A 57,671-nucleotide genomic window follows, 5' to 3' on the forward strand; every position below is an offset into this window, starting at 1 on the left:
TTTTTGCGCTTTTCAACAGTAGCAATATTTTAGATACCTTCTTACTAAAGTATTAGCAATGTATCTGAATTATTCATCTGAATAAATGAAATGCTTGGAGGTGAGACAAGGATGGAGTTAAACCTAAAAGGGAAAAAAGTGTTAGTGACGGGAGGATCAAAGGGGATTGGAAAGGCGATAGCTAAAGCTTTCCTAAATGAGGGGGCCCAAGTTGGCATTGTGGCAAGAAGTAATACGGAACTTTTAGAAACGAAAGAAGAAATTGGAGTACAAATTTATCCAAAAGATCTTGCAATGCATGAGCAAAGGGAGGAATTAATGCGCGAATTTATTGATGACTTTAACACCATTGACGTTCTTGTTAATAATGTAGGTTCTGCTCATGGAGAAGGTGTTTTAAAGACCTCTTCAAGCGTATTTAGTGAAGCAATGGAGCTGAATTTCATCTCTGCTGTTCATTTAAGTCAATTAGCGAGTAAACAGATGTTAAGTCAAGGTGAAGGGGTAATCATTAATATTTCCTCCATCTACGGAAAGGAATCAGGGGGCCTTCCTTCTTATAATGCATCAAAAGCTGCTTTAATTAGTTTTACAAAGGCTTTTAGTTCTGAGGTAATAAAAAGTAATATTCGCGTCATTGGAATTGCCCCTGGTGCCATTTATCATCCAAATAAAGAGTGGAATCGTCGTTTAAAACTTGATCCCGACTTTTTAAAAAAATATGGGCAGGATAAAATTCCAGCGGGGCGACTAGGAAAGCCCGAAGAGATTGGAAATGTTGCTGTATTTTTGGCATCTGACAAAGCCTCCTGGATTGTGGGATCGACCATATCTGTTGATGGCGGACAATCTCGATTGAACTTTTAAATACCGATCGGAAGGGAAGTGCCATAAATTGAATCGACCGTCATTAGTCAATAGTACTGTTTTAATTGTAGGTGGAGCCGGTTTTATCGGCAGTCATCTGGTAGATAGAATACAAGCAGAAGGGGCAACTCGAATTATCATTGTTGATAATCTTTTTACCGGGAAAAAGGAAAATTTATATCATGCATTAAGCAATGGCGCAGTGTTTCATGTGGATAATGCAGAGGATCAAGAGGTCCTTAATTATATCATGGAAAAATATGATATCGATATTGTTTTTAACTGTGCAACCAAGGCATTAAACTATTCTTTTTATAATCCGTCCAATGCTTTCTTAACAAATGTTCTAGTCTTAAAAAACTTATTGGAACTTCAAAGAAAGCAGGCATTTCAAACATTATGTCATTTTTCTTCTTCAGAGGCATATGGTTCATCTCAATATCAACCAATGGATGAACAGCATCCGCTTGCCCCAACAACCACTTATGCTGCTGGAAAGGCCTCGGCTGATTTGATGCTACAATCCTATGTGAAAATGTTTGATTTAGATGCTTTTATTGTTCGGCCTTTTAATAATTATGGACCTAGACAGAACTTTGAGGGGGATCTTGCTGGTGTCATCCCCCTTACAATTAAAAAAATATTAGATGGCGATGCACCTGAGATTCACGGTCCTGGACAACAAACAAGGGATTTTATTTATGTGGAGGACGCCGTTGATATCGCAACAAAGGTTTTCCCACTTATTCCAGCTGGGGAATGTGTAAACATTAGTACAGATCAACAATTATCGATTGAAAATGTAGTTGAGACGATAATAGACGTGATGAACTATAAGGGAAAAGTCCTTAGAATGCCTAACCGAAAAGCAGATGTTATTAGTCATAGAGGATCCGTGAAAAAACTGCAAAGTATTTGTGGTCAGTACCCTAAAACGTCCTTTAAAGATGGGATTGCAGCCACTGTAAATTGGGTGAAAGATAGTGTGTAAAGGATGGCGAAAGTAATGATAAATCATATCTGCTTTTCGAAGGAGACTGATGTAATGCAATAATGGATTTATGCCTATAGGATCGTAATGAACCAGAAATCTACTATTACGTATAAAATATTACTTCCTTATTGGTCAACTGATGATAGATATTCATTAATCTGTTCTCCATTTTCTCCCAACAGTAGATTTCTTCCATTACCTTCCTGGCATTTAGACTCATTTCTCTTAAAAGCGGTTTATTTTTATATAGATAAAGCAAAGCGTTTGCGTAGTCATCCGCTGTAGCTTCTTTTTTATCAATGATAAGGCCACATCGATGTGCTCGGATAAAGGATTCCATCTCATGGCAGCGGTTAACCAAAATAGGTATGCCATTATTTAAGAAACTGAAAAATTTATTCGGCATCGCATAGGAACGGTTGAGTGAATGACCTAAATCTTCATAATCAATCCATCCGACATCCACATTTCTCATATGTTGTGAAATAGAATAATAATCTACCCAACCTGTTAACTTAACTTTATCTTTTAAATGATCAGGTAGGATAAAAGATTCACCAAATCGTGTCCCACCAATTACCTTAAATTTAAAATTAATTGTTTTTGAACAGGTTTCGGAAATTTGCATAATTTTATCTTTACTTCCTCTTTTTTGGCCGATATTTCCTTCATAACATGCAATCAGACCATCTTTGTTATATTGCTTCGGCTGATAATCCTTTGCTAGTGGAGGTGAATTATAAATAACTTCTACAGGCAAGGTAGGAATTTGTGAAAGAAACCATGATTTTATAGCATGGGAGATGGTGATGACTTGGTCGACTTCTTTAAGCATCGTCAGTAGTTTTTCTTTTAAATTCCTTCTTGATTCTTTGGTGTATCGCAAATCAAATGGGTCTGGTGTTAATTCGTGACTATCATAGACTAGTTTAATTGTCTTGTTTTTCTTTTTTAACATCCTTTTGACACCAATACCAGCAAAGAGGGACAGGTACTCATGTACGTGGTAAATATCTGCATCTTGCTGGATACCCAGTTTTGTTAATGGGTTATTAAAGCCGACCTTCCAAAGGGTTTCGTCGGATAATACTTTACTTAATGGCGCTCTGCTTTCTTCATAATCATATGTGACGATGGTAATTCCTTCAGGGGTGGTAAATGTTTGGTTTAAGAATTTATCTTTGATTGGTGTTCCATCTATGTCAAATAGGTATCCTTCCTTTCTAGGGACAATCATGGTTACATCATAACCTAACTTTTTTAAACTTTTGGCTTCCCTTTTGAAAACCCTTGAATCTAAAAACGGGTGATCGGCTATTAGCATACATACCTTTACCGCCATTTTATGGGCTCCTTTCTGGGCAGATAGGAAAGTATAAAACTTCCCGCTGCATAAGTACTACTAAGGTTTGGCTAGAAGCCAAGTTTTCTAATAAGATCTGTCTGACTCCAGGCCTATACCCTCGAGCTTTTAAGCAATCTTCCTATGTGGCAAAAAGCGCGACTCCGGGATTTTGCTTAAGCTTGTCGGGGGGGGACCAAGGCGCTTGCGCTTTTCTTATTATATTATGGATCTTTTGGTTTCATGTTCAAAAAGACGGTAAATGGTGTGTTTAACATTAAATATATAACAGAAATGAAGGATGATGAATAAAATGGATGAACCATTTTGGAAAGGAGAAAGGAATGAGAATTTTAACTGTAGTAGGAGCACGTCCACAATTTATCAAGGCATGTATGCTGTCTAAAGCGATAAAATCAAATTCAGAAATAGAAGAGGTTATCGTACACACAGGGCAACATTATGATGATAATATGTCTACTGTTTTTTTTGAACAATTGAACCTCCCAAAGGCGGATTATTATTTAGGTGTCGGTTCCGGATCCCATGGTAAACAAACGGCCAACATGTTAGTGGAATTGGAGCATATTATGATTTCCATCAACCCGGATGTTGTATTAGTTTATGGAGATACAAATTCTACGCTTGCTGGTAGCTTGGCAGCGTCAAAGCTCCATATCCCGGTAGCCCATGTAGAATCTGGACTACGTAGCTTTAATAAAAAAATGCCTGAAGAGATTAATCGACTAGTCACAGACCATCTCTCTGATTGGTTGTTTTGTCCGTCCCAGGCTGCAATTGAAAACTTAAGGAGGGAAGGGATTGTCAATGGGGTACATCTAACAGGCGATATTATGTATGACGCTGTGCTTTACTTCAAACCTTATGCTTTAAAACAATCCACGATCATAGAAAATTTATCTCTTGTACGAGAAAAATATTATTTAGCGACCGTTCACCGTGCTGAAAATACGGATCAACCGGAACGTTTAAAGTCGATTCTAGAAGCACTACAACAATTAAAAAAGGATGTCGTATTTCCGTTACATCCTAGAACGAAGCGTAAGATAAATGAATTCAAGTTTATGGATTTAATTTCGTCGCCACATATTAAAATAGTGGAGCCTTTAAATTACTTTGATATGTTAACAATTGCTTCGCAGGCAAATTTAGTTTTAACGGATTCAGGTGGGTTACAGAAAGAAGCCTATATGCTTCAAGTACCTTGTATCACGCTTAGAGACGAGACGGAATGGGTAGAAACTGTGCAATCAGGTTGGAACCAGCTAGCCGGTGCAGATACAGACAAAATAGTAGATCAGGTAAAAACGATTCAGACTCCCAAAGCGTCCCCGCTACTTTTTGGGGATGGCAAAACCGCTCAAAAAATAAATGATATTCTGTTAAAAAGTAGATAGGAAATCTAAAGTCTAAACAGGAACTTTTCATTGAACGCAGATAATTCGCCAATAGAAAGACCAAATTGTTCAACTAACATTCAGAGGGGGAGCCCCTCTAAATGTTAGTTTCACCTTATGAGGAAAGACAAGAGTCGGGAATCTTGTGAATCAGTTGTCATTGACCCTTTACATATCCCTTCCATCTTCTTAAAGTTTCCACCATTTTCGGGTCATTTTCAATGGAAGTTAGTGCAGCCAACAAATGGATATGGGTAATGTGATATCCCCACTTTGCTACATTTGGATAACCTCCATCGGTTGTATAATGCGTGAGATCATAGGCAGTACGGTTACCTAAATCGTATAACGGAAGCATTCTTCTTAATGAAGTAATCCCCTTATCATATAAAACTTTCGTATTTCTATCGTTTGTTACTTTATATAGATCGTACAATCCAATCAGAGAAAACATGAAGCCATTTAAAATAAAACTAGGTGGATCAGTTGGACATTCTTCATAGAAAGCATAATGATTCTCAAATTTAGCCATAATCCCATTTTCCTTTGTAGGTGTTTTAAAAAGTTCATTCGCTTTTAATGCACTTTTACTGTATTTTTTGTCTTTTGTAAGGTAGGATGCACGCGATAAAACCGACATTGCCATTCCGAGTCCGATTGACGAATACCAGGGGGCAATTAGTTTATCAAGTCTGCCGGGATAAAATGGGAGGTCAAATTGATAAGCCCATCCACCTCGATCATCCTGGTGATTTATAAACCAATCAGCAACGATTAGGAATTTAATTTTACTCACAGATGCATTGCTTTTTAAATAAAGACTATAGTGTTGTAGGCCATATTGGGCAATGGTAGAGGGATTATAATATTTCCCATAGGAATAAATTGTTTTGGGAACCCCATCACTATCGAATTCCACACTCCAATTTTCAACTTTATTTTTATCATAATGCAAGTAATTACCTTTATAATCATAATGGTTAATTTCCGAATATCGTGCATTGGTCACGTTGATTTTTAATGTGTTATCTTTTTCTAGCCATTCCTTTTCGGAGTGGTATCCTTTTTCCAATAAACTAAGAGGAACAAAAAGTTCATTGCCTATTTTCTTCCCGATAGACTCAAACTGGTCATGCATCACAACTTTGATATCATCGATTTGTTCGGATCCCAAACATTTCACCTCTCTTATTAATGCTGTAATCCAGTTCATAAAGTGTTATATGAAATTAAGTATTCATTTTCTTTGCGGGAACCCCAGCAACAACGATGTTAGCTTCTATATGCTTCGTAACGACAGATCCAGCTCCTACAATCGTATTACTTCCTATGGATATACCTGGTAATAGCGACGCGTTATTGCCAATCTTGGCTCCCATTTTAATTTGAGGTCCCTTTAAATCATAATCTTTGGCACCCATGTATTTATCGTTCGACATCGATACACAAGGACCGATAAAAACATCATCTTCCAGTATCGTGTCACCAGTTACATATGCTTGCGTCTGAATGGTGCAAGATTTTCCGATCATGGTATTTAATTCAACAATAGCCGCTCTTCCAATAACCGAATCCTCACCAATGGAAACATTTTCCCGAATGCTTGCATGATCCCCGATAAATACGTTCTTTCCGATTTCAGTGCCGGAATAAATGGAAACCAAATGTCCAATTCGAGTGCCAGCTTGGATAACTAGTGGAACATCAGGACTGGAAATCTTTCGCATTCTCTGATTGACGCCAGGCTTGATGCCAAGAACACAATTACAGCCAATGGTGACATTATCTTCAATTTTAGTACCTTGTAGGATGACTGTATGATGGCCGATTACAACATTTTCCCCAATATGGACATCCTTTTCAATAACTGCATGGCTACCTACCTGGGCGCTTTTAGGCATGTTAGTCAAATAAAAACCTCCTTTTAAATTAGGATAATACTTTCTATTCTCTTTACTAGCTGCTTCGTTCGTAGCTTTGCTGAATGCCTTTGCCGGATAAAATGATATCCCTGCTCAACGACCTTTTCCCTTTCTGTTTGATTAGCTAAATAATAGGCGGCCTTTTCTTTGAAATTATTTTCATCTATCGGTATAAAATGAAATCCAGGAATAAAGCCAAGATCCTCCAATTCTTTAAACGTTGGGGCGAGCAGAAGGCTTTTGCAGGCAAGTACTTCAAAATACTTGGTCACAGGATAATTCAGGACCGATGGGCAAGTAAATACAATCTTTGCACGGTTAATTTCTTGCGCATACATCCGGCCAATAAAGTGTTGTTCTTCTTCCTCCTTACTAAAATCGCGGTAACCTGGATGCTTATGATAGGAAAATTCAGCACTACCCGCATACGATTTAATTATTTTTTGCCTTAGCGGATAGTAGTCATTCACGGCGCCTATCATTAATAAACGGCTATCCTTTTTTAATGCATAGTCCTTATATAATTCTATATTAACGAAGTGTGGAAACCATACCATTTTATCTTTGAATTCCGGGTAAATTTCTATAAATTTATCTCGAACAACAGTAAATAAATAAGAAATATGGTGCTTATCGATATAGTTTTTTCTGAGATTCACAAACCGGTGAACATCATTTACAAATAGTCCTATAGGGATATCGATATTTGAAAGGCCTTTAATCATCGGTGACATTTGTTCATTCATATCATTTAACAGTAATATAAAGTCTGGTCGGGAAGGGAGTTGATTTAGAATATAGCTGATATGACCAGGTTTTCTCCATATTGTTAAGTTTACTACTTTATCAAGTTCTTGCTCTAAGTAATAGAAGTTTTTATTTAGTTGTTTTGACGTATCTTCTCCTATAAACAAAACATGAAGCAAAGTTTTTCACTCCTTTCATTTGAGGCCCTTGTCGTAAATTTCCCCACTTTTTAATTCTTGCATTTGATAGAAACTTGGGTTCTTTGTCTTACTGCTCCGGAAATACACTACGCTTTCCGCGGGCTCGCGCTGAGCCTCCTCGCAAAGAACGCTGCGGGGTCTCATCGTCTTCGCTTTCCCGCAGGAGTCTACGTGTATTTTCTTCGCCGATATTGCATTTACTGAAGTAGTACTAGTTCTATATAATCGCTCCCCACCACTTCACTAGTTCGGGTGAGTGGAGGGCGGTGACTCCTGCGGGAACAGCACGTGTCCGAAGACCCCGCAGAGTGATTTTCTCAAGGGGCTGAGGCCGTGCCCGAGGAAAGCATCCGCCCGGATCGATCCCGGACGGCAGCAATAGCACATTTCTTAGGAAATCAACATATGCTTACGTCGCAGTTTATAAATTTTGTGTGAAAAACAATCATCTTTTCAAAAAGGGCTTTAAGATTTTCTAGTATTTGATGATCGTACAAAAGCCAATTTTATTATTTTTGTTATGATGGTCCATCTCCTTTAATAGCTGGCGCATAGGATACTAAATGAGTAGTAACGAAGAGTGAGGAGATTTTTATGAAAGTCGGTGTAATTGGAACAGGAAATATGGGAGAAAATCATGTGCGAACGTACTTGTCAATGGATGATCATTGTCAGTTTGTTGGTATATATGATAATGATAAGAAAAAGGGCCAACAGATTGCTGATCAGTATAAAGTAAAACAATTTCAATCGGTGGATGGCCTGCTTGCATCAGTTGATGCTGTTAGCATTGCTGTACCGACTGAATTCCATTATGATATTGGTTTAAACTGTATCGCACGTAAGGTGCATATGTTAATGGAAAAGCCAATTACAAGTACAGTTTCACAGGCTAAGGAATTACTTCATAAAGCCATTAAGGCAGGAGTTCAACTTCAGGTGGGGCACATAGAGCTTTTTAATCCATTAATTCAAATTCTAAAAAAGGAATTAGAAAATGAAGCTATTATTGGAATTGCTTTTCATCGATTGAGCCCCTATGATGAAAGAATTAAATATGTTGATGTTGTAAAGGATTTAATGATTCATGATCTTTATATTTTACAAGAACTTCTGAAAGACGAAATTACGCGTTTTTATGCATTAGGAAACAACATGGCGCATACACCAAAACACGCTGTTGTTATTGCCAGATCTTTACAAGGAGTCACAGCACAATTAACGGCTAGTTTTAAATCAAAGAAAAAAGTTAGGACCATTCAAATTCTTACTGAAGATGCTTTTATTGAAGCAGATATCTTGAAAAGTGAAATTAAAATAACGCGTTCTGTTATAGAAGATAAAAGTAATTTCCCTGTAACGGTAACGCAAAATATTCAGGTCGATAAAACGATTCAACCGTTAAACGTTCAATTATTGGACTTTTTAAGCTGTATTAAGTTTAAAAGAGAACCATCTGTATCAGGAAAGGATGGTATTAAGGCACTGCAAATTACAAATGAAATTAGTGAGGCTATCCTTAATAATTAATTCACTTATAGAGTATACGCTGTGTACTCTTTTTTTATTGCATTTTTTTGAATAACCCTGTGAAGATAAAATCAGAAAGTTTCTCATCATATGCTTTCTTTATTGCTAAATAAAAAAACAGATATAGGTTGTTTAAAGTGCAACCTATATCTGTTTCATGAGGTTATTAATCTATGCTATGCTGCTACAGGAAAACGAACGAAGTTAATAGCATCTACTGATACATATAGTTTAGTATTTGGTCCATAGCCACTGCTAACCTCAATAACTAGAACCAGTTCTGCAGTAACAGTCGAGAGAATACCTTCTATTAAATTATTATCTGTAGCTACCTCTACTCTTGAACCAATACGCTTGGCTAGTTCGGCAGCAAAAGTCTGTTCAAACATTTAAATCCCTCCTTATAAGTGCGAATAGGGCTCAGGTGGTAAGGAACAAGGTCTTCTTTATAGTTCACTGACAAGTTCGATTTTGTCGATGCGTACGAGTACCTGGTCTCCAGCATTCTCAATCATTACGATATAGTCATTTTTTACGACTAGTAGTGTTCCAGTTACCATACCAAAAGGAGTAGTAATCTGTACTTGCTCATTGACTAAACCCAACAATACGTCTCTAAGTGTTGTAGGCGTGGTTGGGGGAGTAGGGGGTGTTGTTCCTGTGGATCCGCTTCCACCTATGCCTATACCGACGTCAATATCTAAACCGGGTAAATTGAGTGATGTGTCTGTATTAAATCCAGTATTCCCAGCTAGTTGTTTAATCAACTCCAATATGGCTGTCTGTTGTTCTGTTTGTGCCAACTTTAATCATCCTTTCTATAATATTTCTCTATTTACTATATGCTTATTACATATTTCTGTAAGGGCATTATTTCCAAACATAGCTATTTCCACTAATATCCTATAAAAATTGATAACGAAAGAAACGGGCTTATGGCAAGGAGTTTGAACATGGCTATATCAACATTCTTGCTGTCTTTTAGACGGTAAGGTTCAAGTTTGTTTTACTGTGAATTGGTGCACATAATAGGGGAAACAACTACAAAATAATAGTTTAATGTCTACTATAGAAGTCCAATATGCGAAAAATAGACTATCATCTATAACACATTCAATCCCATCAGGAATATACTATTAGAAAACTTGGCTTATCGGCAAGCTTTAATGGCGAGGGCTTGAGTTGTACTTATGCTGATATCTAAAAAAGTAAACTTTTCTTATCAGTGTAAAGAAATAAGCTTTGGAGGTGGATAAATTGCAAAATAATAAGGACTTTGAGAACGTCTCCAATCATGTGATTGATATGTTGCTGGATTCGACATTGAAAAAGCATGGAGTAAAGTTGGAAACAGAGAAAGTCGGACAAAAGGAAAAAGAAGAATTAAAAACGATGGTTGAAAGCCTTAAGAAAAGTGTTGATCAATTGTCCCAGAAAACGAATGAAAAAAAGGAATAATATACACGTATAAGAAGAAGTGCTGCTAACATAGGTTAGTAGTACTTTTTTAGCAAGTAAGAAAGTATAACTACCTTCTTACTGCATCAGTGGAACGAAGGCATTCGCTATTAAAAACATGGCGATTGCCTTCGTTTTCTAATATGAATGTATATCAGCCTTTATGATCAATATGTCTAACCTAGTAAATACCTAGAAAATGCAAGGTTGCGAAAATAGGTGTTTTCTACTGGACAATCACCCTTACTATCTAGCTTTTCTTACATATGATGTATGAAACGGCAAGAAGGAGGAGAGATTATATGTCATCAAGTCATAGTAGAAGTTTTTTAATAGAAAGGGAAGAAGCTCAATCCAGAAGGAATCAGAATAATTGCTATAACAACACGTGTCAGCAGCCTGAATCATGTTGCAACCAAAAACCATGTAAAGATGAAAAACAAAAATGGAATGCATTAGACCCATCAGCATGCCATCCATTTGATGAGGATGCTACCGTTGGTCAAGATAAGGATGCAACGATAGGTAATATTCAGCAATCTATTGAATCCATCATTATCAAGGATTCATGTGATGTAGATGTAACAACAACCGATATCCAAGCTGCGCTTAATGTTCAGCTAGTGCTTCAAGTTGCAATTTCTTTAGTAATTAGCATATCCATTGCAGATAGTAGTAAAGCAGACACGATAACACAGGATTTAAATGCAAAACTACAAACGAGCCAAATTAATAAACAACAAGTTTATATTGAAAATTCGCGCGGGGTAAACGTGTTTACAACAGATACAGATCTTGCAGTAAATATTCAACTTCTGTTACAAGTATTAGTTGCATTAGTAGCTAAGTTAGACGTCTTATAATGTTTATAGTGGCATAAGGAAAAGCTGGTTTTCCACAACAACCATGTTTCTACCACTACTTTAAAAATATGTAAAGAATGCATAATGACTCCAGAATTGAGCTGGAGTCATTATGTTTAAATTCTATTGATAAAGATCTATTCATTGTTGAAGTTCTTCAAATTAAAAGTTGTAGATAACATAGGGGACATGCCTTTTATCCAGTCCGTGCATTTATCACAGTAAGATTCATTCGGAAGGGGTTTCTTCATTATCATTTACCTGTTTGTTTCTCTTCAGCTGTTGGATAATAGGTTCTAAATATCGTTTATTGTGTAATACATTCGGATCTGTTGGTCGATATTTTTCAGCAATCTGATTATGGTGATATGCGGCAACATAATCCCCTAAACGATCAAAGCAAACACATAGCTGAATGTGGGGGAGCCATGTGTGATATGCGGTATTGACAAAGCCCATTTGGGATTGGTTTGGTTGTGTAGCAAGTTCATACCAGAACACTGCGGTATGGATTTCGCCTTTCTGCAAAAAATGATAGCCCAACTTGCAACAAAGTTCAGGGCGTGGACGGTCGTATCTGAAAGACCTGAGTATAGATTCCAATTCTTTTTCCGGCTGATCCAATTCCGAATAACAACTTGCAAGCTTTCCACAGGCTGCTATATTGTCTTCTATCCAACCTTGTTCCGTTGCAAGAAACTTTTCGTAAAAAAAGACGGCACGTTCATACATATGATGATCCGTTAATTCGTTAGCAAAATAAAATAAATCCCGTGGGGAAAAAGACTCTTCTTGGGCAAGTCGTTTTTCATAAATCCGTAAATTTCGATCGGAATCATGGTGTAAACTATGATGTGTCACTGCAATATCACTGTCAATTATCTGACCATTAACCGCTACATATTCGTGTACAGCCCCAATCCAACGAAATTGTCTCTCTCTCTTTAAAAGCCGGTGTCGTTTAACGCTAAATGTCACATTTTCATTTTCGTCAAATGAAAGATGATAATCCATCAACACAGCGTCGAAAGAAGGGTTAGATTCCTTTTTGAGTTGGATGAGTTTGTCTTGATCCTTTTCCAGTAAAATGTCATCGGCATCTAGCCAAAGAATGTAATCTTTTGTGGCCTGTTTAAAAGAAAAATTACGAGCTGCGGAAAAATCATCTATCCATTCAAAATCGAAAATTCGGTCCGTGTACTGTGCGGCAATTTCTTTTGTTTTATCGATTGATCCAGTATCAATGATGTTGATTTCATCAACTATGTTCTTAACTGAAGATAAGCAGCGCTCCAGTACATCCTCTTCATTCTTTACAATCATACATAAACTAATCGTAATCAATAGCGGTCCTCGCTCTCTGTATGGATTTTATAGATAAGTAGTATTACCATATCAAGTTATTCAAAAATAATTGTTTGGTGCGCAAAAAGCCAATAGCAACATAGAGACAAAAAAAGGATGATCAGTTAATTTTAACTGATCATCCTTTGTACGCTCGATTTAATCTAAGCGAATAACAGATAAGGTTGCGCCGGAAGAGCCTCCTCCCAGTAAAACAACAGCGCCCACCAGTCCGAATAACTGAAGTGAAATGGTATCACCTGCAGTCAATGGGGTAATGACATCATTATTATAACTTGAAACAGTTACAGCTGGAGATAAAATGGAGCCAGGAATTGGCGTACCATTTCGTATCACTCTGGAACCGGCAAGTAGTCCAACTGTCGTATTTATTTGATAGGTGATGTAGTAGCGTCCAGTTTCTGGAACAGTAAATATAGTGTCCGCACCATTGACTGTAAAGGCATCCAAACTTTGGTTATCCGGAAGAGGCACACTAGTACGACCAAGTATAACTGCAGAAAAAAACAGACCTGCTATTATAGCCTGTCTGTTCTTCGAAAAAGTTTATTTAATTCTTATCTTCAAATTCAACTTTTGTTCCATCTTTAAATGTTATTTCTACTTCGAATTTCACATAATCTGAGTCTAGATCAAATGCATCCAATGTTTGTTGAATCGCATCTGCTTTTTCAGTATTTTGATCAATGGTCAGCTTTTTAACGTTCGGATAAATTTTGTCAAATGCTTCTTGTCCGTTTACGTCATCTCCATTTAGTTCATCTTCTAAATCTGCTTCAACTTTACCATTATCTTGTTCGATTTCTGCTTCATATTCTTTGTTTTTACCGTAATCAACCTCTAGTTCAAAGTCGGTGTAATCAAGTTCATCCATTTTTTGCTTCATATCGTCATTATCATTGTTGTCTGCCGCATTATCGGTGGCAGTATCCCCGTTATCGGCTTGGTTGTCATCGGCATTTTCATCCGCATCATTATCTTGATCTTCATTGTTTTCCATGCCAGTATCTTGATCCCCGCTAGTATCATCATTATTATTCGTATCGCCGCATGCGACTAGTGTTATAGCAACGATAAACATACTAGCAAGCAATAATATTCGTTTCATTTGATAACCTCCATCTTATTTAGATAGTAATACTTTTCCCTAATGGCTCAAAAATAAACGTAAAAGGCTTATCACCGTACAATGCGTGATAAGCCTTTTGGTAATTAAAATATATCCCTTAAAAGTTAAAATCAACTTCCTTATCTTCTTGAGTTTCATAACCCTTCATATAATTAATCCTGCGTTGTGCAGATGTTTTGCTTACTTGTTCATCTGCATGGTAGGAAGATCTTACGAGTGGCCCAGATTCACAATGACGGAATCCTTTTGATAGGGCGATTTCCTTTAATTCAGCAAACTCATCCGGATGATAGTATTTCACGACATCAAGATGTTTCTTTGTTGGCTGTAAGTATTGACCAAGTGTTAGGATATCAACGTCATGTGCCAACAGGTCATCCATTGCTTCAATAACTTCCTCTTTTGTTTCACCCAAACCAAGCATCATGCTTGATTTCGTTGGGGTATTTGGTGCGACTTCCTTCACGCGCTGCAGCAATTGCAGAGATCTATCGTATTTCGCTATGGCGCGAACCTTTTTCGTTAGTCTTCTTACTGTTTCAATATTATGGTTAAAGATATCGGGTTGACTATCCATTAATGTATGCAGACTTTCGTAGTCACCTTTCATATCAGAAGGCAAAATCTCAATCGTACATCCAGGGTTTTCCTCACGGATTGTATTCACTGTTTTGGCAAATACTGCTGCACCACCGTCAGCTAGATCATCACGTGCTACAGCGGTGACAACGACATGCTTTAATCCCATAACTTTAACGGATTCTGCAACACGCATAGGCTCGCCCCAGTCAAGTTCGTTTGGAAGACCAGTTTTTACGGCGCAGAAGCGGCATCCGCGTGTGCATGTATCACCCAAAATCATAAAGGTAGCGGTTTTACGTTCACTCCAACATTCGTGAATATTAGGGCAACGAGCTTCCTCGCAAACAGTATTTAAGTTTTTCTCTCGCATCAACTTTTTAAGTCCTGTGTACGATTTGTTAGTATTTAGTTTAATTTTTAACCATTCTGGTTTACGAATGTGTTCTTGTTGCTTCGCCATGACTGATACGCTCCTTTTTGATATTGTGCTTATTCCATGATTCAGCCCCGTACTTGGATCGTGCTAATTGATGAACCTCTTCCCACTGGCTTTCAGACAGGTGAAAAGGCTGCAGCTTAATGTCTAGGCCTGTTTGAAATCCATTGAAGAAAGCTTCTTTTAACATGTTATACGAATGGGTTTTATTGGTAATTTGATTAATGGTTATCGCTTTGTCCGCAAAGGATTTACGTTTTCTTTGTCGCACATCTTCAGAAGGATAGTGAAATAAATCAAATAGCATCTGTGTATCAATGCTCATTGGAATGGAACCGTGTTGAAGCAGTACGCCAGTCTTTCTTGTTTGTGCATTGCCTGATATTTTCTTACCATCAATAACCATTTCGTAATATGCTGGTTTTTCAAAGCATACGGGCGTTCTGTCTTTTCTTGCACTTTCTTTCGGTATCGCGTAATCCACTGAAATACCAAGATTTTTATAGCCTTCCACAACACCTTTTGAAAGTACATAATAGGCTTCACCAACTGTCTTTGGAATAGATGGATGCTGCTCGGAAATAACAAGACTATATGTAAGTTCGTCATCATGAAGCACTGCACTGCCACCGGTTAATCTGCGAACAAATTGACCGTTATACTTCTGTAGCGCGTCAAAATCAATTGTCTGATCTACATCCTGAAAATGCCCCACAGATAGACTGGGTGCTGACCAGCCGTAAAACCGTAATGTTGGTGGAATACTTCCCTGTCTAAGCCAATTTAATAAAGATTCATCTAACGCCATATTAATCGTAGCATCATTAAATCCACTATCTAAGAAAAACCATTCTTCTTGCAAAAAGATCACCTCTTTCATTAGAATTTTTTAAAAAAGTAAATAAAAAGAGACCGCACCCCTGGGAGGCGCAGTCTGATGTATGTTTGAGTTGATAATAACAACGATAATACGGATCGACTGCACTTCCCCACGCTAGTATTATCTATCTTCGGGTGCCAAGGGTTTAAACACGTATGTTATTCTCAGCCAATTTATCGGCTCCCCTAGTGCTAAAATAATATTTGGTTTTTCTATATTTATCGTATCGATAATCATAAATAATGTAAAGGGAAAAGATTCCGATTAAGGGAATAATTAAAATCCATGAACTGAAAAAACTGGGTTTTAAGGCATAAACTAAGAACTTTTTGCATGAAATATAAAATGAAAACACCTATTTCAAGGTGTTTTTCTAGTTCCATACGCATAATTGTAAAAAAAAGGATTATTATATAAAACCCTTTCATATACATATTAGCAGGAGGTGAGAATTATGAATAAGATTTATTTCGGTTTCTTTACATTCTTGTTCTTCATCGTTGCATTTCTCTCTCTTGCTGTCGCCCTAGTTAAATAGCAACAAACGCCTTTACACTTAGTGTAGCCGCACTGAGTGTTTTTTTTGCTTACATCAATATCATATACAAATAGGACGGTAAAAATGAATACTATTTTTTATCTTTCTTTCGCATCCAGGATTCATTATTTCGCTTAGGACGATCAAACCAAGCCTTTTTAAATGCTGTATAACGCTTTTGGAACACTGTTAAATATAGCCAAGTTTGAGAGATGTTAGTACTGCGAGTGAAAATAATAGCAGCATCATGAATGGAAACAACCAGTCCCTTTTGACGATAGAAAAGTGGCGATAGAAGGTCCGATTTTTATCCCCTGTAAAACCTTTTGATTCCATGGCGATTGCTGTTCTTTCTGCCTTTCGAATCGCACTCGCTAATAATGGAATGGCAAAGCGTTTATATTGATGCCATTTATCCTTTATTGTGTGCGCTGTATTGATGCCGCGTATACGATGAGCTTGATGAATGATGACTAACTCGTCTTTCATCATCGGCAAAAAACGATAGCCAGCTAGCACCCCGTATGCGATCTTTGGGGGTAATTTTAGTTGCTGGATTAAACTTAAAATAAAATCGACGACATTTGTCGTGAAAATAAACAATAATGATAATGCAGCGACACTTAATATTCTTAACGAAAGTGCAAGCGCAGTAAGAAAAGACGCTCTTGGGAATGTCATACCAAGTAATGTAATCACATCGTTTGGATTGTTAGATGGCGTGGAAAAGGCAATTGTCGTCCATAACATTCCAAATGACAGGATGGAAAATGGAATAAAATAAAGGATGTATTTTTTCCATTCTACGTTCCCAAAAATAAAGGTAATCGCAATGGTTCCAATCAGAAATATAAATGGTGTAATCGGATCAAAGATAAATGCTAATAACACAACAATTAATGCAATTGTTATTGCTTTTATACTCGGATTAAGACGGTGTAGAAACATAATTTGCTTCCTTTTCATATATTTTTTCAAGCTGTATGGAGATAGGGAGATCGATCTGCCATTGTGTTAGTTGTTCGGCGGATACTTGCCATAGATCAGCTGGTGAACAATCTGAAACGACTTTACCTTCATTGATGACAATCACTCTCGATGCATATTGGTTAACAAGTTCCATATCATGTGTAACCATCACAATGGATGTACCATGATAGAAGCGCGTCTGCAGCAGCTCCATCAACTGCACATTGGAATGAGCATCCTGTCCAAACGTTGGCTCATCGAGTAGCAGCATATGCTGATTATTAATGATCATCGTAGCAACACTGAGACGACGTTTTTGCCCTTGGCTAAGCGAATACGGATGCTGCTGTTTACTGCTTGATAGTCCACAAGTATTTAAAATGGATGCTACCTTTTTATGAATATCATGCTCATCCATGCCTTTTATCCTTAAGCTAAAAGCGGCCTCATCAAACACTGTATTTGTAACAAATTGATGCTCAGGATTTTGAAACACATAACCAATCTCATCACGTAAATAGGATTCTTTCCAAGTCTTCATTGGCTTGTCTTTCATGTGAATCGTGCCCGCAGTTGGCTTTTGAATGCCCGCCAAAATACGAGAGAGTGATGTTTTTCCACTTCCATTGGCACCGACAATAGCAATAAACTCTCCCTCGTAAAATTTTAAGGATATGTTTTGAATGATCTCTTTTTTATTTGCTTTCCAGGAAATATTTGTTGCTTCCAGAAATAGCTTTTCCTTTTTCGTGCCTAATTGCTTCTCATTTTGTTGCCAATTGGTTCCTTCCCACAAATTGGCCTGTTTGGAGAACTCATCTATCGTTAATGGAATATTTGCAGTGGTTCCATCAACATGATTCAGTAGAAATTGTGTCACCTTAGGTAGCCAAATTCCTTGAGTTTCAAGTTCAGAAAACTTATCCCTAATGGCATGACGCATCAGACCATCGTAGAAAATCTCTCCATCATGATTCAATAGCAGGCACCTCTCAGCTAATGCTGTCCAGCCATCCAGCTGGTGTTCAATGATAATAAGAGAACAGTTAGTTTTCTCCTGTAATTGGTGAATTGTCTGAATTAAATCCTTAGCAGCAATTGGATCCAAGTTAGCTGTAGGCTCATCTAAAATAAGTAATGAAGGCTCTAATGCCAAAATGCATGCAAGTGCCAGTTTTTGCTTTTGGCCTCCGGAAAGAGAAGTAACTGCCGCCTTTTTCAAAGAAAGCATACCAACAAGTTCTAATGCATAATCGATTTTATCTCCCATTATTGCTTGAGGGATGCACCTATTTTCCAATCCGAAGGCGACTTCATCCTCTATAGTAAGCATACAAAATTGTGTTTCTGGATCTTGGAAGACGACACCAACCTGCTGACTAAGCTCACCAGGAAGAAATTCGGTTGTCCTTTTTCCGTTGATAAGAATATTGCCATCCATTTCTCCATCCAATTCACGTGGATAAAGTCCATTTAGGCAAAATGTAAGTGTGCTTTTTCCGCAGCCACTTGGCCCCAGTAACAGGAGGCTTTCACCATGATTTAATTCAAAACTCAGATTTGACAATGTATCTTTTTTGAATTGATTATCAAATCGTAAACGAAGCTGGTCTACTTGTATAAAGGCTTTCATGCTGCATTCCTCTTTTGATGCGCTTTACCTAAAGCGAAACTAGAAAGAACACCGGTTTGTGCTAAGCCATCGCTTAATGCTTTACCGAGTAAACCAGCGATAAGCGCACCGCTTACCATCCGTGTAATGAACATGGCAATGACATAATTGGTAGATAAAACGGCATAGCCACTCATGAAATAACCATAGGTAAAACTGGTGATAGCAGAACCAACACCTGCGGCCATCAACACCCAAGTAGCATAATTTTTCCATTTCGTTGCAGCGAACGCAGCCTCTGCACCAATTCCCTGAATCATTCCTGCAATAAGCAACATTGGTCCAGTTGCATTTCCAATCATTACTTCCACCATGGCAGCAATCGTTTCAGATAGAAAGGCGGCGCCAGGCTTGCGAATAATATAGGCTGCAATAATGGAGACGATGAACCATATGCCGAATATCAAGTCATAGCCGATGGGACCGAAAAGACCCACGAGCAATTTACCAGCAGGGAGAAAGGCTAAATAAACAACCGCAAACACAACAGAAAGTGCTGCCATAACAACGATTTCTTTAAAACGCCAGTTACGCATGATCTGGTCCTCCTTTATGTGACGGGCTATTTGCAGAGATGGAAACCGTCATTACGGTGTGACTGGAGCCACGTTCAACTGTAGCTTGAAAAACTTGTTCTAAACCATTAAAAATAGCGATTGCCTCACCGTGCAGACGGGTCGAATAATGGGCAGGGGAGACATCTACATATTGTTTCATTGCATCGATTTGCTCATAGATTGTGTCCATATAATTCCCGCCACCTAATGGATATAAAGAAAACTTTGCGGCTACGGCTTGTTGTAAAGTATTTACTGATTTGGCGTTCAGTGCTTCATCATCCGCCGCCATAAGTACATCGCCAGCAGAATCACCTGGACATCCTAAGGAATAGGTTGCTTGAAAAGCTACATGTTCTCCAGTTGTTGCTGCATGCATAAAAATCGCTTTTGTTACATCAAATACATGAACTAATTTCCCGCGTATCGTTGTGGTCACATCATCCGTTTTCATATAGACCTTGGAAGTGTCAACCTCGCTTAAAGCGGCTGTAATGATGTCTATAAACTGATCAGACATTGGATGAATGGAAAAACTCACCCCCGCAATGTTACTGCTTCCACAAACCTGATTTACCATAAAAATCTCTCCTCTTGTTCGGTTGGTGCAAGGCACGTTCCGTTTTTAAAAATAAAAAAGACTGCATCCCGAGGGAATGCAGTCTAGTTGTATGTGTTGTCATCGTTACTTATTGATATACACGTCGACCGCACTTCCCCACGCTGGTATTATCCAGTTCGGGTGCAAAGGGTCAGAACAAATCAGTTCTTCTCAGCCATTTTCAGATAGCTCCCCTAGTGCTCGTATTGCTATGCAGTTTTCTAAACCAAGCTTACCATGAATAAATGAATTGTAAAGGGGTGCAATAAATAATATGTAAAATTGCCAACAATTAGGCTATACTAAGGATTACTAGTTTATGGAATACAAAGGTATATGAGAGCAAGTGGAGCAATGAGTTCTTCTTCTCTCCATCTGTCTGATAAAAGCACGAATGAACAGGATATTGTTTTTTTGAAAGGTTATCGTTGGGTTTAGGGAGGGGGAGTAGAAATGGAAGGACTTCAACGAATGACGAAAAGTATCGATTATATTGAAAATAACTTAGACAAGGAGATTCAAATCGAACATGCAGCAACAGTCGCCTGTATGTCTAAATTCCATTTTCAACGAATGTTTACCATGCTGACGGGGGTAACCGTTGCAGCATATATTCGTAATCGAAGGCTCACAATGGCTGCCCAAGAGTTGATCCATTCGAAAAGTAAAGTCATTGATGTCGCACTAAAGTATGGTTATGAATCACCGGAATCGTTTGCAAAAGTATTCAGGAAAACCCATGGGATGAGCCCGTCGGAAGTTCGATATCATCGCCATTCATTGAAGGCGTTTCCCAAACTCTCCTTTCAAATTCAATTAAAGGGAGAAGAAGAAATGGACTATAAAATAGTGGAAAAGGATGCGTTTAATGTAATTGGCAAAGATATTCGAACAACAACAATTGACGGTGCAAATCATCGGGAAATCGCTGCATTTTGGGAAGATTCAAATCAAAATGGGTTTTCAAATGAACTGGCTAGAAATGCTGGTTCATTAGGACTACTCGGGATTTGTATGGAGTTTGATAAACAGCAGGAGGAATTAACTTATTTTATCGGCGCTGAGAAAAATGTAGACGATATGCCGGCCGATTGGAAAGAAAAGCATATACCGGCATCTACCTGGGCAGTTTTTCCCGTGCATGGTTCTATACCAGATGCAATAGTAAATGTTTGGGAGCGTATCTTTTCTGAATGGTTCCCATCCACAGGGTATGAACATGCTGGCGGTCCGGAGATGGAGATATACTTGGATGACGCTGATGCTCAAGGTGAGAAAATGCGCGTAGAAGTATGGATTCCAATTGTCAAAAAATAATAAGACCAAATAAAAACTGCAGCGGATTAAAACGCTACAGTTTTTATTTTTTGAAAATCATGATTAAAAACAGTATAAAAAGGTAACTGTAGATAGTAGAGGTGATTACCTATGTTGACGGAGAGCTATGTTCGATTGGTGCTAGGGGTTATTGTTCTGATCGTACTCGTGTGGATCTTAATTCGTTTCAGGGCAAAAAAGAATCCAAAGCCGGATTCATTGGAGATTTTAAGAGAGCGCATGGAAAGAGGAGAAATTACCGAAGCGGAATATGAGGCTGCAAGGAAAAAACGAGAGGGGAAATAAGTTCATGGATTATTCACAAACCCTGTGAGCATTAGGATTGTGAATTGTGTCAAAATGAGATACTATTTATATAGACTAATTGGTCAGTTTGATAATACAAAGTAGGTGCAGACATGGCTCCAAGAATTTCGGACGAGGCAAAAGAAGAAAGAAGGATCACCATATTACAGGCTGCACTGGAATGCTTTTCCGCTAAAGGGTATTATGCATCTACTGTGGATGATATTGTAAGATACTCTAAATTAAGTAAGGGATCGATTTATAATTATTTCAGTGGTAAAGAGGATATTATCATCAGCATACTACAGCATGAAACGAGAAAGTCACGGGAAGCGCTTGTAGCAGAGCTGAAGCAAATAACCAGTCCGCTTGAACAATTAAAGTACTGGATTAATTCGGACATTCCCTACAACTTAAATAAGAAGAAATTAATGCGTGTGCATATTGAATTCTGGTTGTATTCAACCGATTCACCAGATGTACAACACATTTTATCAGATCGTTTTGATGTTACATTCGAAATGATCAAAGAAATTATTGCCGCGGGAAAAAACGCTGGGGAATTTAGACAGGACATTGATCCTGAAAAGGCATCAGCGGTATTCTGGGAGCTGCATGATGGTATTTGGCTGCATGCAACGATCGGCTATAATGAAGATAAAATGGCGGAACGCATTAAGGGAATGGAAGCAACGATGCTAGCCTATTTGACGTAAAAAATAAAAACATAAACAATGAAAATGAACATATAGATATAGAATGTCGTAAAGCAGAACTGGCGCTACTCAGTCCCTTAGAAGTGGGGAAGTAATGCCGAGCCAGATAAACTGACCAGTCATTTTAAAGCGTAAAGGAGTGAATGAAATGAGAAACAAAATGAAAAGCTTATTTAAAAGTAATAAATCAAAATTAACGCTTGGTGAACAAAAAGACAGAGCATACTATTTTCAAAAAAATGAAGAGCAGCTGCAAAGGGAAAAAGTAATGTTAGATTATGCGTACATTCGATCTTTTGCAAGATAAGTAGATATCCAGGTATTTCCCTAACCAGTTACACCTGGATAGGGAATGCCTTTCTATATAGAGTGATTCTTTTCAAGGAATCGGGAGCATGCCCCGGTTCCTTTTTTTCGTTTGATCAATAGTATAAAACGGAGTAAGGTTCAGCGCACATGGCCGAAGATTCAGCGCACCCGGCCGAGGGTTCAGCGCTCCTGGCCGGAGGTTCAGCGCACGTGGCCGTAGGTTCAGCGTTCACGGTCGAAGTTTCGGCGCTCCTGGGCGGAGGTTCAGCGCCCGGCCACAGGTTCAGCGCTCCCGGCCGGAGGTTCAGCGCACATGGCCGAAGGTTCAGCGCTCCCGGCCGAGGGTCCAGCGCACAAGGCCGAAGGTTCAGCGCTCCCGGCCGAGGGTCCAGCGCGCCTGGCCGAAGGTTCAGCGCCCGATCACAGGTTCAGCGCTCCCGGCCGTAGGTTCAGCGCACATGGCCGAAAGTTCGGCGCTCCCGGCCGCAGGTCCAGCGCACATGGCCGAAGGTTCAGCGCCCGGCCGAAGGTTCAGCGCTCCCGGCCGCAGGTCCAGCGCACGCATCCGAATGCTAACCGTTGGAGGCTGTATTCCCCCATCTCGCTCGATATTATCGAAAAAAACTTATTATTGATGCACTTGCTTTTTCAAACTCCCCTTAATCAATGCTGAAACTTCATCTGACGCACCTTCGTGCAGGAGTTTAACAATTTTACTTCCAACAATAACGCCATCACAATGGTTGCTTAGTTCATGTGCTTGTTCAGCATTGGAAACACCAAATCCTGCCAGAACAGGGACTGTGCTATACGATTTCAGCAGTTGCAAATAGTCCTTCACTTCTGATTGATGTGTTGCCCTTACGCCGGTTGTACCAGTGACGGAAACTGCGTAGAGGAAACCTTCTGACCGGCTAGCCAGTTCAGCAAGCCTTTCTTTTGGACTTGTTAGTGCTGCCAGACGAATGAATGCGATCGATTTGTCCTGCAAGACGGCCGCTATCGGTGATTCCTCTTCCATTGGTAAATCTGGAATGATAATACCGTCTACACCGGCTTGTTCGCAGGCAACAGCGAAATGTTCGACCCCATATTTATAAATTGGATTTAAATAAGTCATTAGGATGATTGGAATGGATCGTTTTTCTTTTGATAATTGTAATGTTTCCAGTACTTTCGCTAATGTGGTCCCACCTTCTAAAGCTCTGATTCCAGCTTCTTGGATGATTGGTCCGTCCGCTACTGGATCTGAGAAGGGGATGCCAAGTTCAATGGCTGCTACACCAGCGTCCTGTAAAAATTGGATTCTTTCTTCCAAAATATCCAATCCGCCGTCACCAGCCATAATGTAGGGCACAAATAAATTTTCCCCGGCTTGCTTTTTTTCCTTGAATGAAAGTGCTAAACGTTCTTTACCCATTGTAATTTCCCTCCAGTGCATCTTTTACTTGTTCCACATCTTTATCGCCGCGTCCGGATAAACAAATGACTAACGTTTCGTCTTGTTGCATTTCTTTTGCCAGTTTCATCGCATATGCTACGGCATGTGCGCTTTCTAACGCAGGGATAATCCCTTCTGTTTTGGTTAGAAATTGAAAGGCTTCGAGTGCTTCCTGGTCTGTTATTGAAGTATAGGCTACCCTTGAAGTTACATGAAGATGACTGTGCTCCGGTCCAACTCCTGGGTAATCGAGACCTGCTGAAATAGAGAAGGCTTCTTCGATTTGTCCATCTTGGTCCTGGAGAAGGTGCGTCATCATTCCATGTAAAACACCAACACTGCCATCTGTTAATGCGGCGGCATGGTTATTTGTATCAATGCCGGCACCACCAGCTTCGACCCCATATAACCGAACATTTAAATCTTCAATAAATGAATGAAACATCCCCATTGCATTACTGCCGCCACCTACGCATGCCACGACTGCGTCAGGTAATTTTCCGGTTTGTTCTACGATTTGTTGTTTCGTTTCCTTTCCAATAACGGATTGTAAGTCTCGGACAATTTTAGGGAAAGGGTGTGGGCCAACAACAGATCCGAGAATATAATGTGTATCCTCTACATGACTGACCCAATAACGTAAAGCTTCATTTACGGCATCCTTTAATGTTCCACTGCCTTGGGAAACGCCTTGAACAGTAGCGCCCAATAACTCCATTCGGAAAACATTTAACTTTTGTCGCTCCATATCCTTCTCACCCATGAAAATAATGCAATCCAGTCCCAGTAATGCGCAAACAGTAGCAGTTGCGACACCATGCTGACCAGCGCCCGTTTCTGCAACGACTTTTTTCTTGCCCATTCGTTGGGTTAATAATGCTTGCCCAATCGTATTATTAATTTTGTGGGCACCTGTATGGTTTAAGTCTTCACGCTTTAAATAAATTTGCGGGCCACCAAGTTTTTGTGATAAATGTGCTGCATGGAAAAGTGGTGTTTCCCGACCTACATATTGTTTTAAATAAGTTTCCAATTCGTTTATAAATTGCGGGTCCTTGATTGCTTGCTCATATGCTTCCTCTAATTCTATTAAAGCTGGCATTAATAACTCTGGAACAAATTTACCTCCGAAGTTTCCATATCTTCCTGTAGCATCAGGCATTGTATAGGTTGTCAATAGACTCATCCTTTCGTGTGTTTTGCATTTGTAATAAATGCTCTTATTTTGTTAAAATCCTTTTCCCCGTTTGTTTCTATGCCACTAGAAACATCTACGCCGGCTGGCTGCACGCGTTCGATCGCTTCTTGGATATTTTCTGGTGTAAGTCCGCCGGCAAGTATTACTTTTTTTCGATCAATCGCTAGATCACTTGCTAAATCCCAATCAAATGTGGTTCCATTTCCACCCCGATACTTGCCAATTGGGCTATCCAGTAAATAATAATCACAAGGATAATACTGGATGTTTTTAAGTTTGTTCCGATCAACTGGAAATGCCTTAATCACTTGGTATGGTAGCTGTTCAGCAACAGAGGCAGGTTCATCCCCATGTAGTTGAATAACATCCAGACCAACCTTTTTAGCAATTTTCAGCATGTCTTCGACGGTTTCATTAACAAATACCCCGACTTTTTTGATGTGAAAGGGAAGGGTATTTCCGATACTTGCAGCGGCTTCCGGTGTGATTTGTCGCTTACTAGGGGCAAAGACAAACCCGACGAAGTCTGCCCCTGCTTGAACGGCAACAGCTGCAGCATCAGTCGTTTTAATTCCACATGTTTTCACTAGCAATGTTATTGCACCTCTTTACCTTGTAAAGGCAGGCGTAGATCCTTGAATGTTTCGGGTAAGTCAGTGGATGTCATCAATGTTTCGCCAACTAAAATGGCATCCGCGCCAGCGTTACGTACACGTCTCACATCATCAGCCGTTTTAATACCACTTTCGCTGATAAGGATGGTTTTCGGATCTATCACCATAGAAGAAAGTTTCTCAGTTGTATCTAGATTAACTTCAAAGGTTTTTAAATTACGGTTATTTATTCCAATAATGTCCACATCTAATTGGAGTGCGCGTTCCATTTCTTCCTGATTATGAACTTCACAAAGTACTTCCAGTCCTAATAACCGGGCATAGTAATTCATGTTTTCCAAATCAGCTTGTGGTAAGGCGGCGACGATTAGTAAAATAATCGATGCGCCTGCTGCTTTTGCCTGATCAATTTGTATTGGATCGATGATGAAGTCCTTACATAAGATCGGTAAATCTACCGCTTCTCGAACGGCCTGGAGGTCTTCCATGGAACCATTAAAGAACGGTTTATCCGTTAAAACAGAAATGGCGCTCGCACCTTGTGCTTCATAGATTTTTGCTTGTGTTACTGGATCGACTGTCATATCAATCGCACCCTTTGACGGGGATGAACGCTTAATTTCCGCGATCACATTCATTGTTGACGAGGCTGTCACCTTTTCTTTAAAAGTTGGCGTTTTTTTATACACTTTCGGTCCAAATGTTTGTTGTTTTAATTGAACAATTTCTTTCTGCTTCTCTGCTAAAATTTCATCTAAAATAGTCATCCTATAGCACCTCACTTGGAATTTTTTTACTGTATGCGACTAATTGCTGCAGTCTTTCTAAAGCTGCTCCGGATTGAATGCTCTCTCTAGCTAGATCAATTCCCTCTTTGATGGTTTGGGACGCACCATTGGCGAATATTCCAAGTCCAGCATTAAGGAGGATCGTATCCAAGTATGGACCAACGTTTCCTTTTAACACACGAAGTAAAATGTCTGCATTATCTTTGGCATCTCCACCGCGGATTTGTTCATTTGCGTATACGGGTAATCCAACTTCCTCTGGTGTTAGTGTAAATGCTGTTTGTTTTCCTTCATTGAGTAAGGTGAGATGGTTTTCGCCGGCAAGAGATGCCTCATCCATGGATCCAGCTCCATTGACAACAATGGCCCGACGTCTGCCTAATTTATGAAGTGCGTCTGCCATCATTGGCACCATGTCCTGTCGATAAACACCGAGGAACTGTGAGTCCAGTGGAACAGGGTTTGTCAGCGGTCCGATTGCATTGAAAATTGTTGGTAATCCCAGCTCTTGACGCACTTTCATAAAATGCTTGAGTTTATCATGAACATGTGGTGCAAACAGGAAGGCTATTTTATTTTCCCGCAGTATTTCCTCCATATGTTCTTGTGAAAACGATAAGGAAACACCGAGGTGCTCTAACACGTCTGCACTTCCTGTCTTACTTGAGATACTTCGATTGCCGTGCTTGGCAACTGTAATACCCGCACCAGCAATAACGAAAGCGGATGTGGTACTAATGTTGAAACTGTAAGATTTATCCCCACCAGTTCCACAGTTATCCATCACGTTGGGTAAGGCTAGTGAGGTGAGGGGGGACTGAGAACGAATGACTTCTACAATCCCTGCGATCTCATCCGCGGTTTCTCCTTTTGCACGTAATGCTGTTAAAAAAGCGGCAATTTCTGTATCCGTAATATCTTCAGTAAAGCAATACTTGGTTGCGATTTTCATCTCTTCAATACTTAAATTTTCACGATTCATGAGTTTTTCAAGGTAAATTTTCATTTTGATACACTCCTTTTTTTCTTAATGGCTGTTTTTTCATAGTCTGAGTTTTTGCCACCGCAGTTGATATCTACTACTGATAAAGTATTCTCATTTATATTTTTCTGCAAAAACTTTTAGGAAACAGCTTTTTTAATTTACAAGTTCAACATTGTTCATTTTCATTAAGGCTTTTGCTTTGTGCAGGGTCTCTGCAAATTCCTTAGCGGGAACAGAGTCTTGAACAATTCCAGCACCTGACTGTAAATAGGCATGGTTATCTTTGATGACGAGGGAGCGGATGGCAAGTGCCATATTTAAATCGTGATTGAAATTAATGTAGCCAATTCCGCCGCCATAAACACCACGTTTTGTTTCTTCATAATCATTAATCACCTGCATTGCACGGACTTTCGGTGCTCCAGAGACGGTTCCAGCAGGTAAACAGGCAATCAGTGCATCAATACTGCTGAGATTTTTCTTTAATTTGCCTTGTACCTTTGAAACGATATGCATCACATACTGATATTTTTCTATGACCATGTAAGTCGGAACGGTAAGACTGTCAATTTCACTGACGCGTCCAAGATCCCGTTTACTTAAATCGACCAACATCTTATGCTCAGAAATTTCTTTCTTGTCAGATAGTAAATCATCCATTAGCAGAGTGTCTTCTGCATTTGTTTTGCCGCGTGGTCTTGTTCCAGCGATCGGGTTGGTTACCAATTCATTTCCTGTCGTTTGAATCAAGCTTTCCGGTGATGCGCCTAATACAAGGTAATCCGCAAATTCAATATAAAACATATAGGGAGAGGGATTGGCGTTTCTCAATTTACGATAAAAGGAGAATGGGTCCCCATCAATGGTTGCTTTCATCCGCTGTGATAAAACAATTTGCTGCATATCCCCGCTTTGGATAAGCTGTTTTGCCTGGGTGACCTTCTCCTTGAACTTTTCCTCGGTCATTTCAGGTTGAAAGTCAACATTAGTGAGTTCGTGTTCCGGTTTATTTGGTTCATTTTCCAATTGGCCTGCCAGATTATTTAAACGTTCATCTAGTTCCTGTTCCGATACGTTATCCGGGTTCATAGCAATCAGATAAATGATTTCGTTGGCATGATCAAATACAAATACATTTTTATAAACCATCAAATGAATATCGGGCATGTTTAGTTCATTGGGTAGCGGCTCGCCAATAGCTTCATATTGGCGGGTCGCATCATATCCAACATATCCAATTGCTCCTCCATGGAAGGGGAGGGGAAGGTCCGTATCTATCTTCGGAAGATATTCCTTTATATATTGGAGTGCATCCATTGGAAAGAGATCTGATGTATCTGACTCATGGTAAATAACGGTTGTTTCACTTCCAGTGCTGATAATCTCCTGGTAGGGATCGACACCAATGAATGAGTATTTTCCTTTTTGCTTGTGTTGAAAGGAGCTTTCGAGTAGAAATTTTTTACTCCCGGTGAGTCGTTTGAAAATGCCTATCGGTGTAAGTGTGTCGGCAATTTGTTTGGTAAACTTATAGTTCATTTAGCTTCATCCCTTCTTTTTGTCAATTAGTAAAAAATAAAAAGTTTCTATTGGATAGGTGTAACAAGGTATTAGAAAACTTGGCTTATCGCCAGGTTTTTAATGGCGAAATCCTTAGTTGCACTTATACTGGTTTCCTATAAAAGTTATACTTTTGTATCAGTATAAAAAAATCCTCTATAAATACATGGGAAATGTATTTATAGAGGACGATTGTGACCGCGGTGCCACCTCTGTTGAAAAGATCAAGCAGATCTTTTCATCTTGTTCAGTTACAAAAATAACCTATCCGTGTAACGGCGGAGCACCGTGCTTCCCTACTATAATTTCAGGAAACCTCTCGTAAGGCCATTCGGCTTTTATCCACGTACCGGAATTCCACCTCAACCGGTTCTCTGTGACGCTTCTTGAAAGCTTACTCTTCTTACTCAACGATTTATATATGCAGTTATGTTTCATGGAACACAAAAAAGTCCTCCATCCAGAAAAGGACGAGGAACCGTGGTACCACCTTTATTAGCTAATTAATATCAGCTCACTTTAGCAATATCAAATAATAAGTACTTGATATTCGTCTCGTATAACGATGAGACCTGTTCGCCAAAGCCTACTGATTCATCATGTTCGGTTTGGAAGCTCGGAAGTCCATTCATCCGTTGAATGATACTGGTTTTCACCAACCACCAGTTCTCTGCATTCGTTCAGACCAGATTACTACTCTTCGTCATTGCTAAATTGATTAAGTTATTGTTTCTCATGGTAATGGAATATTTCCACAATGTCAAGGGTTTTTAATAAAATTCATTTTTTGCTGTTAGAAACATGCCCGATTGTGCTATTTTATATATAGGTACTTTAGTGAAAGTGAAGGGAAGAGTAATGATGAAAAAAATAAGAGTTGGTATTATTTTCGGTGGAAAGTCAGCTGAACATGAGGTATCCTTACAGTCAGCTAAAAATATTGTGGATGCTATTGATAAAGATAAATATGAAGTCGTACTAATTGGAATAGATAAAGCAGGGAAGTGGCATTTGAATGAGACCTCTTCGTACTTGCTAAATGCAGATAATCCAAAGTTAATTCAATTGAACAAATCAAACGATCATGTAGCCATTGTTCCTGGAGAAGCAGATAAACAATTGATTCATACGGCAAATGCCAAGCAGCTGGATCAATTGGATGTAGTGTTTCCCATTGTGCATGGTACTTTAGGCGAAGATGGCAGCCTGCAAGGGATGATGAGGATCGCCAATCTTCCATTTGTTGGTCCCAGTGTATTAAGTTCATCTATCTGTATGGATAAAGATATTGCTAAACGTTTGCTAAAGACAGCAGGTATTCGTGTGGCAGAAGGGCTTACCTTTACAAGAGCGAAGAAGGATCTGGTGGATTATGACGAAGCGGTAGAAAAGTTAGGCACGCCGATGTTTATCAAACCGGCGAATCAAGGATCATCTGTTGGTGTTAGCAAGGTATCCACGAAGGAAGAATTTGATAAAGGTATAGAAGCTGCCTTTCAATATGATCATAAAGTTATTATTGAAGAAACGCTTGTTGGGCGTGAGGTTGAATGCTCGGTTTTAGGCAACGAAGATCCAAAAGCTTCATTACCAGGAGAGATCCTTCCGAATACCGCCTTTTATTCTTATGAGTCGAAATATATCGATGAAAAGGGTGCTGAATTAGCGATCCCTGCAGATCTGTCAGAAGCAGAAACAGAGCATATCCAACAAACCGCAATTGCAGCTTTTGAGGCTTTGCAGTGTGAAGGTCTAGCTCGCGTTGACTTTTTCCTAACTAAAGCTGGCGAGGTTTATGTGAACGAAGTTAATACCCTGCCCGGATTTACTAAAATTAGTATGTATCCGAAGCTATGGGAAGTAAGCGGAATGACCTATCCGGATTTAATCAATCGTTTGATTGAATTGGCGATAGAACGACATGAAGCAGTTGATAAGTTAAAAAGTTCGGTCTTGGAATAAAAAAATATCCGTACATGCCATTCATGCATGTACGGATATTTTTTTATCCATTATATCTACTAAACTTCTCAACAACCGGTATTCTTTCTTTTGTGGTTGGTTGTTCGTCGAAATAGCCAAGGTGGAGGAAGCCAACAACCTTTTCGTTGTCTCCAACATGCAGGATTTCTTTTACTTTCGGTTCATACACATGGGGATTTGTCCGCCATACAACACCGAGCTGCTTTTCCCATGCTAAGAGCCAGAAGTTTTGAATCATAGCTGCTGTCGCTCCAAAGTTTTCATCCCACTGTTTTTGCATTTCCGGTTCTTCCATTATAACAACAAGAAATGCGTTCGGTTCATTAAGGAATGCCTCCCGATTTTCTTGTTTTTCTTCTGGATAGGTTGCTGCAACTTTTTTAGCGAAATCAGCTTTTTGTTCTGAATCGATGAAAATGAAACGCCAAGGCTGACGCATACCATGTGTTGGCGCCCATATTGCATCATTCAGTAAATCTAAAACCAGTTCTTCCGTTACTTTTTTATCGTTATAGCCCTTTTTAACCGCACGGCGTTCACGGATAATTTTAGCTAAATTAGTTTGTTGTTTGATTTGTTCCATGTGAGATATCCTCCCTAAAGGTTTACTTCTTACAGATCTATGTTAATTAATTGATAATTGTTATCAATTAAATTGTAGCCTATTACTTGGTGAAAAGCAACTATACATGAAAGTGGGGTCAACGCTTAAGCCAAGCGAGCGAGCGCTGAACCACTGGGCGTGAGCGCTGAACTATTGGGTCTGGGCGCCGGATCATAGGAAGGGAGCGCTGAACCACTGGGTCCGAGCGCTGAACCTTCGAACATGAGCGCCGTACTCCCCCCAACTGAAAGCTGACTTTTTAAATATTATTTTCTACTTGAATTATGTTGCCATTCACGTAATAATAGAGGAAGATTCTGCACCAATAGCAGGAAATTCAATGTTATTCATGTGAATTATTTCACAAATAGGAGGCTGAAATGAAAACGTTTTTACAGAAAAAGGGAGTTTCTCTGTCGATTAGGGAATACCTAATTACTGCATTAAGCTATATGGCTCTCGGTTTGTTCTCCTCTTTAATTATTGGACTTATTATTGAAACACTCGGGGAACAGGTCGTTGTTAATTTCTCACCGGGATTGGCGGAATCATTGATTGAGATGGGTAATTTCGCAATGGATACGAAAATTATGGGTGGGGCAATTGGCGTTGCGATCGCTTACGGCTTAAAAGCACCGCCATTGGTTTTATTTTCAGCTTTATTTGCAGGTGCATTTGGTGCCGAATTAGGAGGTCCAGCTGGTAGTTACATTACAGCATTAATCGCGATTGAATGTGGTAAAGTAGTCTATAAAGAAACGAAGGTTGATATTATTATCACGCCCCTAGTAACCATTGTCGCAGGCTTTATTGTTGGTACATTCATTGGGCCACCTATCAACGCGTTTATGCTTGGTTTTGGCGAAATAATTAACTGGTCAACAGCGCAACAACCACTTATAATGGGGATTTTAGTCGCGGTGCTCATGGGCTTGGCTTTGACAGCTCCGATATCTAGTGCAGCTATTGCGATTATGCTGTCATTAGATGGACTCGCAGCAGGTGCAGCGACAATTGGATGTGCAGCGCAAATGATAGGGTTTGCGGTATCAAGCTATCGGGAAAATGGTTTTGGTGGATTCCTAGCACAGGGAATTGGTACCTCCATGCTTCAAGTTGCTAATATATTAAAAAAACCTATTATTCTTTTACCGCCAACGATTGCTGGTGCCGTTTTAGCCCCGTTCGCCACGGTTTGGTTAGGGTTAACGAATAATGCCTCTGGAGCGGGAATGGGGACGAGTGGACTTGTTGGGCAAATTATGACATTCGAATCGATGGGCTTTTCAATGCAAATATTTTGGTGTATATTGATTTTACATGTAATTGCACCAGCAATCATTAGTTTGGTATTGTCGGAATGGTTCCGAAAAAAAGGCTGGATAAAGTTCGGAGATATGAAAATAGATTATGAGTAACGAGATTCCTGAAAGGAGTGGGCAAAATGCGGACTTTTTTCATCAGTGATATTCATGGAAACTTCTGTGTTTTCAAAAACCTGCTTGACCATGTGGAGTTTGATCCATTAAACGATCAGCTGATAATTGGTGGAGATATGATAAATCGTGGACCAAGAAGTGCTATTGTATTGCAATGGGTAAAAGAACATACAGAGCAATACCCGGATAATGTGCATGTGATAGCAGGAAACCATGAAGAAATGATGATTTGGTTTATGAAAGAACTATCGCCAATTTGGATGGAATTCGGTGGCGATGAGACGATTAAAAACTTCAAAAAGGTTTATGGTGATGAAAATGGCTGGTCTGTAGCGGAACGTTATGCATCATGGTTAGAAACGCTCCCGCTTATTTATGAGGACGAAAATGGTATCTATACCCATGCAGGGATTGATGTTAAAGCGGATAAGATGAATCAACCGCGTGATATCGTTTGGTTAAACAAGCGCGATCTACATCAATTCGATGAGCAGGAGATAGAAGCTTGGAGTAATGGGAAGGTGATCTATCGTGGGCATAACCCTTCTTCCGCAGTTTATTTGGAAAAGCAATTTGTTCACTGTGATCTAGGATGCGGTATGTTTGAGGATACACAAGCTGCTTTAGCGTTAGTGGAAGTAAATCGAAATCGTTATTTTCGGTGCGATATGGACGGTGAGATTTCGGTACATAATATCCAAGGAATGGACTTAGATAGTTAATGATATTATCGAAGAATAAACAAGGGGTTATATTGACTCGATTAGAAATTATTTAATACTATGGCAGAAGGCATTTCATTAATAACGAAAGTTCTTTTATTTTTTTATAAACTAAATTTTTCAACAAAAAGGTGTCATTCCTTGATATGGAATGACACCTTTTGACTTGGAATAACAAGCTACCCTTCATGTGTCTAAAATGTGAACGCACCTTCTACAAGAGAATAAAAAACACTTACATCATAGAAGATTTTTATGATACATTAATAAACAGACCAGTCGGTATGGAGGGGGTGTACCACGGATATGAATTCAAAATCATTGATAATTGACATCGCGACAACGCTTTTCCAGCAAAAAGGATATATAGGTGTAGGACTAAACGAAATTTTAAAAGCATGTAACCTTTCAAAAGGTTCGTTTTATCATCACTTCCCAAATGGAAAAGAAGCATTACTCATCGCTTGCCTTCAGTCAATGGAAGAAGCGATTATGACGGACATCGAGGGAATTTTTGAACGGTATCCGACCACAGAAGAAGCCACAAATGCAATGATTTCAAAACTAATTGTTAACTTTGAAACAGAAGGAACCATTACTGGATACACATTTAGTAGTATCGTTAGTGAAATGGCTTCACTAAGTGATCCAGTTAGAAACGCATGTGCTCAGTTGTATCAAAAAATGCAAGATATTTATTCAAATAAGTTAGTAGAAGATGGATTGTCACAAGATACGGCTAATTCCATTGCACTAATGATGACAGCGTCTATCGAAGGCGGAATGATGCTCTGCTTAACACAAAACGCAACGGCACCACTTAGCGTAATAGCTAAAAATTTATCATATATTTTAAAGGAGTTTTAACAAGTGAATGAGGCAATGAAAGCAGGGCATGAACTTAAAGCAATAAAAACAGGTCCCATCATGGCAGCACTTTTAGTAGCTGGTTTTGTTGGGCTTTTTAGTGAAACGGCGTTAAATATCGCCTTTGTAGAATTAAGTCAAATCTTCAATATTAATTCTACGACGGTTCAATGGTTAGCAACAGGTTATTTTTTAACATTAGGTATTTTGGTGCCAGTAACAGGGATTTTGATGCAAAAGTTTACCACAAGGCAAATGTTTATTACATCGGTTTCCCTATCCATTATTGGAACAATCATGGCTGCAGTTGCACCTGTATTTAGTGTGCTACTTGCGGCGCGCATTATTCAGGCAGCAGGATTAGCAATTAATTTACCTTTAACGCAAAATGTTATTTTTACCATCTTCCCACCGAATAAACGAGGTGGCGCTATGGGGGTTATGGGCTTAGTTATGCTAGCCGGTCCAGCACTAGGTCCAACATTGGCTGGGCTTATTCTAGATACACTATCATGGCACTGGATTTTCTGGGTTACCATACCATTCTTACTGTTTTCTCTTATTTTCGGCTTCGCTTATTTAGCGAATGTTAATGAAATACGTAAGGTTTCGGTTGATGCATTATCTGTTATACTTTCGACGATTGGATTCGGTGGTATTGTTTACGGCGTAAGTACAGCTGGAAGTGCTGGTTGGACAAGTTCAATTGTTATTGGAACCATTATCATTGGATTTATAGCACTCATTATTTTTGCAGTTCGTCAAACGAAAATGGAGAATCCAATGCTGAATCTAAAAGCATTTAATTACCCACTTTTCATCCTTGGAGTCATTATGAGTTTTATTACGTTCTTTAATATGTTGTCAATGCTTGTCATTTTACCAATGTATATGCAAATGGCGTTAATGATTGCTGCTTTTACAACAGGTCTGATCCTGCTGCCAGGTAGCTTACTTAATTGTATATTAGCTCCAATAATTGGTCGTTTATTTGACAAATATGGTCCAAAAGCAGTGATTACACCTGGAACTATTTTAGTGGCCATTGGCTATTTAGTATATGCACAATTGGGTACAGACACAGCTTTATGGTTAATTGTTTTAAATCACGTCGTCATGATGTTGGGTATAGGTGCGGTGCTCGCTTCTGTACAAACAAACACGTTAAATTCTCTACCGAAACGATACTATCCAGATGGAATTGCTATAACACAAACAATCCAACAAGTAGCTGGTGCTATTGGGATTGCGGTAATGGTATCGGTATTAGCTGCAAAACAGAATAGTTATTTAACGACTGTTGCGAATGAACCGGCGGTGGCAGCGGCAATGGGAACTACACTGGTATTTCAAATCGGTTTAGGGTTAGCCTTGATTAATGTTGTACTGTCTTTATTCATGAAAAAGCCTGATCTAAAAATAAAATAAACGAAAAAATATTAGATGGAGATGATGTCGGATGGCTAACCACTATAAAAATATTTTAGTAGCTGTAGACGGTTCTAAAGAAGCTGAATATGCATTTCGCAAGTCAATTGATGTTGCAAAACGGAATGAAGGTTCTATCATAAATATCGTGAACGTTATTGATACCCGTTCATTCGAAGCTTATGACCGTTCTATTTTTGGACGCGCACAGAAGCGATCAGAGGAACTTTTAAATAACTACAAAGCTAAAGCAGAGGCGGATGGTGTAGAAAACGTAGAGATGAGAATTGAATACGGTTCTCCTAAAAGTATGATTACAAAAGATCTTGCTAACATAGTCGAGGCTGATTTAATTATCTGTGGTGCTACGGGAATAAATGCTGTTGAGCGTTTCTTAATTGGCTCCGTATCTGAAGCAATCGTACGATCAGCTAAATGTGATGTTTTAGTTATCCGAACGCCTGAGTAAATGTACCATCCTTCATTAGACTGGAGAGGATTTTTTTTATCAGTGATGAGGGCAATTCGCTTACATGCTCTTATCTGCTATTCAACTTGGGGTGCATTTTCTTAAATGGAATGCACCCTTACTTTAGTAAAAAAGAATGGAAATCTATGTGACATTTGTTGAAAAATCGTTCAGTAACAGTAAGGTCATATGTAGTTATCTAAAAGCAGTGTATGGTATGCTATAAAAGGTAAATGATCTTATAGTTAGGAGTACATCCATGGTACTTTATAATCTGCTCTTATTCATTCATATCCTTTCCGCAATATTGGGAGTTGGTCCCGGGTTCATTCTCATTACCGTGGTTACGAAAGCTGCAACAATGACAGAGCTAAGGCATGCGTTTCATATTCGTAATCGGATCCATGTATTGGTGATGGTTGGCGGAGCTTTACTATTAACTTCTGGTTTGGGGATGGGCTTACTGAGGCCTTATTTGTTTTCACAAGGATGGTATGTTTTGAGTTTGCTTCTATTTATGATTGCACTGGCATTGGGTCCAACCATATTGGCTAAAAAATCCGCTCCAATAAAGCTTTTGTTAAAAGAGCATCAAGGGGAAGGTATTCCGGAAGCATATAACGTGTTAGCAAGAAGACTATTTTTCTATGAACGTATTGAACTGGCGATCCTTTTCATTGTAATCGTATTAATGATTTTAAAACCTTTTTAGGCAGATAGGAAAGTATAAATCTTTCCTGCTGCATAAGGATAACGAAAGTACCCGTCAATAAAGGTTATGCAAAGAATGAGCGTACTGGCTTCTAGCTGGTGCGCTCATTCTTTCGTTTAGTTAAAAAAAAGCGTATAAGAAAATAAAGATTGTGATTTGATTATTAAAGTGTTATAATTGTGGGTAATCTAAAAAAAGGGAAGGAGAGACCGCAATTGAGAAATGTAACGTTAGAACAAGTTTTCATGCACCCAATCACACAAAAGTATTTACAACGTTCAGGTATTGCGCACGCTGTTGCAGTGGCAGAATATGCTTATATTTTTGCGAAACGATTTAAGGTGAATCCTGATCACGCGACAAAAGCAGCACTATTGCACGATATTGGACACTATACCTGGTATCGCGATGGAGAATGGGATTATGACCTATATAAGGAAAATGATATCCATGCCATTAAAGGTGCAAGTCGAGCACATAAATTGCTCATCCGTATTGGTGAAGATCGGCACGCGGCTAAACAAATTGCTGTGGCGATTTTATTGCACACAGATTCTTATTTACCAGAAGGGGAGCTTGAATTAAAACCATTACAACAGGTGGTCCATCTTGCAGACGAAGCGGATGAAGAAACAGGCGGAAATCATCATTACAAAACAATTGAAGCGCATGTGGCTTTAGAACGAATTCGCGCTTTAGACACGCAAATTGAAAAAGAAACCAGCCCTGAGCCTGTAAGGGAAATCATATAATGCAAAATAAAACACCCTGCTCATCATGAACAGGATGTTTGGACGGTTTACTTTACACCTAGATATTCTTCCAGTGTTATTCCTTCAGACATTATTTCCTTTGCAGCTTTCTTCCCAACATATCTTATATGCCAGGGCTCGTATTGGTATTCTGTGATGTCTTCTTTTTCCTCAGGATAACGAATGATGAACCCGTAATCGGCAGCATGTTTTGCAAGCCACTTACCTTCTTTTGTATCACCAAATTCAATCTCTAATCCATAATTAACTTCAGGACTTGTAACATCCATCACTAATCCTGTTTGGTGTTCACTTTCACCAGGACGGGCACTATAGTTATTTGCAGCCTTTTCGCCGTTCTTTTCCACATTAGCTGCGAAAATGGCATCTTGTCGTTCATAGGATCGATAGCCAGATTGAGCAAAAAGATCAAGTTTTTCACTATCAGCCTCTGCGAACATTTTCTCTAGTGCTTTCGCTGCTTCCTTACGCATTTGTTTTTTTGGCAAATCCTCTGTGAATGGGAAACGCACATCCGGAAAAACTAAATCAGCGGGTTCATAGTCATCAGGCAAAGCATGTGCTTTGTTTACTAAGACTAAAATATCATTTGGATCTTCTGCAATCTTTGAACCAGCCTCGGTTACCTTGCCTTTATCTTTGTCTTTGGCTTTGTCTGATTTATTTTTACCCTTCTCATCTTTTTTATCAGCTTTGTCGGAGTTATCCTCCTTTTCCTTTTCTTTCTCCGTGTTATTTCTTTTCTCTATGTCTTGCTTCTCATTTACGCTCGTATGATTGTCTTCATTTTCTGTTGCCTTTTCCTGAGAATTATCGTCCGCAGAACAAGCGGCTAGCAATAATCCAGTTATGATTAGAAAAGGGATCAGTTTTAATTGTTGCAAAAGTAACGCTCCTTTGTGAAAAAATTAGAAAACATAGCTTCTCGCTAAACTGCGATAAAATTAAGCCATCTAGTATTATAGCATTTTATAGTGTAATTTTGGTTAGTAATGTCATGAAAAAAGCAAAGATCAGCACCAATGGGGATGCTGATCTTTTAATGTTAGCTTTGATCCTTATTTCTCTGCAGATAACCTGCAAATCTCAATAATGACATTGGTAGCCTTTTCCATATTATCAACAGAAATATATTCAAATTTTCCATGGAAATTTTCTCCGCCAGTAAACAGGTTCGGTGTAGGTAAACCCATATAGGAGAGTTGCGAGCCATCTGTACCACCGCGAACGGGTTGAACGATCGGTTTGATATCTAGGTTCGTCATCGCTTGATGGGCAATATCAACAATTTCTTTGACAGGTTCAATCTTCTCGCGCATGTTGTAATATTGATCCTTCAGCTCTAATTGGATACTGTCTTCTCCATATTTCTGTTTCATTTCTTTTACAAAATTTTCCACGGTAGCTTTGCGTGTTTCGAATGTCTTTTTATCAAAGTCCCGAATAATATAGGAAACTACTGTGTTTTCCACATCGCCATTGACGGAGATGAGGTGGTAAAATCCTTCATATTTGTCTGTGTGTTCAGGAGACTCTGCTTGCGGAAATTTATTGATGAATTCGGCAGCGATTTTTCCTGCGTTCACCATTTTATTTTTCGCGGTCCCTGGATGTACACTGTTTCCGATAAAGGTCACTTTCGCTGCGGCGGCATTAAAGCTTTCATATTGCAATTCGCCAAGTGGGCCACCATCAACTGTGTAAGCATGGGCAGCATCAAAGCGTTCTACATCAAACTTATGTGGTCCACGACCAATTTCTTCGTCAGGGGTAAACGCAACACGAACCCTACCATGTTTTACTTCAGGATGTTTGATTAAATAATCCATCGCTGTCATGATTTCTGCAATTCCCGCTTTGTTGTCGGCACCAAGCAATGTTGTTCCATCTGTGGTGATGAGGGTATGACCTTTATAACTTGGCAGCTCCGGGAATTCTTTACTGGATAAAACGACATTTAATTCTTGATTCAGTGTCAGATCATTCCCATCGAAAATTTCGATGATTTGTGGATTTACATTTTTTCCAGTGAAGTCTGTTGCTGTATCGATATGTGCCAGGAAGCCAATGGTTGGAACGTCTCCATCTGTGTTGGCAGGCAGTGTCGCCATTACATATCCGAAATCATCGACGAATACATCAACCATACCAATTTCTTTTAGCTCGTCGACTAATAACTTTGCCAGTTCAATTTGTCCTGGGGTAGAAGGGGTTGTTTCGTTATTTTCATTGGATTGCGTGTCCATTTTTACATATGTCGTAAACCGTTCAATAATATCCTGTTTCATGCAGTACCATCTCCTTTATCATATTTTACCATATAATATATTTTAATCCGAAACATTTAAACAAAGGAAAATGGTGCTAATTGTCGAATAGATTACGTATAAGGAGTATTATAAATGATTAGATAGGCAGAGTACCGGGACGTAGCGCTTCTATTGTCATTGGCATACGATCTGGCCATCGTGGATCGTGGATAGGAACAATTTTATTTCAAAGTCTTGAGCGCTGGGCTTTTAAAAGTGGGTTACATCGATTAGAATTAACAGTAATTACAGAAAACATTGCTGGGATAAAATTGTATGAAAAAGCAGGCTTTGAATACGAATGATAAAAAGAGATTCATTATATATTGCAGGGGAATTTAAGGATGAATATATACGAGTAAAATGATGGAGGGTTAAACATGACACATTTAATTAGCGTCAATCGTTTGAAGAACCGCCTGGAGAATAAGCAGCATAACACAATAATCATTGATGTCCGTTTTCAATTGGATGATCCTGATGCAGGACGTAAGGCATATTTAGAAAATCATCTTCCTGGCGCCGTTTATCTCGATTTAAATAAGGATTTATCTGGTAAAAAGGCAAAGCATGGCGGAAATCATCCATTACCAGATAGGGAGCTGTTCGCTAAAAAGATAGGCCATCTTGGCATTGATTATGATTCAACCGTTGTTATTTATGATAAAAATAATGATATGTTTGCTGCACGCTTATGGTGGCTGCTTGATTATATGGGGCTTGAAAAGGTATATATCTTAGATGGTGGCTATGATCAGTGGGTCAAAGCGGGGAACGAAGTTACTGATGAGGTTCCAATGCTTGAAGAAAAAGCGTTTGAACCGGCTTATCGTGAAAATCACATTGCCGATATGGATGAAGTGAAAGAAAAGTTGGTAAATCAGACCGCTATTTTAATTGATTCCAGGGCCAGGGACCGATATTTGGGTAAAACGGAGCCATTATATGCAAAAGCTGGGCATATTCCGGGCGCAAAGAATTTCTTTTGGCAGGATGTTTTAAACGGGGAAGGTCTTTGGAAGAAAGAAGACGCACTTGAAAGCCATTTTGCATCATTACCTAAAGATAAGGAAATTATTGTATCGTGTGGATCTGGCGTGTCAGCGTGCCCCAATGTACTCGCATTGAAAACAGCAGGCTATGAAAATGTAAAACTATATCCAGGTAGTTACAGTGACTGGATTTCTTATGAGGAAAATAAAGTAGAAAAGCGGGAAGAATAAATGGATAGAAATCGTTGTGAATGGGTAACGACAGAAGCAATTTACATGGAATATCATGATCAAGAATGGGGCGTTCCAACCCATGATGATCGCGACTTATTTGAGATGCTTTCACTAGAAGGGGCGCAAGCAGGTTTAAGTTGGCTTACGATTTTGAAACGGCGGGATAATTACCGGGAAGCATTTGACCATTTTGATCCTAAAATGATAAGTAAGTATGGCGAGGATAAAATAAGTGAACTACTGGAAAATGCCGGGATCATCCGAAATAAGCTTAAAGTGCGTTCCGTTATAACAAATGCACAAGCCTTTTTACAGGTCCAGCAGGAATTTGACAGTTTTGACGCCTATATTTGGCAATTTGTAAACGGGGAACCGATTGTAAATGACTGGACAATACATGATGAAGTGCCTGCTAAAACACAAGAATCGGAGCGGATGAGCAAGGATCTAAAAAAACGCGGCTTTAAATTTGTTGGTCCAACGATATGCTATGCATTCATGCAAGCGACGGGGATGGTCAACGATCATACAAAGGACTGTTTTAAATACCATAAAAGGTAGCGAAAAAAGGTATTCCTAATGTTCATTTGATAGGCAATATGAGAATATTACATCCAAATGTAAATAACATCTCACGCCACTAATCTTGAATAATGTCTAAATATGTGTATAATTTAAGGTAATTGTATAGGATAAATGTTTTCTAGGGTTCCGTAACAAGTATGTTAGTCTGGTCCGAGAGAAAACTCACAGCTCAGCTGTGTCACGGAAGGATAAAAGCCTGGGAGAAACTGTTTTTTAACAGTTGTCTCTCGGGTTTTTTGTTTTTTTTATGGGAAATAATAAAATCGGAGGTGCTATGAGAATGAATACAGAATGGATAAAAGTAGTGATTGCTGCTTTTTTTGAAGTTTTTTGGGTGATTGGATTAAAACATGCTGATAACCTTTGGGCTTGGATTGGGACAATGATTGCTATCATTATTAGTTTTTATCTAATGATTATGGCTGGAAAAAAATTACCGGTTGGAACCGTCTATGCAGTTTTTGTAGGGTTAGGTACAGCCGGAACAGTTTTTTCCGACTTCGTATTTTTTGGCGAACCATTTCAAATAGCAAAAGTCTTTTTGATTTTGGTCTTATTGGCAGGGGTAATTGGTTTGAAATTAGTTACGAAGGACACCGATAAAGAAGGAGTGGAGTCTTAATGGCGTGGGGTTCTTTAGTCGTAGCAGGTTTATTTGAAATGTTCGGCGTTGCAATGATAAATAAACTGCATAGAGATCAAAGTTGGCAGTCACTGGTACTGCTAATTCTTGGATTTGGTGCAAGTTTTGTTTTTCTTGCATATGCAATGGAAACATTACCCATGGGGACCGCATATGCAGTGTGGACAGGAATAGGGGCATCTGGCGGAGCGATATTAGGAATGATTTTGTATGGTGAATCAAAAGATTGGAAAAGAATCATTTTTATTGTCATGGTATTAGGAGCAGCTATTGGTTTAAAGCTAGTCTCATAAAGAAGATTTGGTTCAGATGGAGTTTCGACGCACAGGACGGCTAATGCAAATGTTTTCGATGGGACGAACCCGTGGTGCAGCTCCAGAACGTCACGAGCTTAGTTTGCTTATCTAAAAAATGTCAGCCTCCCCCTCACTGGAAAGTAATGGGGGACTGACACCTTAAATAAACAAGCAATTTTTTTAGCAGGTAAGAAAGTATAACTACTTTCTTACTGCACAAGTGCAACTAAGGCATGGCGTATGCCAAGTTTTCTAACAATTATTCGTAAGCTAGTCCATGACCTAGTTTATAGGTATTACCATTGCTGTCTTTATACGCATAGCTAAGTCCTTTAGGCATATACTTGTCCTTGTCATAGCCTGGTACATCATTTCTAGACACACAATCACCATTTTGATAAACCGCAATGACGTCCTCACTCGCCGGTAATGTTAATGGTAAAACACCGACTGGTTGGCTATTGCCTGCGATAACTTCAAACTGCGCATTATAGAAGGTATCATATCCAGCAACCAATGCATCTGCTAATGGTTCCACGCTTCCAAGTATCCATGGTAATGTCACATTCACACTGATAACCACTTTTCCACCACGCTTATGAATGTTGTCTGCCACTTCTTTTAAATGGTCCAGGCCAGTTAAAGTTGTTTCTTGATACAATGAACCATCCAGCGCTGATACCACTTTATCCTCACAGATATCAAGTTCCAAAAGTCCTTGTGTCGCATTGAAATAGGATCCAGATTTTGGATGTAAGAACATAACCGCTACGTCAGCTTCTTCATAATTATCAGTCAACGTAAATTGACCAAGTTCGAGACACTCTTTTCTTGCCTTTTCAGTGTAAGTTGTTGCTCGTTCCGTTTCCTTGTGTAATACTTCTACGTAAACCTTTTTATGATGAAGCTTTTCAGCTGTTAATGGTAATGTCTGACTTTGATTTTTAAGTACGGTTACAGATTTTTTATGTGCTTCGTAAGCCGCATCCCAATTCGCTTGATTACGCACTACGGATGTGGCCAATTCCGGTGAATTATACGTACGATCATCGAATAGACCTAGCGTAAACATTTCTGTAAGGAGTCTTACATTCGCTTCATTTATACGTTTTTCACTAATCCAACCTTTGCTGACCGCTAATTTAAGATTTTCTATATCACCTGTATCAGCAACAATATCTGTCCCAGCGTTAACCGCTTTCGCAAAACGTTCAGCCACACTTAAGGCTTCTACTCCCCAACTCATATTATTCACAATGCCACTGTCACTATTTATATAGCCTTTAAATCCAAGTTTTTCTCTGAGAATATGACTAATGAAATAATGATTAAATGTGAATCCAACTTCTTCGAATGGAATGTCTTCACCCTCAAACTCTTGTACTACACTCTTCTTGATACTAGGGATGGAATAATATGGCATGATGGATGATGTACCATGTTCTACCGCTGCTCTAAATGGAGGTAAGTGATACTTTTCCAAACTTCCCGGAGTTGGGTAAAGATTCCACTTTCCTTCTACATAATGGGGATCAAACCCATTTTCTCTTGCCCCGCCACCTGGAAAATGCTTCGTCGTCATCGCAATACTATCTTTCCCTAGTTCCTCACCTTGGAATCCATCGATAAGGCGACCAATTGCATCGGAAATAAATTCCGGATCTTCTCCAAATGTGCCATACGTCCGTTGCCATCTCGGGTCTGTAACAGTATCCGCCATATACATATAACCTTTTCTTATACCAGTAGCATTCCATTCTTCGTGAGCGATTTTAGCAAATTCGCTAATCAGTGATGCATCACCACCGTTTTTAATATCCCCCTGTGCAGCCGCTGCGAGTCCTAAAGTTCCAGGCCATGTGGAAAAAATCCCGCCCGCATCATTCATACCAAATATAGGTTCTGCATTTTCATTTCTTGAATTAGACGTTACGATGACTGGGATACCTAAACGCGTTCCTTCGGCCACTTCATTTAATTTATTAATCCATTTTGCCATTTCAGCTGGGCTAAAGTTGTCTCTTAAAATAAAATGTCTTAAATTCCTTTTCTCAATCGTATGTGTTGATCCATATATTTTTGAAGCAGCGAATATATTTTCACCTTTTTCCACAATAGCTTCATCTAATATACCGTCATGACTTGTCTTTTCCTTATCCTTCTGGTTAAGTCCCATTTGACGTGAATTAATGAGCATCATACCAATTTTCTCATCGATATTCATTAATGATACTAAGTTTTCTGCACGTTCTCTTGGACTCAAACGCCAATCCTCATAAGGGTCTAGCTTCCCATCGTTATTTAAATCTTTAAATTCTAATCCATCTACCTCAATAATATTCTTGGCTCTAACCTCTAAATCTGGTTGTGTATGGTTGAATTCCACTTTTGCGCCTCCTCATTTTTAACATTACTAAAATTATTTAATTTGGTATCAGGGTCACATATACCCTATAAGTAGTTACAGTGTTATAATAACAACAAAAGACCTAAAATAAATAGCGAATATTGCTAAGAAGATTGTAAATGTTGCTATATGGGGAGGGGTACTGGTGCAGCAATCAAAATTTATGCCGGTTACACATCAGGATTTTGAAATATATGATTGGAGCCAAAAAAATCAATCACATGATTGGGAAAAAGAAAATACAATAAATTCCCCCGAAATAGCATCTTTATTCCGGTTGCATAGTCACGATGTGATGGAGGTTCTCGTATTTTTGGGTGGGGAATGTGACTTTTTTTGCGAGGGAAAGACCTATTCCCTAAGGAGAGGGGATGTTGTCGTAATTCCTCCTTATGCGGTCCATCAAGCTATTGTTAAGGATTTCGACAACTATGAGCGTATCATGTTTACTGTTAGTGAGCGTTTAATGGCAGATTTTTTGTCTAGTTCACCATCCATGAAGGAGAATAGTGTATATCAAAAGACACAAGGTTCTTACGTGTTAAATATGCATTCCAACAACCTCGAAGATATACTCTCCTTACTTCACGAAATAACAAAGCAAAGAAAAAATGGCAAAAGAAATGACTCCTTTACATTACAATACCTATTATTTCAAGTACTTCAAGCCATCTTTAATCCTGCTAGCAGTATGCCAAACCTTAGTGGTACGAATGAACTGGATCAAAGATTAATTTCTATCATAGCATTCATTGAATCTCATTTGACGGAATCGGATTTGAGTTTAGACAAAGTATCCAATCACTTTCATTTAAATAAATACTATTTTTCCCATTACTTCAAGCAGTATATGAGCTTACCATTTTATCGTTATGTCTCATTAAAACGACTGGCTACTGCGGTTACGATGATTAAACAAAATCAGGTCTCCATCGAGGAAATTGCCATACAATGTGGCTTTCCTGATTATTCGAGTTTTTATAGGCTATTTAAAAAGGAATACAATCTTTCTCCAAAAAATTTTCAGAAGGAATATAAAAAATAAGATGGGCGATGGCAAGGCACTTGGAGCGGTTTTGGTTTTGTGGTAAACTAATTTATAGTAAGTTCATCCATTTTGAAAGGAGAGATGTTTTATGAATGTAAAATATGAAGGCGTTATCAATCAGCAGTGCATCGGATTCAAAATGGAGGGGCAGTCGGCATAGTGTGGGCTTTTCCTCCAATAATGGAGGAGGAAAAAGGTATTGCATAGTCTTGAAAAAATTGGATGGGATAACGTTGTCCAAAATAAGGATATAGATTCACTTGCACGCGTGATGACCGTTCAGAAGAATAGTTATCGTATTACAGATGGGGATAAAGCATTTCATGCCCAAGTAAGTGGTAGGTTTATCAATGAAGCACAATCTTCTCTGGATTTTCCTGCGGTTGGAGACTGGGTTGAAGTACAGAAGTTAATGGACGAAGGGAAAGCTGTTATTAAGCGTGTATTGCCGCGCAAAAGTCAATTTGTCCGTAAAGTAGCAGGTCTTAAAACGGAAGCGCAAATCGTGGCAGCCAATATGGATACGGTCTTCATTGTCAATTCGTTGAATCATGATGTTAATGTCCGACGTATAGAGCGGTATGTTTTATCAGCCTATGAAAGTGGTGCGACACCAGTCGTTGTACTTACTAAAAAGGATACGTGTTCAGCGGATATGGTGGCAGCTGTTATGGCACAGGTGGAGGCCGTTGCTGTTGGTGTTCCGATACTTGCTGTGAGTAATGTGACGCTAGATGGCATGGATGAACTCATGCATGCTTTGCCACCGAAACGAACGGGTGCATTAATCGGTTCATCCGGTGTAGGAAAATCTACATTAATTAACACATTGCTTGAAAGAGATGTTCAGGATACCAAGGCTATCCGAGAAGATGACAGCAAAGGTAGACACACAACCACACACCGGGAAATGTTTATGCTGCCAAATGGTGCGTTGTTGATTGACACACCTGGTATGAGAGAATTGCAGCTGTGGGATGGGGAATCGTCTCTAGATACCACCTTCCAGGATATTGATGCCTTAGGAAGCGGCTGCCGCTTCCATGATTGTCAGCATGACACGGAACCAGGCTGCATGATAAAAGAAGCGCTGGAAAGCGGCGAATTGTCCGAAGATCGCTTTCAAAGTTATGTGAAATTGCAACGGGAAATTGCTTATGAAAAAAGAAAGCAGGATCAGAAAGCACGGTTGGAAGAAAAAAACAAATGGAAACAAGTAACCAAACAACAAAGGGCTAAGTACAAACAGCGTAAAATGAAATGAAAATGGACACCTTCTTTCAGAGGAGGTGTCCATTTTAAATAAGGATTAACAGTTTATCATCCTGCAATAACATACTATATGCCATTGGTTTTCAGATGTATGATGATATGAAAATACCTTATAGGTTGTTCAAAAAGTCCGATAAAAATGACACATCGAATTTCTTCGTTAGCTTGCTTTTCCGTTCCTCACGTATAAGGAACTTCTACTAAATTCGCCCACGTCCTGTGGGCAACGTAGAAGTCAGTACATCCTGTACAAGTCCGTTTTGGTACTCAAAGCTACGCTGCTTCGAACTTTCGACGCGCAGGACGCGCTAGTGTCGGCGTCGCAACAAATCACTACGGTGGGACGAGTTAGCGCAGTCCCAGGACGTTGCGAAGTTAGCCGACTCGATCCTTTTTATCTTCCTTTTTGAACGCGCACATAAAGGAGTTTTCATCATGAATATTACATCTTTTTTAATATATTGTTTTATTGTTACTGTTACACCAGGACCTACCAATATCGACATATTATCCACAGTGCATCAACAAGGGACAAAAAAGGCAATGGGCTATACGTATGGAGCAACGATTGCTTTCGGTTTATTACTTGCTATTTCTGCTATATTGAATACGATGCTTATAACGGTTATACCAAAAATTTTAATTGGTATGCAGATTATCGGAACGATTTATATGTTATATCTCGCATATCAAATTTATAAAATGGATACATCAAAACCAACAGTAAACCAGACTGGGACCTTTATGTCAGGATTCCTATTGCAGTTTTTAAATCCAAAGGTAGTAACATTTACAATGACTGTTATTCCCAGCTTTATTTTGCCCTACTATACTACAATGCCCGTGTTGACAATAAGTGTTATATTTATAACACTTATAGGATTTATGGCATTTATTATTTGGGTTCTTTTCGGTGCAATCTTCAAAGAGTTTTTACAGAAGCATGAAAAAATTGTTAATGTAATCATGGCATTATTTTTAGTTTATGCTGCAATCATGATATGGATCTAGGTAAGCTAATAAAAGGGTGGTTGACATGGATAAATTTATCTATAAAAAATCGGCAGGTATTACCGCCTTGTCAGCAAACATGACTGATTTTACGTATAAAAAGCACGCTCACCAGGAGTATGCAATAGGGGTGACATTGCGTGGCATTCAAGAATACAATTTGGATGGTAGTTTACAATTATCCTATCAAAATGGTGTGATGTTTTTTAATCCAGAACAGGCACATGATGGAATGGCACACGATGAAGCAGGACTTGATTATGTGATGCTATATATTGAGCCGCAATTGTTTTTAGAAGTTATTGAGAAAAAGGATATCGTACGTTTTTCATCCCCTATTGTGTATGATGCTAGGCTTGAACAAAGAATATTAAATCTCTCTCATGCAATATTAAAAGGAAAAGATGAGGCTTTGTGCAGTGAATTATTCTTATCCCTCACAGACAGCCTGATACAAACGAATCTATCTACAGATGATAAGAAAGATAACGGGCTAATCAAAAAAGCAAAGGATATGATACAAACCAACATCCAACATGTACTTAAACTTGACGAGATATCTTCAGCATTTAATTTATCTAAATTCCAGTTTATCAGGTTATTCAAGGCACATACTGGAATTTCACCCTATCAATACTTCCTTAATTGCAAGATAGAACGGGCGAAGCAGTTAATAGAAAAAGATGGAGATATTTATTCAGCAGTAGCTGAATGTGGTTTTTTTGATTTAACACATTTAAATAGGCACTTTAAGAGCATATATGGGACAACAGCATTTGAATATATGTCACATTTACATTGAACATTAGGCGAAGATGGATTCCCTTTCAACATACTGGGTATTAAGTGGGGATTAGTCTTCCGGTCTTCATGTTTTGCAATTGCACGCATTGACAATCCATCTAGTAATAGATATATTATTTATATCGGTGTAAATGATAGCGTTTTCAAAGTGAGATTTACATAGTCAAAGGAGATTCGGAACAGAGGAAAACATCTTAAGGAAGGGGAGATTCGATTGCATACAGATTTAGGAGGAATTCTCGATATCATCAAGGACAGTAAGATTGTCTATCCGGATAAAGCGCGCCAGGAGGCCACTGAAATTGGAAGTAGTGAGGCTTTTCAAACCTTATTAAAAAGATCGCAGGAAGATCCCGCAGCATTTTGGAATGAGGTTGCCGGGGAACTGCATTGGTTCAAACCGTGGGGAAAAACCATTAGTGGGAGTTTGCCAGACTTTGAGTTTTTCCAAGGAGGTATCAGTAATCCTTGCTACAATCTATTAGATCGGCATATCGCAAATGGGGCGGGCAATAGAACTGCGCTGATCTGGGAAGGAGAAGATGGAAAAACGAGCTTTTATACCTATCAGATGCTACTTGCGGAAGTGAATCGTTTTTCCAATGTGCTGCGGTCTTTGGGCGTAGAGAAGGGTGACCCTGTTGCCATTTATCTTCCTAATCTTGCGGAGTCGTTTATTGCAATTCTTGCTTGTTTTCGAATAGGGGCTGTTTATAGCACGATCTTCTCCGGTTTTTCCGAGCAATCTTTAAAAGATCGACTGGAAAGTTATGAGCCGAAAGTGGTCGTTACAGCAGATGCAAGTTTGCGGCGTGGAAAGGTAATTCCGCTTAAAGAAAAAGTCGACAATGTTATTGGTGAAATTTCTAGTGTTGATGCGGTTATTGTTGTTGACCGTCTAGGTACGAAACCATATATGGAAAAAGGAAGAGATTTCTGGTGGCATGAGGAACGACAAAAGGCTGCTATTCACTTTGAGCCTGTTCATGTCGAGGCAAATGAACCAGGTATTGTTTTCTATACAAGTGGAACAACAGGTAAACCTAAAGGAGTTGTCCATGCTGGCATGGCCTTCGTTGTTCAAAATTACATTTATGCCAAATATCATATGGACCATCGCCCTGATGACGTTTTTTGGTGTACAGCGGACGTTGGTTGGCTAACGATGCATATATGGGGAGTCGTTGGCTCATTGGCGAACGGGGTAACAACGGTCGTTTACGAGGGCGCTCCTAATTACCCCGATCAGGATCGTTTTTATCAGATGATAGATAAATATCGGGTGAACAAGTTATTTACAGCCCCAACTGCGTTACGAATGCTTCGTAGTCTCGGAGAAAAAGCACTTCAGCCTTATGATCTTTCCTGTCTTGATGTTGTTTCACTGGTTGGAGAACCGTTTGATCCGGAAACATGGCATTGGACGAAAGATGTACTTGGTCGAGGTCAAATTTGTGTCAATAATACATGGGGGCAAACGGAGACAGCAGGAACTCCTTTGGCTGGAGCTGCTTGGCTTACCCCTATGAAGCCAGGATCGGCTGGTGTTCAATTTTTGGGTGCTGATGTAGGTATTGTAGATGATGAGGGAAATCCTGTTCCTAAAGGTACACTGGGAAATTTGGTTATCCGGAAGCCGTTCCCAATGATGTGCCGAACACTATGGAAAGAACCGGAGCGATATTATCAAAAGTATTTCAGTCAGGTGGAAGGTAGTTATTATGCCAGTGACATTGCTTTAGAAGATGAAGATGGGTATTTCTGGGTCGTAGGCCGTTCTGACGATGCCTTTAATGTTTCGGGTCATCGGTTAAGTACGATGGAAATAGAGAATGCAGTTCTGGAATGCGACGCCGTCTCTGAAGCGGCAGTCATCGGTGTCCCGGATGAAATCAAGGGTGAGGTTCCTGTCGTTTTTGCAACAATTGCCGAGGGATTCGCCGCCGACAATGATCTGAAAAGGAAAATTGATCAAAGTATCGTAAAGGGGATTGGTCAATTAGCCCGGCCGCAAAGTATCTTTTTTGTTGAGTCTATGCCAAAAACAGTCAGCGGGAAGATCATGCGGCGACTTTTAAAAGAAGTCCAAATTAAAGGGAATGTCGCAAGTGATGTGACCGGACTTGAAGACCCCGCGGCGATTGAGCATATTAGAGAAATTGTTTCGGGCAATATGGACTCGAAAATATAAATAAAAGATGGAATGGAGATCATAAAAGTATTACCATTCACCCCGGACCGACTGATTGGTCTGGGGTACCGTCTATCATCAAGGGAGAGATAGCTTGTGGGAAAATCCAGTATTATTTTCTTTGAAAGAAAATATCCAAGTGCAAATACGATTCTTATGAAGGACCAGCTCCCGGTCCTGATTGATACTGGTTTTGGGAGTGATGTAAAAGACACAGAGCAATTAATTAATGAAGCAGGCGTTTCACCAGAAGCATTACACCTGATTGTGAATACGCACTACCATAGTGACCATGTAGGAGGAAACTTTCATCTTCAAAAAAAATATGGCGTTACGATTGCAGCCCATAAATGGGAAGCTGATTTAATTAATGCTTGTGACCCTGAAGCCTGTAGTGCAGAATGGTTGGATCAGCCTGTAGAAACTTATCGAGTCGATACAAAGCTCTCTGATAACGATGAGATTCATACAGGGAATAGAGTCTTGAAAGTATTGTATACGCCGGGACATACGTTAGGGCATATCTCTTTATATGAACCTGAAGAAGAGATATTAATTTGCGGGGATCTTTTTCACAAAAGTGATATCGGATGGTTAAATATCTTCCGCGAAGGTGTTTCCTCTATCCAAAGATCGTTAGAAAGTTTGGACCGCTTGGCAAAGCTTCGGATTAAGCAAGCATATTCCGGGCATGGGCCTCAAATAGATAATCCTCTGGTTGCTATTGATGCAGCAAGGGAACGGTTTGAAAAATGGCTGAAGGCGCCGGAAAAAGTATCATGGCATGCTTGTAAGCGTATTTTTTCATTCACATTAATGATTAAAAACGGATTGGCAAAAGAAGAAATTGATAACTACCTACTAAATTGTGGTTGGTTCCAAGACTTTGCTCGCTATGCTTTTCAGCTTCAGCCAGAAGATTTTATCCAAATCCTAGTTGACGAAGTGATTCGTTCTGGTGCAGCAAGCTGGCACAATAATTATTTGATCGCTGCGGCCCCATACCATGCACCACAAGAGCAATGGATGAATAAGAACATAAAACCAAAAGATTGGATTGTTAACCAGATAGTATAGGCCCTTTTCGTAAGTTTCGTTGCTTTTAATCTCCGGAGTTGGTAGATATCGCTTCGGAAATACACTACGCTTTCCGCGGGCTCACGCTGAACCTTCGACGCATAGGAAGTGCTAGTGCAGACGTTGCCACAGGACGTGGCGTACTTAGTCTGCCTCACTCGCAAAGAACGCTCGCTGTGGGGTCTCATCGTCTTCGCTTTCCCGCAGGAGTCTTCGTGTATTTCCTTCGCTAGTATTGTGCAATGTTATATCATTTATCAATTGCTTTATAAAGTGGTCTCTCTACCTTCAAAGCTTGGCATTATTAATGCCGTGAAGATAAAATACTGGACGCTATTCGCGTTGGTTGATTGGAGCGGAGGGCAGTCGACTCCAGCGGGAAAAGCAACACCTGAAAATCCCGCAGGAAGCGTTTTTTTGCTTCCGAGGAAGTTGAAGCGTTGCCCGCGGAAAGCGACTGCCTGGAGCGAAAATCAACCTGCTCTTACTCGCAGTTTATATCTTTTGCCTCTAAAACAATAAAGTTTAGTGGTAGGACGAATCCACGGGCAGTACCAATCATTGAGAATAGAGCCACACTATAAAACATTCAGGGGGAGATTTATATGTCATTAAAAGTAGGAGATATAATTACGTTTGAGCGGACCTTTACAGTAAGAGATGTTGAATTATTTACAGAGACTTCGGCTGATGAAGGGATTCATCATATTACGCCAGATGAACAGGGAAGACTTGTAGTTCAAGGGTTATTAACGGCAACGCTACCAACAAAAGTAGGGGGAGATCATAACGTACTGGCCCGTTCGATGAATTTTGAGTTTTTAAGACCTGTATTTACGGAGGATACCATCATTTGTGAAGTTAAAATTGAAAAGTACGAAAGACAAGCAAATAATAGAACCGCTATTAGTGCATCCTTTTTCTGTAACAACCAACATGGAAAAGAAGTATTAAAAGGGGATTTTTCGGGCGTAATACTTTAAATTCTTTATACTTCTTTCTTTAATTAAAACTAACATGGTAAGAAGCTAAGGGGTTGATGACCATAATCTACTATATTACTTACCCAAAAACACGCTTGACTGTTTCTGCATAGGTATGGAAATAGTCTGGAATATCCTCCTTAACCAAACCATCGTACATATGTGCAGCGATGGATTCGTTATACCATTTTTGTTTGTCTATACCGGCATTAAATTTTTCCCAAACGACTTCACCTTGTTGTTTGAGACTTTGTTCTAGATCTAATAAGTTATCCAGTTTATCAGCGACAATTAAATACTTCACTTCTTTATTAGCCGCTTTAAATGTATCAATCGTGTGTTGCTTGCGTTCTTGCCAGGATTTTGATTTATCTTCCGTGTGTGCGGCAACAAGACGCGCAACCTCCGAGCCGAATTCTTTTTCAATATCTTCTATATCATATATTGTATCCTCGACGACATCGTGCAAGTAGCCTGCACAAACCAATTCATCACTAAAACCTGCGTTTTTCAACTGGGCTGCAACGCGGATAGGATGTATAATATAAGGGGCATCTGAGTTTTTTCGATGCTGCCCTTCATGTGCTTTTTCTGCAAAATGCTTTGCGCGCTGTTTCAAAATGACTCCCCCTCCATCCATCTTGGTGCTTATCCCTTTCCTTTCCTATCTTATCCAAGTAAAATTAAATAAACAACTATTCTAATTTCAAAGGAGAAAACTTCGATGACTTTTCATCAACATCCGGCTTCTTTTGTAAATCATATTCATTTAAAAGTAGGAAATATCACACGATCCCTGGATTTTTATCAAAAGATATTAGGTTTTCGAATTATTGAACAACAACATAATAGGGTAAAACTATCTTCAGGTGGAATGACGGCTTTTGTTACATTGGAACAGCTGGAAAAGGCAATACCATTAAACCCAAGAGAAACAGGATTATTTCATATTGCTTTTTTATTGCCAACACGCAATGATTTGGCTAATATGCTTCGTCATTTAATTCATACTGGCTATCCATTACATGGTGCTTCAGATCATTTAGTTAGTGAAGCACTGTATTTATCAGATCCAGATGAGAATGGTATTGAAATTTATGTGGACCGAGACCATAAAGATTGGGAATGGAGTAAAGGGAGCGTAAACATGAGCACCTTGCCTCTGAATGCCAATCATTTAATGCTAGATGTTAATCCGGATGGTTGGGACGGTTTACCGGAGAAAACGATTATTGGTCACATTCATTTACAAGTAGCCAATCTTGCGGCGGTTGAACCATTTTACATAAAGGGATTTGGTTTTTCCGTCGTATCGAGATATGGTAGCCAAGCACTCTTCCTGTCAACAGGCGGATACCATCATCATATTGGACTGAATACGTGGAACAGTAAAGGGGGAGCAATACCAGGAACAACAAGTATTGGCATGAAAAGCTATACGATCTCAGTCCCTGCGAAAGAAAGGAAAAAGATTGTCCATCGATTAAAAAAGCTTGGTTTTCCAGTTGAAAAGGTGGGATCACAATATAGATCTCAGGATCCGTCAGGTAATGTCGTATACTTCTAATGGGAATAGAAAAGATTAAAGCTTCATTTAATTAATGAGAAATTTCGAATCGAACACTCTTTCATTACAATTTAGTGAGTTCTTGTTATAATGTACAGGTTAAGAAATATCATAATTGGGGGTACCTTAAACATGGAAAAAGGAATTAACCAAAGGAAAACGGAACATATCCGTCTTTGTTTAACAGGTAATGTTGAAGGTGTTAATAAATCAACAGGACTGGAAGGCATCTCTTTTTTACATAATGCATTACCAGAAATCAACTTTGATGACATCCGACTAGATGCCAGTTTTTTAGATAAAAAAATTAGCGCACCATTTTTGGTCAGTTCTATGACTGGTGGATCAGAGCTTGCTGAAAAGATTAACCAGAACTTGGCGATTGCGGCGGAAGAAAAAGGATGGGCAATTGGACTTGGCTCAACCCGGGCGCTATTGGAAAGCGATGCACACAAAGCATCTTTTCTTATCCGTAAACAAGCCCCTACAGTTCCATTAATTGCTAATATAGGTGCGGTACAGTTTAATTATGGCTATGGCGCCGAGGAATGCCAACGAATTGTTGATATGACGGGTGCTGATGGTATTGTCCTCCATTTAAATAGCTTACAGGAGGCTGTCCAGGATGGCGGCGATTTGAATTTTGATAATCTATTGCCAAAGATAGAAGCGGTTTGTAAGACATTAGATGTTCCAGTAGGTGCAAAAGAGGTTGGATTTGGAATTGATGGCACGGTAGCGGAACAGCTTTACAATGCTGGAATTTCCTTTATTGATGTAGCTGGAGCTGGCGGAACATCTTGGAGTCAAGTGGAAAAATTACGCTCCAAGGATCCATTAAAGAAGGCTGCAGCGGAAGCATTTAATAATTGGGGTTTACCGACAAAAGATTGCATCGTATCGGTAAGAAGTAAGTTACCAGACGTACCACTTGTAGCGAGCGGCGGCATGAAAACAGGTGTTGATGCTGCAAAAGCAATAACGATTGGTGCCGATGTGATTGGCTTTGCCCGACAATTATTACAAGCGGCTACAGAAACAGAGGAAGCCGTTATGGAAACGATGAATCAAATTGAATTGGAATTGAAGATGACGATGTTTGGTATTGGCGTGAAGAATCTGGATGAATTAAAAAATACAAAGCGTGTCAGTATTATGGGGAATTCGTTAATGGAATAAAACAGCTAAAGCCGTTTATGGCTTTAGCTGTTTTATTTTTCTGGCAAATAAATAGGGAATCCATACGACCACAGGAAAAAAACTTAGAAAGTCCTAAAATTAAGGAGGTTATTTCATAGGCTGCGCTGCTTCTTGTTTCAAAAGTCATCGTAAAAATTAGGCTGATGATAAAAGTTTCAATGACATACCGAATCATATGATACCAACGTAAATAGGCTTTTAAAAATGAAGTTTCACTTTATCGTGCATGTTTTATCAATTATGAAAAGGGTACTGGAGAAAGTAAACGAGACAAGGGAGGAAAAAACATGCCTTGGACATTAAACGATTACCCTTCATCGATGAAGAATTTGGAATATGCGACAAAGAAGAAAGCGATTGATATCGCCAATTCTATGATAGACGAGGGGTATGAAGAAGGACGAGCCATACCGATTGCAACAGAACAGGCAAAGGAATGGCATCAAAATGTAACGAAGGAAGAAATCGAAAGATATGAAGCAAGTGGCAAACCGACAGTTAGATCGGAAGCAGGCAAGCAATATGAAAATAACCCACAACGCTTGGAAGAGGGCGAACAGGTAGTAAAACATGAAAATGGCTGGGCAGTGAAATCCAGTCACGCTAAAAAGCCAAGTAATATTTTTGAGAACAAGGATGAAACAATAAAACAGGCAAGGGAAATTGCTAAAAATAAGGGAACATCATTAACGATTTACAAACAGGACGGAACCATACAGGAAAAACAATCTTATTAATAAGTGACATTCAT

The 57,671-nt window shown here is 39.3% G+C and carries 58 protein-coding genes, 1 pseudogene, 3 riboswitches and 2 other annotated features; of the genes and pseudogenes, 33 read left to right on the forward strand and 26 right to left on the reverse strand.

Annotated elements, in window-relative coordinates:
- The first annotated feature begins 111 nt into the window (after positions 1–111).
- Together JOC34_RS10160 and JOC34_RS10165 are read left to right on the forward strand one after the other, a co-directional pair.
- A complete protein-coding gene (locus JOC34_RS10160) occupies positions 112–867 on the forward strand; it encodes an SDR family NAD(P)-dependent oxidoreductase (RefSeq protein WP_205136640.1) in 756 nt (251 codons plus the stop codon).
- 28 nt (positions 868–895) lie between these two features.
- The gene (locus JOC34_RS10165) at positions 896–1,858 is read left to right on the forward strand and encodes a dTDP-glucose 4,6-dehydratase (RefSeq protein WP_205136641.1); all 963 of its coding nucleotides are present in this window, start codon (positions 896–898) and stop codon (positions 1,856–1,858) included.
- Positions 1,859–1,964: 106 nt separating this feature from the next.
- Here JOC34_RS10165 and JOC34_RS10170 read toward each other — a convergent pair whose 3' ends face one another.
- Positions 1,965–3,203: a glycosyltransferase gene (locus tag JOC34_RS10170; protein WP_205136642.1), complete on the reverse strand. Its 1,239-nt coding sequence runs from the start codon at positions 3,201–3,203 to the stop codon at positions 1,965–1,967.
- A 344-nt stretch (positions 3,204–3,547) separates the two neighbouring features.
- Here JOC34_RS10170 and wecB point away from each other — a divergent pair, with 344 nt between their 5' ends.
- Positions 3,548–4,621, forward strand: coding sequence for a non-hydrolyzing UDP-N-acetylglucosamine 2-epimerase (wecB, locus tag JOC34_RS10175; RefSeq protein WP_205136643.1), 1,074 nt, complete (start codon positions 3,548–3,550; stop codon positions 4,619–4,621).
- 157 nt (positions 4,622–4,778) lie between these two features.
- Here wecB and JOC34_RS10180 read toward each other — a convergent pair whose 3' ends face one another.
- The 3 genes from JOC34_RS10180 to JOC34_RS10190 are packed head-to-tail and all read right to left on the reverse strand — an operon-like array spanning position 4,779 to position 7,469.
- Positions 4,779–5,795, reverse strand: a complete 1,017-nt coding sequence (locus JOC34_RS10180) for a D-glucuronyl C5-epimerase family protein (RefSeq protein ID WP_205136644.1) — start codon at positions 5,793–5,795, stop codon at positions 4,779–4,781.
- Between the two features lie 55 nt (positions 5,796–5,850).
- A complete protein-coding gene (locus tag JOC34_RS10185) occupies positions 5,851–6,522 on the reverse strand; it encodes an acyltransferase (RefSeq protein WP_205136838.1) in 672 nt (223 codons plus the stop codon).
- A 23-nt stretch (positions 6,523–6,545) separates the two neighbouring features.
- Entirely contained in the window at positions 6,546–7,469 is a 924-nt protein-coding gene (locus JOC34_RS10190; protein WP_205136645.1) for a glycosyltransferase family protein, read from the reverse strand.
- A gap of 615 nt (positions 7,470–8,084) precedes the next feature.
- Between JOC34_RS10190 and JOC34_RS10195 the strand changes: the two genes are divergently transcribed.
- The gene (locus tag JOC34_RS10195; protein WP_205136646.1) at positions 8,085–9,020 is read left to right on the forward strand and encodes a Gfo/Idh/MocA family protein; all 936 of its coding nucleotides are present in this window, start codon (positions 8,085–8,087) and stop codon (positions 9,018–9,020) included.
- A gap of 176 nt (positions 9,021–9,196) precedes the next feature.
- On the opposite strand, the gene JOC34_RS10200 is transcribed toward JOC34_RS10195, so the two are convergent.
- Together JOC34_RS10200 and JOC34_RS10205 are read right to left on the reverse strand one after the other, a co-directional pair.
- Positions 9,197–9,409, reverse strand: a complete 213-nt coding sequence (locus JOC34_RS10200; protein ID WP_205136647.1) for a hypothetical protein — start codon at positions 9,407–9,409, stop codon at positions 9,197–9,199.
- Positions 9,410–9,466: 57 nt separating this feature from the next.
- Entirely contained in the window at positions 9,467–9,823 is a 357-nt protein-coding gene (locus JOC34_RS10205) for a DUF2642 domain-containing protein (RefSeq protein ID WP_205136648.1), read from the reverse strand.
- A 454-nt stretch (positions 9,824–10,277) separates the two neighbouring features.
- Here JOC34_RS10205 and JOC34_RS10210 point away from each other — a divergent pair, with 454 nt between their 5' ends.
- Entirely contained in the window at positions 10,278–10,478 is a 201-nt protein-coding gene (locus JOC34_RS10210) for a hypothetical protein (RefSeq protein WP_205136649.1), read from the forward strand.
- 302 nt (positions 10,479–10,780) lie between these two features.
- The gene (locus tag JOC34_RS10215; RefSeq protein WP_205136650.1) at positions 10,781–11,341 is read left to right on the forward strand and encodes a spore coat protein; all 561 of its coding nucleotides are present in this window, start codon (positions 10,781–10,783) and stop codon (positions 11,339–11,341) included.
- Positions 11,342–11,569: 228 nt separating this feature from the next.
- Here the strand turns inward: JOC34_RS10215 and JOC34_RS10220 are convergent, their stop codons facing one another.
- The 9 genes and pseudogenes from JOC34_RS10220 to JOC34_RS10260 form a co-directional block, all read right to left on the reverse strand.
- Positions 11,570–12,685, reverse strand: a complete 1,116-nt coding sequence (locus tag JOC34_RS10220; RefSeq protein ID WP_205136651.1) for a tetratricopeptide repeat-containing glycosyltransferase family 2 protein — start codon at positions 12,683–12,685, stop codon at positions 11,570–11,572.
- A gap of 159 nt (positions 12,686–12,844) precedes the next feature.
- A pseudogene (locus tag JOC34_RS10225) lies at positions 12,845–13,204 on the reverse strand (BclA C-terminal domain-containing protein); the annotation flags it as partial.
- Positions 13,205–13,256: 52 nt separating this feature from the next.
- Positions 13,257–13,814 carry a YusW family protein gene (locus tag JOC34_RS10230; RefSeq protein ID WP_205136652.1) on the reverse strand — a complete coding sequence of 186 codons (558 nt, stop codon included), beginning with the start codon at positions 13,812–13,814 and terminating at the stop codon, positions 13,257–13,259.
- Positions 13,815–13,932: 118 nt separating this feature from the next.
- Entirely contained in the window at positions 13,933–14,877 is a 945-nt protein-coding gene (gene lipA, locus JOC34_RS10235; protein ID WP_205136653.1) for a lipoyl synthase, read from the reverse strand.
- A complete protein-coding gene (locus JOC34_RS10240; RefSeq protein WP_205136654.1) occupies positions 14,849–15,715 on the reverse strand; it encodes a lipoate--protein ligase family protein in 867 nt (288 codons plus the stop codon). The genes lipA and JOC34_RS10240 overlap by 29 nt, the downstream gene beginning before the upstream one ends.
- A 107-nt stretch (positions 15,716–15,822) precedes the next feature.
- Positions 15,823–15,930, reverse strand: a riboswitch (TPP riboswitch).
- 530 nt (positions 15,931–16,460) lie between these two features.
- A complete protein-coding gene (locus JOC34_RS10245) occupies positions 16,461–17,219 on the reverse strand; it encodes an energy-coupling factor transporter transmembrane component T family protein (RefSeq protein ID WP_205136655.1) in 759 nt (252 codons plus the stop codon).
- Positions 17,200–18,873 (reverse strand): ABC transporter ATP-binding protein, encoded by a 1,674-nt coding sequence (locus JOC34_RS10250; protein WP_205136656.1) that lies wholly within the window; start codon positions 18,871–18,873, stop codon positions 17,200–17,202. Before JOC34_RS10250 ends, JOC34_RS10245 begins: the two co-directional genes overlap by 20 nt.
- Positions 18,870–19,448 carry an ECF transporter S component gene (locus tag JOC34_RS10255; protein ID WP_205136657.1) on the reverse strand — a complete coding sequence of 193 codons (579 nt, stop codon included), beginning with the start codon at positions 19,446–19,448 and terminating at the stop codon, positions 18,870–18,872. Before JOC34_RS10255 ends, JOC34_RS10250 begins: the two co-directional genes overlap by 4 nt.
- The gene (locus tag JOC34_RS10260; protein ID WP_205136658.1) at positions 19,441–20,049 is read right to left on the reverse strand and encodes a YkoF family thiamine/hydroxymethylpyrimidine-binding protein; all 609 of its coding nucleotides are present in this window, start codon (positions 20,047–20,049) and stop codon (positions 19,441–19,443) included. The genes JOC34_RS10255 and JOC34_RS10260 overlap by 8 nt, the downstream gene beginning before the upstream one ends.
- 118 nt (positions 20,050–20,167) lie before the next feature.
- A riboswitch (TPP riboswitch) is annotated at positions 20,168–20,276 on the reverse strand.
- 247 nt (positions 20,277–20,523) lie between these two features.
- Here JOC34_RS10260 and JOC34_RS10265 point away from each other — a divergent pair.
- The 4 genes from JOC34_RS10265 (at position 20,524) to JOC34_RS10280 (ending at position 22,716) form a co-directional block, all read left to right on the forward strand.
- The gene (locus JOC34_RS10265; protein ID WP_205136659.1) at positions 20,524–21,387 is read left to right on the forward strand and encodes an AraC family transcriptional regulator; all 864 of its coding nucleotides are present in this window, start codon (positions 20,524–20,526) and stop codon (positions 21,385–21,387) included.
- 111 nt (positions 21,388–21,498) lie between these two features.
- A complete protein-coding gene (locus JOC34_RS10270) occupies positions 21,499–21,693 on the forward strand; it encodes an SHOCT domain-containing protein (protein ID WP_205136660.1) in 195 nt (64 codons plus the stop codon).
- A gap of 113 nt (positions 21,694–21,806) precedes the next feature.
- The gene (locus tag JOC34_RS10275; protein WP_205136661.1) at positions 21,807–22,409 is read left to right on the forward strand and encodes a TetR/AcrR family transcriptional regulator; all 603 of its coding nucleotides are present in this window, start codon (positions 21,807–21,809) and stop codon (positions 22,407–22,409) included.
- Positions 22,410–22,557: 148 nt separating this feature from the next.
- Positions 22,558–22,716 (forward strand): hypothetical protein, encoded by a 159-nt coding sequence (locus JOC34_RS10280; RefSeq protein WP_205136662.1) that lies wholly within the window; start codon positions 22,558–22,560, stop codon positions 22,714–22,716.
- Between the two features lie 630 nt (positions 22,717–23,346).
- Here the strand turns inward: JOC34_RS10280 and trpA are convergent.
- The 6 genes from trpA to trpE form a co-directional block, all read right to left on the reverse strand.
- Positions 23,347–24,138 carry a tryptophan synthase subunit alpha gene (gene trpA, locus JOC34_RS10285; protein WP_205136663.1) on the reverse strand — a complete coding sequence of 264 codons (792 nt, stop codon included), beginning with the start codon at positions 24,136–24,138 and terminating at the stop codon, positions 23,347–23,349.
- Positions 24,131–25,336 (reverse strand): tryptophan synthase subunit beta, encoded by a 1,206-nt coding sequence (trpB, locus tag JOC34_RS10290; RefSeq protein ID WP_205136664.1) that lies wholly within the window; start codon positions 25,334–25,336, stop codon positions 24,131–24,133. The genes trpA and trpB overlap by 8 nt, the downstream gene beginning before the upstream one ends.
- Positions 25,337–25,341: 5 nt before the next feature.
- Positions 25,342–25,950, reverse strand: coding sequence for a phosphoribosylanthranilate isomerase (locus tag JOC34_RS10295; RefSeq protein WP_205136665.1), 609 nt, complete (start codon positions 25,948–25,950; stop codon positions 25,342–25,344).
- 2 nt (positions 25,951–25,952) lie between these two features.
- Positions 25,953–26,738 carry an indole-3-glycerol phosphate synthase TrpC gene (gene trpC, locus JOC34_RS10300; RefSeq protein WP_205136666.1) on the reverse strand — a complete coding sequence of 262 codons (786 nt, stop codon included), beginning with the start codon at positions 26,736–26,738 and terminating at the stop codon, positions 25,953–25,955.
- Between the two features lies 1 nt (position 26,739).
- On the reverse strand, positions 26,740–27,765 hold the full coding sequence (trpD, locus tag JOC34_RS10305) for an anthranilate phosphoribosyltransferase (RefSeq protein ID WP_205136667.1): 1,026 nt from the start codon (positions 27,763–27,765) through the stop codon (positions 26,740–26,742).
- Positions 27,766–27,897: 132 nt separating this feature from the next.
- On the reverse strand, positions 27,898–29,283 hold the full coding sequence (gene trpE / locus JOC34_RS10310; RefSeq protein ID WP_205136668.1) for an anthranilate synthase component I: 1,386 nt from the start codon (positions 29,281–29,283) through the stop codon (positions 27,898–27,900).
- 202 nt (positions 29,284–29,485) lie between these two features.
- Positions 29,486–29,724: a binding site (T-box leader), on the reverse strand.
- A 43-nt stretch (positions 29,725–29,767) separates the two neighbouring features.
- Positions 29,768–30,020: a binding site (T-box leader), on the reverse strand.
- 145 nt (positions 30,021–30,165) lie between these two features.
- Here trpE and ddlA point away from each other — a divergent pair.
- Positions 30,166–31,266, forward strand: a complete 1,101-nt coding sequence (ddlA, locus tag JOC34_RS10315; RefSeq protein ID WP_205136669.1) for a D-alanine--D-alanine ligase — start codon at positions 30,166–30,168, stop codon at positions 31,264–31,266.
- A 43-nt stretch (positions 31,267–31,309) separates the two neighbouring features.
- Here the strand turns inward: ddlA and JOC34_RS10320 are convergent, their stop codons facing one another.
- Positions 31,310–31,870 (reverse strand): nitroreductase family protein, encoded by a 561-nt coding sequence (locus tag JOC34_RS10320; protein ID WP_205136670.1) that lies wholly within the window; start codon positions 31,868–31,870, stop codon positions 31,310–31,312.
- A gap of 401 nt (positions 31,871–32,271) precedes the next feature.
- Between JOC34_RS10320 and JOC34_RS10325 the strand changes: the two genes are divergently transcribed.
- The 7 genes from JOC34_RS10325 to JOC34_RS10355 all read left to right on the forward strand — a co-directional run bounded on the left by JOC34_RS10325 (position 32,272) and on the right by JOC34_RS10355 (position 38,280).
- Positions 32,272–33,309, forward strand: a complete 1,038-nt coding sequence (locus JOC34_RS10325; protein WP_205136671.1) for a PTS sugar transporter subunit IIC — start codon at positions 32,272–32,274, stop codon at positions 33,307–33,309.
- 26 nt (positions 33,310–33,335) lie between these two features.
- Positions 33,336–34,052, forward strand: coding sequence for a metallophosphoesterase (locus tag JOC34_RS10330; RefSeq protein ID WP_205136672.1), 717 nt, complete (start codon positions 33,336–33,338; stop codon positions 34,050–34,052).
- A 306-nt stretch (positions 34,053–34,358) separates the two neighbouring features.
- Entirely contained in the window at positions 34,359–34,919 is a 561-nt protein-coding gene (locus JOC34_RS10335) for a TetR/AcrR family transcriptional regulator (RefSeq protein WP_205136673.1), read from the forward strand.
- A 15-nt stretch (positions 34,920–34,934) separates the two neighbouring features.
- Positions 34,935–36,347, forward strand: a complete 1,413-nt coding sequence (locus JOC34_RS10340; protein ID WP_205136840.1) for a DHA2 family efflux MFS transporter permease subunit — start codon at positions 34,935–34,937, stop codon at positions 36,345–36,347.
- 31 nt (positions 36,348–36,378) lie between these two features.
- Positions 36,379–36,816, forward strand: a complete 438-nt coding sequence (locus JOC34_RS10345; RefSeq protein WP_205136674.1) for a universal stress protein — start codon at positions 36,379–36,381, stop codon at positions 36,814–36,816.
- A gap of 259 nt (positions 36,817–37,075) precedes the next feature.
- Positions 37,076–37,528 (forward strand): DUF2269 family protein, encoded by a 453-nt coding sequence (locus JOC34_RS10350; protein WP_205136675.1) that lies wholly within the window; start codon positions 37,076–37,078, stop codon positions 37,526–37,528.
- Positions 37,529–37,743: 215 nt separating this feature from the next.
- Positions 37,744–38,280 (forward strand): HD domain-containing protein, encoded by a 537-nt coding sequence (locus JOC34_RS10355; RefSeq protein ID WP_205136676.1) that lies wholly within the window; start codon positions 37,744–37,746, stop codon positions 38,278–38,280.
- A 47-nt stretch (positions 38,281–38,327) separates the two neighbouring features.
- Here the strand turns inward: JOC34_RS10355 and JOC34_RS10360 are convergent, their stop codons facing one another.
- On the reverse strand, positions 38,328–39,185 hold the full coding sequence (locus tag JOC34_RS10360) for a M15 family metallopeptidase (RefSeq protein ID WP_205136677.1): 858 nt from the start codon (positions 39,183–39,185) through the stop codon (positions 38,328–38,330).
- A 174-nt stretch (positions 39,186–39,359) separates the two neighbouring features.
- Positions 39,360–40,589: a peptidase T gene (pepT, locus tag JOC34_RS10365; RefSeq protein ID WP_205136678.1), complete on the reverse strand. Its 1,230-nt coding sequence runs from the start codon at positions 40,587–40,589 to the stop codon at positions 39,360–39,362.
- A 200-nt stretch (positions 40,590–40,789) separates the two neighbouring features.
- On the opposite strand from pepT, the gene JOC34_RS21740 reads away from it, so the two are divergent.
- The 5 genes from JOC34_RS21740 (at position 40,790) to JOC34_RS10390 (ending at position 43,357) form a co-directional block, all read left to right on the forward strand.
- The gene (locus tag JOC34_RS21740) at positions 40,790–40,915 is read left to right on the forward strand and encodes a GNAT family N-acetyltransferase (protein ID WP_338062667.1); all 126 of its coding nucleotides are present in this window, start codon (positions 40,790–40,792) and stop codon (positions 40,913–40,915) included.
- 75 nt (positions 40,916–40,990) lie between these two features.
- Positions 40,991–41,833, forward strand: a complete 843-nt coding sequence (locus JOC34_RS10375; protein WP_205136679.1) for a sulfurtransferase — start codon at positions 40,991–40,993, stop codon at positions 41,831–41,833.
- Positions 41,834–42,397, forward strand: a complete 564-nt coding sequence (locus JOC34_RS10380; protein WP_205136680.1) for a DNA-3-methyladenine glycosylase I — start codon at positions 41,834–41,836, stop codon at positions 42,395–42,397.
- A 131-nt stretch (positions 42,398–42,528) separates the two neighbouring features.
- Positions 42,529–42,626, forward strand: a riboswitch (guanidine-I (ykkC/yxkD leader).
- A 75-nt stretch (positions 42,627–42,701) separates the two neighbouring features.
- Positions 42,702–43,043 carry a DMT family transporter gene (locus JOC34_RS10385; protein ID WP_205136681.1) on the forward strand — a complete coding sequence of 114 codons (342 nt, stop codon included), beginning with the start codon at positions 42,702–42,704 and terminating at the stop codon, positions 43,041–43,043.
- Positions 43,043–43,357, forward strand: coding sequence for a DMT family transporter (locus JOC34_RS10390; RefSeq protein ID WP_205136682.1), 315 nt, complete (start codon positions 43,043–43,045; stop codon positions 43,355–43,357). Before JOC34_RS10385 ends, JOC34_RS10390 begins: the two co-directional genes overlap by 1 nt.
- A gap of 262 nt (positions 43,358–43,619) precedes the next feature.
- Here JOC34_RS10390 and JOC34_RS10395 read toward each other — a convergent pair whose 3' ends face one another.
- Complete coding sequence (locus JOC34_RS10395; RefSeq protein WP_205136683.1) at positions 43,620–45,746, reverse strand: glycoside hydrolase family 3 N-terminal domain-containing protein; 2,127 nt, start codon at positions 45,744–45,746, stop codon at positions 43,620–43,622.
- A 166-nt stretch (positions 45,747–45,912) separates the two neighbouring features.
- Between JOC34_RS10395 and JOC34_RS10400 the strand changes: the two genes are divergently transcribed.
- The 7 genes from JOC34_RS10400 (at position 45,913) to JOC34_RS10430 (ending at position 54,153) form a co-directional block, all read left to right on the forward strand.
- Entirely contained in the window at positions 45,913–46,812 is a 900-nt protein-coding gene (locus JOC34_RS10400; RefSeq protein ID WP_205136684.1) for a helix-turn-helix domain-containing protein, read from the forward strand.
- A 202-nt stretch (positions 46,813–47,014) separates the two neighbouring features.
- Complete coding sequence (gene rsgA, locus JOC34_RS10405) at positions 47,015–48,079, forward strand: ribosome small subunit-dependent GTPase A (protein ID WP_239544247.1); 1,065 nt, start codon at positions 47,015–47,017, stop codon at positions 48,077–48,079.
- Positions 48,080–48,522: 443 nt separating this feature from the next.
- On the forward strand, positions 48,523–49,098 hold the full coding sequence (locus JOC34_RS10410; RefSeq protein ID WP_205136685.1) for a LysE family translocator: 576 nt from the start codon (positions 48,523–48,525) through the stop codon (positions 49,096–49,098).
- Between the two features lie 25 nt (positions 49,099–49,123).
- Positions 49,124–49,900 carry an AraC family transcriptional regulator gene (locus JOC34_RS10415; protein WP_205136686.1) on the forward strand — a complete coding sequence of 259 codons (777 nt, stop codon included), beginning with the start codon at positions 49,124–49,126 and terminating at the stop codon, positions 49,898–49,900.
- 216 nt (positions 49,901–50,116) lie between these two features.
- Complete coding sequence (locus JOC34_RS10420) at positions 50,117–52,093, forward strand: acetate--CoA ligase (RefSeq protein WP_205136687.1); 1,977 nt, start codon at positions 50,117–50,119, stop codon at positions 52,091–52,093.
- A gap of 96 nt (positions 52,094–52,189) precedes the next feature.
- Positions 52,190–53,170 carry an MBL fold metallo-hydrolase gene (locus JOC34_RS10425; protein WP_205136688.1) on the forward strand — a complete coding sequence of 327 codons (981 nt, stop codon included), beginning with the start codon at positions 52,190–52,192 and terminating at the stop codon, positions 53,168–53,170.
- Between the two features lie 605 nt (positions 53,171–53,775).
- Entirely contained in the window at positions 53,776–54,153 is a 378-nt protein-coding gene (locus tag JOC34_RS10430) for a hotdog domain-containing protein (RefSeq protein ID WP_205136689.1), read from the forward strand.
- A 79-nt stretch (positions 54,154–54,232) separates the two neighbouring features.
- Here JOC34_RS10430 and JOC34_RS10435 read toward each other — a convergent pair whose 3' ends face one another.
- Positions 54,233–54,772 carry an HD domain-containing protein gene (locus JOC34_RS10435; protein WP_205136690.1) on the reverse strand — a complete coding sequence of 180 codons (540 nt, stop codon included), beginning with the start codon at positions 54,770–54,772 and terminating at the stop codon, positions 54,233–54,235.
- A 105-nt stretch (positions 54,773–54,877) separates the two neighbouring features.
- Here JOC34_RS10435 and JOC34_RS10440 point away from each other — a divergent pair, with 105 nt between their 5' ends.
- The 3 genes from JOC34_RS10440 to JOC34_RS10450 all read left to right on the forward strand — a co-directional run bounded on the left by JOC34_RS10440 (position 54,878) and on the right by JOC34_RS10450 (position 57,657).
- Entirely contained in the window at positions 54,878–55,720 is an 843-nt protein-coding gene (locus JOC34_RS10440; RefSeq protein WP_205136691.1) for a VOC family protein, read from the forward strand.
- A gap of 132 nt (positions 55,721–55,852) precedes the next feature.
- Positions 55,853–56,899 carry a type 2 isopentenyl-diphosphate Delta-isomerase gene (gene fni, locus JOC34_RS10445; protein WP_205136692.1) on the forward strand — a complete coding sequence of 349 codons (1,047 nt, stop codon included), beginning with the start codon at positions 55,853–55,855 and terminating at the stop codon, positions 56,897–56,899.
- Between the two features lie 308 nt (positions 56,900–57,207).
- Entirely contained in the window at positions 57,208–57,657 is a 450-nt protein-coding gene (locus tag JOC34_RS10450) for a DUF2188 domain-containing protein (RefSeq protein WP_205136693.1), read from the forward strand.
- Positions 57,658–57,671 lie beyond the last annotated feature (14 nt).

The sequence above is a fragment of the Virgibacillus halotolerans genome (assembly GCF_016908515.1).
GTDB lineage: Bacteria > Bacillota > Bacilli > Bacillales > Amphibacillaceae > Virgibacillus_M > Virgibacillus_M halotolerans.

Coding starts and splice junctions, on each gene's coding strand:
- JOC34_RS10255 (WP_205136657.1), bottom strand. CDS start 19,448: ATGCGTAACTGGCGTTTTAAAGAAATCGTTGTTATGGCAGCACTTTCT.
- JOC34_RS10450 (WP_205136693.1), top strand. CDS start 57,208: ATGCCTTGGACATTAAACGATTACCCTTCATCGATGAAGAATTTGGAA.
- JOC34_RS10195 (WP_205136646.1), top strand. CDS start 8,085: ATGAAAGTCGGTGTAATTGGAACAGGAAATATGGGAGAAAATCATGTG.
- JOC34_RS10250 (WP_205136656.1), bottom strand. CDS start 18,873: ATGAAAGCCTTTATACAAGTAGACCAGCTTCGTTTACGATTTGATAAT.
- lipA (WP_205136653.1), bottom strand. CDS start 14,877: ATGGCGAAGCAACAAGAACACATTCGTAAACCAGAATGGTTAAAAATT.
- JOC34_RS10380 (WP_205136680.1), top strand. CDS start 41,834: ATGGATAGAAATCGTTGTGAATGGGTAACGACAGAAGCAATTTACATG.
- JOC34_RS10390 (WP_205136682.1), top strand. CDS start 43,043: ATGGCGTGGGGTTCTTTAGTCGTAGCAGGTTTATTTGAAATGTTCGGC.
- trpA (WP_205136663.1), bottom strand. CDS start 24,138: ATGGGTAAAGAACGTTTAGCACTTTCATTCAAGGAAAAAAAGCAAGCC.
- pepT (WP_205136678.1), bottom strand. CDS start 40,589: ATGAAACAGGATATTATTGAACGGTTTACGACATATGTAAAAATGGAC.
- JOC34_RS10215 (WP_205136650.1), top strand. CDS start 10,781: ATGTCATCAAGTCATAGTAGAAGTTTTTTAATAGAAAGGGAAGAAGCT.
- JOC34_RS10170 (WP_205136642.1), bottom strand. CDS start 3,203: ATGGCGGTAAAGGTATGTATGCTAATAGCCGATCACCCGTTTTTAGAT.
- JOC34_RS10410 (WP_205136685.1), top strand. CDS start 48,523: ATGAATATTACATCTTTTTTAATATATTGTTTTATTGTTACTGTTACA.
- JOC34_RS10345 (WP_205136674.1), top strand. CDS start 36,379: ATGGCTAACCACTATAAAAATATTTTAGTAGCTGTAGACGGTTCTAAA.
- JOC34_RS10230 (WP_205136652.1), bottom strand. CDS start 13,814: ATGAAACGAATATTATTGCTTGCTAGTATGTTTATCGTTGCTATAACA.
- trpD (WP_205136667.1), bottom strand. CDS start 27,765: ATGAAAATTTACCTTGAAAAACTCATGAATCGTGAAAATTTAAGTATT.
- JOC34_RS10275 (WP_205136661.1), top strand. CDS start 21,807: ATGGCTCCAAGAATTTCGGACGAGGCAAAAGAAGAAAGAAGGATCACC.
- fni (WP_205136692.1), top strand. CDS start 55,853: ATGGAAAAAGGAATTAACCAAAGGAAAACGGAACATATCCGTCTTTGT.
- JOC34_RS10330 (WP_205136672.1), top strand. CDS start 33,336: ATGCGGACTTTTTTCATCAGTGATATTCATGGAAACTTCTGTGTTTTC.
- JOC34_RS10350 (WP_205136675.1), top strand. CDS start 37,076: ATGGTACTTTATAATCTGCTCTTATTCATTCATATCCTTTCCGCAATA.
- ddlA (WP_205136669.1), top strand. CDS start 30,166: ATGAAAAAAATAAGAGTTGGTATTATTTTCGGTGGAAAGTCAGCTGAA.
- JOC34_RS10160 (WP_205136640.1), top strand. CDS start 112: ATGGAGTTAAACCTAAAAGGGAAAAAAGTGTTAGTGACGGGAGGATCA.
- JOC34_RS10270 (WP_205136660.1), top strand. CDS start 21,499: ATGTTGACGGAGAGCTATGTTCGATTGGTGCTAGGGGTTATTGTTCTG.
- JOC34_RS10340 (WP_205136840.1), top strand. CDS start 34,935: ATGAAAGCAGGGCATGAACTTAAAGCAATAAAAACAGGTCCCATCATG.
- JOC34_RS10280 (WP_205136662.1), top strand. CDS start 22,558: ATGAGAAACAAAATGAAAAGCTTATTTAAAAGTAATAAATCAAAATTA.
- JOC34_RS10200 (WP_205136647.1), bottom strand. CDS start 9,409: ATGTTTGAACAGACTTTTGCTGCCGAACTAGCCAAGCGTATTGGTTCA.
- JOC34_RS10415 (WP_205136686.1), top strand. CDS start 49,124: ATGGATAAATTTATCTATAAAAAATCGGCAGGTATTACCGCCTTGTCA.
- JOC34_RS10385 (WP_205136681.1), top strand. CDS start 42,702: ATGAATACAGAATGGATAAAAGTAGTGATTGCTGCTTTTTTTGAAGTT.
- JOC34_RS10325 (WP_205136671.1), top strand. CDS start 32,272: ATGAAAACGTTTTTACAGAAAAAGGGAGTTTCTCTGTCGATTAGGGAA.
- JOC34_RS10320 (WP_205136670.1), bottom strand. CDS start 31,870: ATGGAACAAATCAAACAACAAACTAATTTAGCTAAAATTATCCGTGAA.
- JOC34_RS10375 (WP_205136679.1), top strand. CDS start 40,991: ATGACACATTTAATTAGCGTCAATCGTTTGAAGAACCGCCTGGAGAAT.
- JOC34_RS10185 (WP_205136838.1), bottom strand. CDS start 6,522: ATGCCTAAAAGCGCCCAGGTAGGTAGCCATGCAGTTATTGAAAAGGAT.
- wecB (WP_205136643.1), top strand. CDS start 3,548: ATGAGAATTTTAACTGTAGTAGGAGCACGTCCACAATTTATCAAGGCA.
- JOC34_RS10245 (WP_205136655.1), bottom strand. CDS start 17,219: ATGTTTCTACACCGTCTTAATCCGAGTATAAAAGCAATAACAATTGCA.
- trpC (WP_205136666.1), bottom strand. CDS start 26,738: ATGACTATTTTAGATGAAATTTTAGCAGAGAAGCAGAAAGAAATTGTT.
- JOC34_RS10260 (WP_205136658.1), bottom strand. CDS start 20,049: ATGGTAAATCAGGTTTGTGGAAGCAGTAACATTGCGGGGGTGAGTTTT.
- JOC34_RS10265 (WP_205136659.1), top strand. CDS start 20,524: ATGGAAGGACTTCAACGAATGACGAAAAGTATCGATTATATTGAAAAT.
- trpE (WP_205136668.1), bottom strand. CDS start 29,283: ATGAACTATAAGTTTACCAAACAAATTGCCGACACACTTACACCGATA.
- JOC34_RS10440 (WP_205136691.1), top strand. CDS start 54,878: ATGACTTTTCATCAACATCCGGCTTCTTTTGTAAATCATATTCATTTA.
- JOC34_RS10430 (WP_205136689.1), top strand. CDS start 53,776: ATGTCATTAAAAGTAGGAGATATAATTACGTTTGAGCGGACCTTTACA.
- JOC34_RS10335 (WP_205136673.1), top strand. CDS start 34,359: ATGAATTCAAAATCATTGATAATTGACATCGCGACAACGCTTTTCCAG.